This window comes from Photorhabdus heterorhabditis (genome assembly GCF_018448905.1).
Taxonomy (GTDB): Bacteria; Pseudomonadota; Gammaproteobacteria; order Enterobacterales; family Enterobacteriaceae; genus Photorhabdus; species Photorhabdus heterorhabditis.
The window spans coordinates 1-56,786 of sequence record NZ_RCWA01000030.1 but is presented as its reverse complement, the minus strand read 5'-3'; the positions used below and the strand labels follow the sequence as shown (position 1 = coordinate 56,786).

General features: G+C 42.4%; 42 protein-coding genes and 3 pseudogenes. 11 read left to right on the top strand and 34 right to left on the bottom strand.

Annotated features, from left to right (window positions below; genetic code table 11):
- The first annotated feature begins 519 nt into the window (after positions 1-519).
- The gene (tyrP, locus tag EAE89_RS16985; protein WP_214086277.1) at positions 520-1,725 is read left to right on the top strand and encodes a tyrosine transporter TyrP; all 1,206 of its coding nucleotides are present in this window, start codon (positions 520-522) and stop codon (positions 1,723-1,725) included.
- A 56-nt stretch (positions 1,726-1,781) separates the two neighbouring features.
- On the opposite strand, the gene EAE89_RS16980 is transcribed toward tyrP, so the two are convergent.
- Positions 1,782-2,324: a YfaZ family outer membrane protein gene (locus tag EAE89_RS16980; protein WP_214086276.1), complete on the bottom strand. Its 543-nt coding sequence runs from the start codon at positions 2,322-2,324 to the stop codon at positions 1,782-1,784.
- 274 nt (positions 2,325-2,598) lie between these two features.
- Here EAE89_RS16980 and EAE89_RS16975 point away from each other — a divergent pair, with 274 nt between their 5' ends.
- Complete coding sequence (locus EAE89_RS16975) at positions 2,599-4,041, top strand: catalase (protein ID WP_054479354.1); 1,443 nt, start codon at positions 2,599-2,601, stop codon at positions 4,039-4,041.
- Positions 4,042-4,536: 495 nt separating this feature from the next.
- On the opposite strand, the gene menE is transcribed toward EAE89_RS16975, so the two are convergent.
- From menE to menD, 5 genes are read right to left on the bottom strand one after another with little or no spacing between them, the layout of a single operon-like run.
- Positions 4,537-5,937 carry an o-succinylbenzoate--CoA ligase gene (gene menE / locus EAE89_RS16970; RefSeq protein ID WP_214086275.1) on the bottom strand — a complete coding sequence of 467 codons (1,401 nt, stop codon included), beginning with the start codon at positions 5,935-5,937 and terminating at the stop codon, positions 4,537-4,539.
- On the bottom strand, positions 5,925-6,896 hold the full coding sequence (menC, locus tag EAE89_RS16965) for an o-succinylbenzoate synthase (protein WP_214086279.1): 972 nt from the start codon (positions 6,894-6,896) through the stop codon (positions 5,925-5,927). The genes menE and menC overlap by 13 nt, the downstream gene beginning before the upstream one ends.
- Positions 6,896-7,753, bottom strand: a complete 858-nt coding sequence (gene menB, locus EAE89_RS16960) for a 1,4-dihydroxy-2-naphthoyl-CoA synthase (protein ID WP_054479358.1) — start codon at positions 7,751-7,753, stop codon at positions 6,896-6,898. The genes menC and menB overlap by 1 nt, the downstream gene beginning before the upstream one ends.
- A 2-nt stretch (positions 7,754-7,755) precedes the next feature.
- The gene (gene menH, locus EAE89_RS16955) at positions 7,756-8,535 is read right to left on the bottom strand and encodes a 2-succinyl-6-hydroxy-2,4-cyclohexadiene-1-carboxylate synthase (protein WP_054479415.1); all 780 of its coding nucleotides are present in this window, start codon (positions 8,533-8,535) and stop codon (positions 7,756-7,758) included.
- On the bottom strand, positions 8,532-10,205 hold the full coding sequence (gene menD, locus EAE89_RS16950) for a 2-succinyl-5-enolpyruvyl-6-hydroxy-3-cyclohexene-1-carboxylic-acid synthase (protein WP_054479360.1): 1,674 nt from the start codon (positions 10,203-10,205) through the stop codon (positions 8,532-8,534). The genes menH and menD overlap by 4 nt, the downstream gene beginning before the upstream one ends.
- Positions 10,206-11,377: 1,172 nt before the next feature.
- Here menD and EAE89_RS16945 point away from each other — a divergent pair.
- Both EAE89_RS16945 and EAE89_RS16940 read left to right on the top strand, forming a co-directional pair.
- A complete protein-coding gene (locus EAE89_RS16945; RefSeq protein ID WP_054479362.1) occupies positions 11,378-12,604 on the top strand; it encodes an alpha-xenorhabdolysin family binary toxin subunit A in 1,227 nt (408 codons plus the stop codon).
- Positions 12,605-12,649: 45 nt separating this feature from the next.
- Positions 12,650-13,711 (top strand): alpha-xenorhabdolysin family binary toxin subunit B, encoded by a 1,062-nt coding sequence (locus EAE89_RS16940; RefSeq protein ID WP_054479364.1) that lies wholly within the window; start codon positions 12,650-12,652, stop codon positions 13,709-13,711.
- Positions 13,712-13,841: 130 nt separating this feature from the next.
- On the opposite strand, the gene nuoN is transcribed toward EAE89_RS16940, so the two are convergent.
- The 14 genes from nuoN to hexA all read right to left on the bottom strand — a co-directional run bounded on the left by nuoN (position 13,842) and on the right by hexA (position 30,503).
- Positions 13,842-15,299 (bottom strand): NADH-quinone oxidoreductase subunit NuoN, encoded by a 1,458-nt coding sequence (gene nuoN / locus EAE89_RS16935; RefSeq protein WP_214086274.1) that lies wholly within the window; start codon positions 15,297-15,299, stop codon positions 13,842-13,844.
- Positions 15,300-15,305: 6 nt separating this feature from the next.
- Positions 15,306-16,826 carry an NADH-quinone oxidoreductase subunit M gene (gene nuoM / locus EAE89_RS16930; RefSeq protein WP_054479368.1) on the bottom strand — a complete coding sequence of 507 codons (1,521 nt, stop codon included), beginning with the start codon at positions 16,824-16,826 and terminating at the stop codon, positions 15,306-15,308.
- A gap of 20 nt (positions 16,827-16,846) precedes the next feature.
- The gene (nuoL, locus tag EAE89_RS16925; RefSeq protein ID WP_149617162.1) at positions 16,847-18,694 is read right to left on the bottom strand and encodes an NADH-quinone oxidoreductase subunit L; all 1,848 of its coding nucleotides are present in this window, start codon (positions 18,692-18,694) and stop codon (positions 16,847-16,849) included.
- Positions 18,691-18,993 carry an NADH-quinone oxidoreductase subunit NuoK gene (gene nuoK / locus EAE89_RS16920; protein WP_015833671.1) on the bottom strand — a complete coding sequence of 101 codons (303 nt, stop codon included), beginning with the start codon at positions 18,991-18,993 and terminating at the stop codon, positions 18,691-18,693. The genes nuoL and nuoK overlap by 4 nt, the downstream gene beginning before the upstream one ends.
- Positions 18,990-19,535 (bottom strand): NADH-quinone oxidoreductase subunit J, encoded by a 546-nt coding sequence (gene nuoJ, locus EAE89_RS16915; protein WP_054479373.1) that lies wholly within the window; start codon positions 19,533-19,535, stop codon positions 18,990-18,992. Before nuoJ ends, nuoK begins: the two co-directional genes overlap by 4 nt.
- A gap of 12 nt (positions 19,536-19,547) precedes the next feature.
- Positions 19,548-20,090, bottom strand: coding sequence for an NADH-quinone oxidoreductase subunit NuoI (nuoI, locus tag EAE89_RS16910; RefSeq protein WP_015833669.1), 543 nt, complete (start codon positions 20,088-20,090; stop codon positions 19,548-19,550).
- 14 nt (positions 20,091-20,104) lie between these two features.
- The gene (gene nuoH / locus EAE89_RS16905; RefSeq protein ID WP_054479375.1) at positions 20,105-21,082 is read right to left on the bottom strand and encodes an NADH-quinone oxidoreductase subunit NuoH; all 978 of its coding nucleotides are present in this window, start codon (positions 21,080-21,082) and stop codon (positions 20,105-20,107) included.
- Positions 21,082-23,805, bottom strand: a complete 2,724-nt coding sequence (gene nuoG, locus EAE89_RS16900; protein ID WP_152911998.1) for an NADH-quinone oxidoreductase subunit NuoG — start codon at positions 23,803-23,805, stop codon at positions 21,082-21,084. Before nuoG ends, nuoH begins: the two co-directional genes overlap by 1 nt.
- A 75-nt stretch (positions 23,806-23,880) precedes the next feature.
- A complete protein-coding gene (nuoF, locus tag EAE89_RS16895) occupies positions 23,881-25,245 on the bottom strand; it encodes an NADH-quinone oxidoreductase subunit NuoF (RefSeq protein WP_054479379.1) in 1,365 nt (454 codons plus the stop codon).
- Positions 25,242-25,790 carry an NADH-quinone oxidoreductase subunit NuoE gene (gene nuoE / locus EAE89_RS16890; protein WP_054479381.1) on the bottom strand — a complete coding sequence of 183 codons (549 nt, stop codon included), beginning with the start codon at positions 25,788-25,790 and terminating at the stop codon, positions 25,242-25,244. The genes nuoF and nuoE overlap by 4 nt, the downstream gene beginning before the upstream one ends.
- Positions 25,791-25,792: 2 nt before the next feature.
- On the bottom strand, positions 25,793-27,592 hold the full coding sequence (gene nuoC / locus EAE89_RS16885) for an NADH-quinone oxidoreductase subunit C/D (RefSeq protein ID WP_152911999.1): 1,800 nt from the start codon (positions 27,590-27,592) through the stop codon (positions 25,793-25,795).
- Positions 27,593-27,724: 132 nt separating this feature from the next.
- Positions 27,725-28,399, bottom strand: coding sequence for a NuoB/complex I 20 kDa subunit family protein (locus EAE89_RS16880; protein WP_015833663.1), 675 nt, complete (start codon positions 28,397-28,399; stop codon positions 27,725-27,727).
- Between the two features lie 16 nt (positions 28,400-28,415).
- On the bottom strand, positions 28,416-28,865 hold the full coding sequence (locus EAE89_RS16875; protein WP_072161882.1) for an NADH-quinone oxidoreductase subunit A: 450 nt from the start codon (positions 28,863-28,865) through the stop codon (positions 28,416-28,418).
- Between the two features lie 708 nt (positions 28,866-29,573).
- Positions 29,574-30,503, bottom strand: a complete 930-nt coding sequence (gene hexA / locus EAE89_RS16870; RefSeq protein WP_054479387.1) for a transcriptional regulator HexA — start codon at positions 30,501-30,503, stop codon at positions 29,574-29,576.
- 815 nt (positions 30,504-31,318) lie between these two features.
- Between hexA and EAE89_RS16865 the strand changes: the two genes are divergently transcribed.
- Both EAE89_RS16865 and yfbR read left to right on the top strand, forming a co-directional pair.
- Positions 31,319-32,533 (top strand): pyridoxal phosphate-dependent aminotransferase, encoded by a 1,215-nt coding sequence (locus tag EAE89_RS16865; protein ID WP_054479388.1) that lies wholly within the window; start codon positions 31,319-31,321, stop codon positions 32,531-32,533.
- An 848-nt stretch (positions 32,534-33,381) separates the two neighbouring features.
- Positions 33,382-33,975, top strand: coding sequence for a 5'-deoxynucleotidase (gene yfbR / locus EAE89_RS16860; protein WP_054479390.1), 594 nt, complete (start codon positions 33,382-33,384; stop codon positions 33,973-33,975).
- Here the strand turns inward: yfbR and EAE89_RS16855 are convergent.
- Together EAE89_RS16855 and yfbV are read right to left on the bottom strand one after the other, a co-directional pair.
- Positions 33,972-35,803 (bottom strand): annotated as a pseudogene (locus EAE89_RS16855) (SLC13 family permease). The gene yfbR and the pseudogene EAE89_RS16855 overlap by 4 nt on opposite strands.
- 197 nt (positions 35,804-36,000) lie before the next feature.
- On the bottom strand, positions 36,001-36,456 hold the full coding sequence (gene yfbV, locus EAE89_RS16850) for a terminus macrodomain insulation protein YfbV (protein ID WP_054479394.1): 456 nt from the start codon (positions 36,454-36,456) through the stop codon (positions 36,001-36,003).
- Positions 36,457-36,849: 393 nt separating this feature from the next.
- On the opposite strand from yfbV, the gene ackA reads away from it, so the two are divergent.
- The 3 genes from ackA (at position 36,850) to EAE89_RS16835 (ending at position 41,414) form a co-directional block, all read left to right on the top strand.
- Entirely contained in the window at positions 36,850-38,052 is a 1,203-nt protein-coding gene (ackA, locus tag EAE89_RS16845; protein ID WP_214086273.1) for an acetate kinase, read from the top strand.
- Positions 38,053-38,136: 84 nt separating this feature from the next.
- Complete coding sequence (gene pta, locus EAE89_RS16840; RefSeq protein WP_188093381.1) at positions 38,137-40,263, top strand: phosphate acetyltransferase; 2,127 nt, start codon at positions 38,137-38,139, stop codon at positions 40,261-40,263.
- A 266-nt stretch (positions 40,264-40,529) separates the two neighbouring features.
- A complete protein-coding gene (locus tag EAE89_RS16835) occupies positions 40,530-41,414 on the top strand; it encodes an IS982 family transposase (RefSeq protein WP_149617156.1) in 885 nt (294 codons plus the stop codon).
- Positions 41,415-41,477: 63 nt separating this feature from the next.
- On the opposite strand, the gene EAE89_RS16830 is transcribed toward EAE89_RS16835, so the two are convergent.
- Positions 41,478-42,260 (bottom strand): TSUP family transporter, encoded by a 783-nt coding sequence (locus EAE89_RS16830; protein ID WP_054481652.1) that lies wholly within the window; start codon positions 42,258-42,260, stop codon positions 41,478-41,480.
- Between the two features lie 286 nt (positions 42,261-42,546).
- On the bottom strand, positions 42,547-43,641 hold the full coding sequence (locus EAE89_RS16825) for a Fe(II)-2OG oxygenase family protein (protein ID WP_235525566.1): 1,095 nt from the start codon (positions 43,639-43,641) through the stop codon (positions 42,547-42,549).
- A 312-nt stretch (positions 43,642-43,953) separates the two neighbouring features.
- Here EAE89_RS16825 and EAE89_RS16820 point away from each other — a divergent pair.
- Together EAE89_RS16820 and EAE89_RS16815 are read left to right on the top strand one after the other, a co-directional pair.
- Positions 43,954-44,073, top strand: a pseudogene (locus EAE89_RS16820) (phosphate acyltransferase); the annotation flags it as partial.
- 310 nt (positions 44,074-44,383) lie between these two features.
- A pseudogene (locus EAE89_RS16815) lies at positions 44,384-44,779 on the top strand (type II toxin-antitoxin system HicB family antitoxin).
- Between the two features lie 83 nt (positions 44,780-44,862).
- Here the strand turns inward: EAE89_RS16815 and EAE89_RS16810 are convergent.
- The 10 genes from EAE89_RS16810 to EAE89_RS16770 form a co-directional block, all read right to left on the bottom strand.
- Entirely contained in the window at positions 44,863-45,513 is a 651-nt protein-coding gene (locus EAE89_RS16810; protein WP_054479402.1) for a hypothetical protein, read from the bottom strand.
- A gap of 293 nt (positions 45,514-45,806) precedes the next feature.
- Positions 45,807-46,199 (bottom strand): hypothetical protein, encoded by a 393-nt coding sequence (locus EAE89_RS23740; RefSeq protein WP_235525470.1) that lies wholly within the window; start codon positions 46,197-46,199, stop codon positions 45,807-45,809.
- 9 nt (positions 46,200-46,208) lie between these two features.
- Positions 46,209-46,454, bottom strand: coding sequence for a hypothetical protein (locus EAE89_RS23735; RefSeq protein WP_244866540.1), 246 nt, complete (start codon positions 46,452-46,454; stop codon positions 46,209-46,211).
- Between the two features lie 702 nt (positions 46,455-47,156).
- Positions 47,157-48,611 (bottom strand): amino acid permease, encoded by a 1,455-nt coding sequence (locus tag EAE89_RS16800; RefSeq protein WP_054479403.1) that lies wholly within the window; start codon positions 48,609-48,611, stop codon positions 47,157-47,159.
- A 97-nt stretch (positions 48,612-48,708) separates the two neighbouring features.
- Entirely contained in the window at positions 48,709-49,695 is a 987-nt protein-coding gene (gene astE / locus EAE89_RS16795) for a succinylglutamate desuccinylase (protein WP_054479405.1), read from the bottom strand.
- Positions 49,696-49,707: 12 nt separating this feature from the next.
- The gene (astB, locus tag EAE89_RS16790) at positions 49,708-51,051 is read right to left on the bottom strand and encodes an N-succinylarginine dihydrolase (protein WP_149617154.1); all 1,344 of its coding nucleotides are present in this window, start codon (positions 51,049-51,051) and stop codon (positions 49,708-49,710) included.
- Positions 51,052-51,078: 27 nt separating this feature from the next.
- Entirely contained in the window at positions 51,079-52,554 is a 1,476-nt protein-coding gene (gene astD / locus EAE89_RS16785; protein ID WP_214086278.1) for a succinylglutamate-semialdehyde dehydrogenase, read from the bottom strand.
- Positions 52,555-52,559: 5 nt separating this feature from the next.
- Complete coding sequence (gene astA / locus EAE89_RS16780) at positions 52,560-53,588, bottom strand: arginine N-succinyltransferase (protein WP_235525473.1); 1,029 nt, start codon at positions 53,586-53,588, stop codon at positions 52,560-52,562.
- A 24-nt stretch (positions 53,589-53,612) separates the two neighbouring features.
- On the bottom strand, positions 53,613-54,821 hold the full coding sequence (locus EAE89_RS16775) for an aspartate aminotransferase family protein (RefSeq protein WP_054479410.1): 1,209 nt from the start codon (positions 54,819-54,821) through the stop codon (positions 53,613-53,615).
- An 814-nt stretch (positions 54,822-55,635) separates the two neighbouring features.
- Positions 55,636-56,786: thioesterase domain-containing protein (locus EAE89_RS16770; protein ID WP_244866538.1), on the bottom strand; the 1,151-nt coding region annotated here is incomplete at its 5' end.

The window sequence follows — 56,786 nt, the reverse complement described above, 5'->3', positions numbered from 1 at the left end:
GTCAGGCTGCGGTGATAAAACAGCCATCTTTCCACAGAGAATATTGATGATTTAATAGTGACATCATCAAACTATTCTAATGTGAAATTAATTGACCGTCAGAATGAATAGTGTGAAATGTGATCAGAGATCAGTTATTTACTGCTGTTAATGGTGAATTAGATATATTAAATTCCGAAAAATCACGATAAGACTGGAGATATTGTTTCCTTACGCCCGGCCTGACTCTTTCAGTTTTCGTGTGATGGTATTACGCCGATAGCCTGGCAATCGGGCCATAGCAAGCTCCCATGATGAAAATAAATATTATTTAAGTTTTAATAAAATCTGGTTTTTTTTAAAATTAATAGAATAAGTAACTTTTTATATTTAATGAAATACATAATTCAGATTGATACAAAAATATAAAATGTAATTATTTATTTACACTAAGTGTAACCATTGTTTGACAGAAATAAATTGATCCTTTAGCCTACCTTTCTATAACTATTTCAATCAATTCAGAAACATGAGGAAAGCGTGAAGAATCGCACTCTTGGCAGTATTTTCATCGTAGCGGGAACAACTATTGGAGCTGGAATGCTAGCTATGCCACTGGCGGCGGCGGGTGTTGGCTTTGGTACAACTTTCGTGATGTTAGTCGCTCTTTGGGTTTTAATGAGCTATACCGCTTTATTGCTGGTGGAAGTTTACCAGTACAACCCGGCAAATACCGGGTTGGGAACACTAGCAAAACGCTATCTGGGGCGCGGCGGTCAATGGCTTACCGGTTTCAGTATGCTATTCCTGATGTATGCTCTGACAACAGCTTATATCAGTGGTGCCGGAGAATTGCTATCAGGCAGCCTCTCTTCATGGCTGGATAAACCTGTTTCCGTATCATTTGGGATACTGACTTTCACTATTGTGGCCGGCGGCGTTGTTTCTATTGGTACGCAATCTGTTGATATGGTGAACCGCCTGTTGTTTACCGCAAAAATCATCTTCCTGATTATTATGCTGACAGTCATGATGCCCCATATAAAAAGTACTAACTTGCTCTCAATGCCTTTGGAGCGGGGCTTAGTATTATCTGCCATTCCTGTAGTATTCACCTCTTTTGGCTTTCACGGCAGTGTGCCAAGTATTGTGAGTTATATGGGGGGCAATACCCGTAAGTTACGCAAGATATTTGTCATCGGGAGTGCTATCCCACTGGCGGCTTATATCCTGTGGCAATTAACCACACTGGGAGCAATTTCTTCCCATACTTTTGTCGGAATTCTGTCAGAACAATCGGGGTTAAATGGACTATTACAAGCGGTGAGAGAAGTTGTCGCGACTCCTCGAGTAGAGCTTGCTGTCCATCTATTTGCCGACTTAGCTCTGGCAACCTCATTTCTTGGCGTCTCTTTAGGTTTGTTCGATTACATAGCAGATCTGTTCAAACTCCGCAAAAATGCGACAGGCCGCCTGCAAACAGGTGTAGTGACTTTTGTTCCACCGTTACTTTGCGCTTTATACTATCCAAACTTTGTTATGGCTCTGACTTTCGCGGCAGTAGCGCTGTCTATTCTCGCTCTGCTTTTGCCTTCAATGCTGGCATGGCGTAGCCGCCAAATTGAACAAAGAGCTTATCGGGTCAAAGGCGGAAAGCCCACTTTGGTTCTAGTGTTTCTTTGCGGGATTGCCGTTATTGCTATCCAGATTGGTATTGTTAGCGGATTACTGCCAGAAGTGGGTTAATCAGGCATGGAAATTGTCCACATCAGAAATAGTGTGGACAATTTCATAAAAGTGGATCAGAAATTCAAACCGACACCAACATAAAATCCATCAGCCAGTTTGTTATCCCGATCCCCCTCTTTCCCTCTCATATTCATCATTCGATAACCTGCATCCACTGTCAGCGGTTTAAATACTGTAAAACGCAAACCCCCATTTGCCTCAGTATAAGAATCAATACCGGAAGTTAAACCAGACGGAGCACCGTAAACTTCACCATACAGGGATAAAGACGGTGTAACAGCCCAGCTCAAACCGACGCCTCCAGCCAATGCCCCGCCATCTTTTCCATCTTTAGGTAATAAATAAAGCGCTTTACCGCCAACACTGGCGGTTAACGGACCAACAGGCAGGCTAAATGCGGTGCCAAAACTTCCCAAGTGCCCATTATGATCACTACGTACCCAGTTACCATTAAAAGATAATCCAGCACTATTATCACCAATTGCAGCTGAAGTATTGGTAAAATGACGACCAGCTTGAAGATTAATAGAAATCGCATTTGCTGATCCAGTAATTAATAACAAACTGGTCGTTCCCGCAATAAGATAAGCCTTCATGATATTTCCCCTTTATTTACTTAATCTTAAGTATTTTACTTAAACACAATTCAATCAATGGACAACAAAAACAAATGAATCATCTATACTTACTAAATATGTGTGGATTTGTTTATTGAGTTTATTTAATGCAATCATTACTCATATAAAATAATTTTTCTACTCAACAATAAAGAAAAAAATAATATCAGAATAAAATTTTAATCTGTTGACCAAAACATTTTCCTTATCAGCGATCCCGCTGTTTTTTTTCATGTAAAACAGGAGAAGTGTGATGAAAAAGAGAGGACTTACAACGGTTGCAGGAGCTCCCGTCGTTGACAACAATAACGTCATTACCGCAGGACAACGCGGCCCTATGATGTTGCAGGATGTTTGGTTTTTAGAAAAACTGGCCCATTTTGATCGTGAAGTTATTCCAGAGCGTCGTATGCACGCCAAAGGCTCTGGAGCTTATGGAACCTTTGTTGTCACTAACGATATCACCAAATATACCCGTGCTAAGATTTTCTCTGAAATAGGCAAAAAAACAGAAATGTTTGCCCGTTTTTCAACAGTAGCCGGTGAACGCGGAGCAGCCGACGCTGAACGTGATATTCGTGGTTTTGCACTCAAATTCTATACAGAAGAAGGTAACTGGGATTTAGTGGGTAACAATACGCCGGTATTTTATCTTCGTGATCCCCTGAAATTCCCAGATCTTAACCATGTTGTTAAACGTGATCCACATACCAACTTGCGTAATCCTGCCTATAAATGGGATTTTTTCTCTCACCAGCCTGAATCACTGCACCAACTAACCATTGATTTCAGTGACCGTGGTATGCCTAAATCTTTCCGTCATATGCACGGTTTTGGTAGCCATGCATTCAGCTTTATCAACTCAGATAATGAACGTTTCTGGGTGAAATTTCATTTCCGTTGCCAGCAAGGCATTAAGAACTTAATGGATGAAGAAGCGGAAGCGCTAGTCGGTAAAGATCGTGAAAGTTCTCAGCGCGACTTGTTTACAGCCATTGAACAAGGCGATTATCCGCGCTGGAAACTGAAAGTTCAGATAATGCCAGAAAAAGAAGCGGCTACAGTACCATACAACCCATTTGATCTGACAAAAGTCTGGCCTCACGGCGACTATCCAATGATCGAAGTCGGTTATTTCGAGCTGCACCGTAACCCTGAAAACTATTTCTCAGAAGTTGAACAAGCTGCGTTTAACCCAGCTAATGTCATACCCGGTATTAGTTTCTCCCCTGATAAGATGTTACAGGGTCGCCTGTTCTCTTATGGTGATGCTCAACGTTATCGTCTTGGCGTTAACCACCATCAAATTCCGGTCAATACTCCTCGTTGTCCGTTCCATAATTATCACCGTGATGGTGCAATGCGTGTCGACGGTAACAGCGGCAATACTGTGACTTATGAACCAAACAACGCTGGGTTGTTCCAGGAACAACCTGAATTCAAACATCCATCATTAGCTTTAGAAGGAGATGCTGACAACTGGAACCATCGTCAAGATGAAGATTATTTCAGCCAGCCTCGTAGACTGTTTATGTTAATAAACAGTAAAGAGCATCAACGTATGTTTGATCGTATCGCCAGTGAGCTATCGCAAGCACATGAAGATACTCAACGTCGTCAGGTTGAGCTATTTAGAAAAGTTCACCCAGAATACGGTGATGGTGTTGAAAAAGCCCTGAAAAAAATCAAAGGCTAATTTCTAGCAACGCTGTTCTTTAACAATCTCTGCCCATTATTACACGATAAATAATGGGCAGTAGCAGAGTTCAATTCCTATTTACATCATCAGCTTTTGCCACATCATAGATAACTCTGTGACCGGGGCAGGGCGGGATCTCACATTTTCTATATGGTTATTGTGGATAAAAACAACCCTCTACTAGCTCAATAAATGTTCATGCCAGATATCAAAACCTATCAATAAAATCGTATTGAATGTGAGAAATTATCAATATCTGCGAAATGTATAATTTTTACGCAAAGTAGAATCCCGCCCTGGTGACCGGGGTGAGTGAGTGCGGCCAACAAAGAGGCAACTTGAAAGATAACAGGTATAGATGGATATATGATTTTTTCATTACCCCAGATAGTGAGTCCAAAAGATGGCAGGATAATTTGTTATCATTTATGTTTAATATTGCACTCAGAGATGGATATCCATCTCACCACACAAAATACAAATCAAAATAGCTCAATATAAACCTGGCAAATCCAATACCCATTTTTTGATTTGCTGACGGGAAATTTTAATACCGCTATTTTTAAACTGATGAGGTAACAGATAGTAAGCCACTGGACGCTGAAAAGAAGCCAGTTTATCAATCAGCCATTCGGGCAATGAATCAATGACCTCAGATGAATTACTGTCGATAACAACAGCGGGACGATAACCAAATTCAAGATCGGGTACAGGAACAGCAAAACTTTGCTTTACTTGTGGATAGGTATTAATCACCCGTTCAATCTCTTCCGGTTGAATACCTTCTCCACCGCTGAAAAATTGATTATCCATCCGGCCAAGTATTCGTAATTCACCATTTTGCCTCATTCCCCGATCTCGGGTATGAAACCAACCATCACTATCAGTCAATAGTTGTAATTTACCATCCAGCCAATATCCACTGGCAAGGCTATCAGAACGAATATGAATTTCCTCATTTATCAACCGAATTTCCTTACCCGGCAGTGGATTTCCCACACCAGAAAACTCATCTGCTCGTTTAACACATACCGTTGAAGCCAGTTCCGTCAAGCCATAACCACACCAACAACGAATGCCTCTCCGTTCTGCCCTTTGAGTCAATGCAACCGGGATCATAGCACCACCCAAAAGCACTTCTTTCAAATTTGGTAGCGGATTTTGTGACTGCTCCAGTAACCGCCAGAGCTGAGTCGGCACTAATGAAGCATGTGTACAATCTGCCAAAGCATGCTCCAGTGGATTAATATTTCTCAGTACCAAAGAAGCTCCTTTCATTAACCAGCGCCAAATAATCCCCTGACCAGATACATGAAACAACGGCAATGAAAGCAACCAACTATCTTGCTGTTGGAAATTCATCACAGAAAGTACATCCTGCGCACTAGCAAGATGGGCATAGATTGAATGAACAGCCGCTTTAGGCAATCCAGAAGAACCGGAAGTCAAAATCATACTGGCTGGGCGCATTGCATCCCATGCAGCAGCACTATCATCAGAATTCAGTGAGTTACTTTGCCAATTAAGAGGACTGGAATTTATAACGAGCAAATCATCACCACAGAAATCAGCAACAAAATCAATCTTCAAATGTGGCAGTAATTCAGACAGGAGTATTTCAGGCAATTGAGGATTCAGTGGCAACACCCGCGCACCACACTGTAGTGCTGCAAGATAACAAAACAGCATCTCTTCGCTATTTTTCCCCCGCAGCATGACTCCGCTTCCTTCAACGACCCCCTGTTGGCGAAAATTGGCCGCTATTGCATCCAAAGAAGTCACCAACTGATGCCAGTTTAGAGAGCGATTAGGCAATCTGATGGCAATATGTTCAGGATTAAGAGATGCCCAGTAGCGCCACGGCCACTGGGTAAATGGATTTAACTGCACCATGCGATTTCTAACTCGTCCAATCCTTTTACTGGAATCGTGCTACCCGGCCAACAACGCACTAACTGAAACTGAATCAATTCCAGCGTATCCAACCCAGGAATAGTCGCAGGCGTCAACCAATGAGCAATGCGGGCAAGCTGACTCAGGCCGAAACTGGTTTCAATACTGGAGCTGATCACCGCCTCTAATCCAGCATTGTGCGCAGCTGAAATCAACTGACGACAGCGGGCAAGACTGCCAACTAACGTGGGTTTGATAACAATAGCGGCAACCCCTTTCTGAGCCTCTACTTTAAAGCCTTCATCACGGACACTTTCATCCCATGCAATGGCGATCCCTGTATCACGGGCAAAAGCAAGCGATTCTTTCGCGGTTTGACAAGGTTCTTCCAAAAAGGCAATTCGGTGGCGGTAATCAGGATTCACATATTTAGCAAAGCCATCCGCTTTAACACGATTCCAACTACGGTTAGCATCCAGCCGCAAAGCTAAATCCGGTACTGCTTCCAACAGAACATTAACCACCATACCGTCACGTACTGCTTCATACAGCCCGACTTTTACCTTGGCGATTTTTTGCCCACTCATTTCACTGAGACGAACAATCAGTTCATCAGGATCACCATTACACAGTGGTGCTTTCCGGTAATCAGCTTCTTCCGGCAATTTACTCTGTAATTCAGCTATTGCGCAGCTAATTCCAAATGCCACAGAAGGTAATTCACTTTCGTCAGACTCAGCACCAAGACACCACTGTTTAAGCCATGTCGTAGCAGTTTCACCCGCCTGCTCAAGCGTTTCCTTGCTGAATTCGGGCAGAGGTGCAATTTCACCCCATCCCTGTTGACCATTTTCCTGCAAGTGAACCAGAAAGCCGTCACGGGTTTTAAGCCGCTGATATCGCAGGACAACGCCTGTTTCCATCGGCAAGCTGAATCGGTATAAAGTTGCGGTACGCATCATGGGTTACGTTTAAATTTGCTGAAATCAGGGTTGCGTTTCTCATTGAAGGCATTTCGTCCCTCTTGGCTTTCTTCTGTCATGTAGAAAAGCATCGTGGCGTTACCTGCCAGTTCCTGCAATCCAGATTGACCATCACAGTCAGCATTCAGAGCAGATTTCAAGCAACGCAGAGCCATTGGACTATTTTCCAACATTTCACGGCACCAGCGAACAGTCTCTTTTTCCAGATCCGCATAAGGTACAACCGTATTAACCAGCCCCATCTCTAACGCTTGTTTAGCATCATACTGACGACACAGGAACCAGATTTCGCGCGCTTTTTTCTGACCGACAATTCGCGCCATATAAGACGCCCCCCAACCGCCGTCAAAAGAGCCAACTTTAGGCCCGGTCTGACCAAAAATAGCGTTATCAGCGGCAATAGTCAGATCACACACCAAATGCAATACATGACCGCCACCAATAGCATAGCCAGCAACCATAGCAACAACCGGTTTTGAACAATTACGGATTTGGCGCTGAAAATCCAATACATTCAGGTGATGCATACCATTGGCATCCTTATAGCCTCCGTAGTCACCCCGGATTTTCTGATCACCACCAGCACAAAAGGCTTTTTCACCCATACCGGTTAGAATAATCACACCGATAGAACCATCATAACGGGCATCATCTAATGCCTGCATCATCTCTTTAACCGTCAACGGACGGAACGCATTACGTACTTGCGGGCGATTGATGGTGATTTTAGCAATGCCATCGGTGGATTTGTGATAAAGAATATCTTCAAACCCTTCGGAACAGTCCTGCCATTCAATTTGGGCGTAAAGTTCTTCTTCGCTCGGGTAAATCATACTCATAATTCCTTATAATCAAAGAGTGATAAAAAATGGTTTACTGCCGTAGCAAACGCTGTCGCGTTCGCTCTGTGGCCATTATGCCCAACATGCTGAATAGTTTGCAGGGGTAAGGCATAATGTTCTGCCAATTGCTGGAATTTCTTATCATTTTCGCCGCACAAGTACATGAAAGGTAATGTCAGTTGTTGCAGTACAGGAACCAACCAAGGTTGATGTCCAAGCGAAGTATTTTCCAGCATATCAGCCACACAATTGCCATTATTCTGGCGGCGTACTTTAATCAGTTGCTGGCGCTGTTCAGGTAATAGATCAGAAAATACTGTCTGCTGATACCAATCAGACAAAACTTGTTCAATCGGCTGGGAACGAAAACGTCTGGCCCAACCTCTATCGTGGTTGAGACGATCATTGCGCTCCCGCCGGGAAAGCAAACCCGGGTTTCCGCCTTCAACCAGCAACCCACATAGCCCCCGAATATCACCATAACAGGCATAATTCATAGCAATGCGTCCACCCAAGGAGTAACCAATCAACCAATATTGATCAATTTGCTGTTCTCTTAACGTTTCCGACAAAAGACGATTCATATCTGTGAAATCTTTTATCTGCACCTCTGCGGAATCGCCGTGACCGGGTAAATCTATTATCAATGAGGGATACTGAGCACACCGCTTCACTAATGGCAACCATTCATCACCACGGCCCAATAATCCATGCAACCAAACCAGCCACGGGCGATCATTGTGACTGTTGAACTTATGGCAAACCAGATTCACAGCATAACCACCTGTTTTAAAAGCTGTTGCAAACACTCAGCGCCTTCTCTATCTGGTACTTTCAGTTCAATCAATGTCGTTTCATTTTGTTGCCATGCTTGTTCAGTACACTGCTTCAAGTCAGTCCAGCTTTGTGGGCTAACATATTTCAGGCCAAACATAGCGGCAGCATGATCAAAATTGACGTATTGAGGCATGCAGTAAAAACGCTGTCTTTCCTCTTCCGGCGTCGGCAGTAAAGAGAAAATTTGTCCACCGTTATTATTAACGACGATTAATACTGTTGAAGAGGAAGGATGACGCAATAATGCCAGGCTATTCAAATCATAAAGGGCAGATAAATCACCAATAATAGCCAAAGTTGGTTTTGCCGTTGCTCGCTGTACGCCTGCCACAGTAGAAATCAATCCATCAATACCGCTTGCCCCTCGGTTACTGTAGACCGGATAGCCTGCTGGCAATTGTCCCAATGCATCTATCAGACGAACTATCAGACTGTTACCCACAAATAACTGCCCGTATTCAGGTAATAATTCATTCAATCGATAAGCCACAGCTGCTTCACTGAATTTCCCTGCCAGTGCTGCCCTGACGCAATTAACCGCTTTCTCTGACCAGATTATAAGCTCTTCTGCCCACGGTGTACGCGATTGTGCCGGGTGAACCAGTAACCAGTCAGCAATATTACAGGTTAATTTTCTGCCACGATGATTAGCGGGATCAAGCCGCCCCGGTATTGCATCAATAATCCAGAACTCCTCTGGCTGACATTTAGCTTGCCACTGTAACAAACGTTTTCCTGTCAGGCTGGAACCAAACTGCACTACCAATTGCGCCTGAGCTAAAATTTCCTGTGCATGAGGATTATTCAACCATAAATCGGCGCAAGGTAATGGCTGGCCGGTTTGTGAAAGCGCATTGCCAATCAACGGCCAGCCCAATGTCTTTGCCCATTTAGCCACCTTAACGCCCTCTTGAGCACTCATTCGACCCGCCAATACAATGCCCTGCTTCTGTTGCCAATAGTGCCAATCCTGAACTTCTGCCACAACATTCGCGACTGGTTGACTCAACCAAGGTTTGTTGCTTTTCCACCAATCGCCTAACTGTCGCAACCACTCATCATATGGAGGTTCTTCATTACCATATAATGGCTCGGCAAATGGGCAATTAATATGCAAAGCGCCATGTTGCAAATTCGCCATAGCATGATCTATAACAGAAACTAGCCAGCTCGCCGTTATATCAGCTGTTGGTCTTGGCAAAGAAATTGTTTGGCATGGATGAGAAGCAAAAATACCATTCTGACGGATAGCCTGATTCGCACCACAATCCATCAATTCTGGAGGCCGATCGGCAGTAAGGAAAACGATCCGTTCGCCCGTCAAACTGGCTTCAATTAATGCAGGATAGAGGTTTGCCACTGCGGTCCCAGAAGTCACGATAACAGCAACAGGCTCTTTACTTGCTTTGGACAATCCCAGTGCCAGATGTCCTAATCCGCGTTCGTCAAAATGAGTATGACAAATCAGTTTGTTATTTGACGCGGCGGCCATTGTTAAAGGTGTGGAACGTGAACCTGGCGCAATGCAAACATGACGTAATCCGTAGCGAGTAAGTGCTTCCAATAAAAGTTCCGCCCAGCGGCGGTTAAATGCGCTGTTTGACATATTTTACTCAGAAAATATTTATAAAAGCTGACTATCAGTATACTAACGACATGGATAATTATTTCTTTATCCTAGTTCAATGAATTGACAGTTAATCGGAAAACATTTTTGCTAACTTACTTACCTTTCAGTAACGATCCCAGGCATTCAGCCCCCAGATCTGTGGAAACTGACTTGCAGCCAGTAAGTACTGCAATCGGTTGTCAGAAGAAATGAAATCTGTTGGGTATATGCAATTTACAAAAAAACGGTTCTTTTATTTACTACGAAAAATTTACTAAATAAATACCGTTATTATCAACCAAGAAATAAACATTTATATTTTGAAAAAACATTTTCTATAAAAATATATTTTATTTGCACAATAGCCAAATGGAATTATAAAAACATACACCTTATTTGTTAATTTTAACCATTATATGAACAATTAAGGATTTAATTAAGATATTATATACCTGTTATCTTTCAAGTTGCCTCTTTGTTGGCTGCACTCACTCACCCCGGTCACAGAGTTCTCTATGACATAGTTATCTATGCTCCCGGGGATTCGCTCCCTTGCCGTCTCGATGCATCTTGAAATCTATTGGGCATAAATCAAAACCTTTATTCAATGACTTAAGGTAAATAGAACACAATTCCATCTATTTTTTAAACAAGCCATAAATAATAAATTAAAAAACACCTGACTTACTCTTTACAAGAATACCATATTAACTACCTTTTAAATTAAAAATACAGAGATCATGTAATCACCACGCCATATAAACACAACCAATTGTTTTAAATGAATTTTTTTAAAAAACACATTTAAATAATTTATATTTCCACATTCTAATGTCAATAAAAAAAGATATTTAATCCATATAAACAAGAAAGAAAAAATAATATTTTTACATTAAATTAATAAAATAATAATTTACGCTATTTAATTCCATATATCAGATATAAAAAAACCATGAATAATTTTATTTAAAATTAATAGTCATGTAAAAAAACATTTAATAAAACTCATGAATTAAACTATTTTTTCAACAATCAACCCCATAAACTTATGTATTTTTAATTAAGATTATTCAATAAAAAATACAACGTGAATTTAACAACATGAGTATTATGACTTCCGGTTGTGCCTTGATGTATTTAATAATTTTTCAATAAAGCAAGAACTATTAATGGAGAAATATATGTTATTAGCTCAACTTCCAGAGGAAAAGATACTGAACGAAACAGATATTCCCTTAGCTACCTTACAATTACTGACTGGTAAACAAGAAGGTGTTGCACGCCCCGGCGGAATATTTACCAAAGAAGACCTGATTAATATCAAACTATATGTTAAGAAAGGGCTATCACTACCTTTTAATATTGAGCAAGTGAAAAGTTATCTTGGCTACCAACAAGTCAATATCGCTGGATTAGAACCCGAGGATATTCATGCCTTATTTGAAGAAATCCGTACCCACTCACTTAGCTGGAGTGAAGTAGAAAAAGATGTTCTGCAACAGAGCATAGATCTAGAAGTTGTTGGTAAACAAATTACCGAAACCGGAGATAATATAATCAGTATTATCAATGAGATGCCAATTATTGAACGTATCAAGAAAAAATTGGGAAACATCTCAAATAGACAACTTGCCGAGATAACCTACACCCACGAAGACAAAGAAGTCTCATATGCTCTGGGAGAAATCCTCGACACCATGAAGAACGACATCGAGAAACAACGGCAGAAAACCGAAAAGGTCAAAAACGAAGTATCCGATTTTAAATTAAAACTTATCGGCGGCAGACTGACAAACGGCAGTATTGCTATGGGCTTACAACCACAGGTTGAAAGCAAAAGAAAGCTAATGAAAGACAATAAAATGTCGGTCAACATTGAAGATCTGGACGAAAAGATCATCGAGAAAAAAGCAGAAATCGACCAACTTAGGCAAGATTACAACAAATTTGTGGGTCTGGCTTTTTCCGGTATCGCCGGAGGGATTATAGGTCTTGCGATTACTGGCGGCATCTTTGGCTCCAAAGCAGAAGAAGTACGAAAGCGGAAAAACATGCTGATCGAAGAAGTGCGTAGCCTGGAAGAAAACATTAAAGGTAAACGCTCACTGCAAAAATCCATTACTAATTTATCCCTTGATTTTAGCGATATGGATACCCGTTTGTTGGATGCAGAAGTCGCACTAAATCATTTGGATTACATGTGGCAATCCATGCTGACCCAGCTCAATGCCTCTAAAGATAAATTCACCCAAATTAACGATGCACTAAACCTGACCTCTTTTATAACTAAATTCCAGCAAGTAATAAGCCCCTGGAAAGAGGTAGAAGGTTCCGCCAAACAATTAGTCAAGGTTTTCGATGAAGCGTTGAAAGAATACAAACATCGCTATAACTAATCGTTTCCCGTATTACACAGAATTATAGAAAAAAGGAGCACAAAAATGACAGAAATCATCACTTTCCCTCAGAAAACTATTACTTATCCAGAAATCAGCGTAAAAACTTTGAGCCAAGCGGTGAAAAACATCTGGCGTTTAGCACACCAGCAAAAATCAGGCATTGAAATCATCCAGGAAAAAATTCTGCGGATAGGCGTATATAGCCGTGATATCGATGAAGCCGCTCGCGATTCTATACCTCAACTACAAGCCGTCCTGAGACAACTTCCTCCTCAAGACTATTTCCAAACTCTCATCGAAATTGATACCGCTCTGGAAAACCCTGAGCTGGATGAGGAGACACGAAATACCCTGTTGGAGGCTCGTTCAGAGGAGATCAGCAGTCTGAACAAAGATATCAAGAACGTCATTTCCAACTTACATAAAGAAGCTAACATAATGGCTAGCAAAATTGCCGATGTTCGCAATGTCATCATTGTAGAGCGCCTGGAGGAGAGTCTGAAAGAAGAGCAGGAAAGAAAAGAGGAATTACAGGCCGATATCACCCAGAAAGAGCAAAATAAGGCCAAACTGCTCCCAAATCGCAACAAAATCATCGAAAGCCAAGATATTATTCGCCAATATAATCTAGCCGATATGTTTAAGGACTATATTCCCAATGCCAGTGAACTGGACAAACTGAACCTGGATAGCCCTAAAAAAGAGCTTATCAAACAGGCGATCAAACAGGGTGTCGAGATCGCTAAAAAAATCCTAGGCCATATTTCCACCGGGCTGAAATATATTGAGCTAGCTGATGCAAGAATCAAATTAGACGCACAAATCTCTCAATTAGGCAAAGATTGCGACGATTTAAAAACCCAATTAAAAGGCGTAGAGCAACGGATTGCTGGTATAGAAAATGCGCATCAAATTGACAAAGAACGCACTACCCTACTACTCCAGGCAACTAAACTAGAACAGATATGGACTACCTTTGCCAACCAATTACAGGAAACAACAGACAATAAAACCAGCCAACAAGATTTGCCCAAACTTATAAACAACCAACTAGCTTTCCTTGATGATTTGGCACTGCAATATCACACAATGATACTGCACTAAGCGCAATTCCCTGCCCTTGATATAACCCGCATAGGGTGTCGTTCAAGATATTGAACGTAAAACAACCCGGTAAGGACAACCTTACCGGGTTTTAATTATTCCAAATAATTCATCACAATCGATTGATTATTTAGAGAATAATTTTCGCTTGCTGTATTACATCAATCAGCGGTTGAGGCCAGATACCTAACGCTAATACCAGTAATGCAGAAATCAGAACAACCATCCCACCGGCAGTCAATGCCCAGTTCCTTGGAGCATCACGGTTAAGGGCTTTCGGTGCAGGCAGGTACAAACTAACCATCACCCGTAGATAGTAATAAAGCCCAATAGCACTACCTATCACCACAGCACCAGTCAACCACCACAGTTCAGCCTTCACACCCAATACAATCACGTAGAACTTACCAATAAAGCCAAACGTCATTGGGATACCCGCCAGTGACAACATCATCACCGTCATAACTGCCGACAGGATAGGTTTATGCCAGAACAGGCCACGGTATGAGTAGAGGGAATCTGCATCTGGCCCTTTATATGGGCTGGACATTAAACTAACGACACCAAATGCACCGATACTGCTAAACAGATAACCTGCCAGATAGATACCCACTGTTTCTTCTGACAGCTGATGATTCTGTACCGCCACCATAGCCACCAGCAGATAACCTAAATGAGCAATAGAAGAATAACCGAGCAGGCGTTTAATATTAGTCTGCGTCAGCGCCATCAAGTTACCGAACAGCATAGAAGCAATCGCAATGATAGCTAATACCGTACGCAATGCTTCACTGTCTGCCATTGGTGCTTCAACAAACAGACGTATCACTACGGCAAAAATCGCTATCTTACTAGCTGTTGCCAGAAAGGTAGAAACCGGTGCAGGTGCTCCTTGATAGACGTCTGGTGTCCAGAGATGGAATGGTACCAGAGACAATTTGAAGCCAAGGCCAACAATCAACATACCCAGACCGGCCAGTATCAATGGTTGATAGATGTAACTGTCGGACAAACGATGCCCCAGCGCAGAAAAAGAGAGATCGCCCGATTCCGCATACAGCAATGCCATACCAAACAGCATAAAAGAAGAGGCTGCCGCAGACAGCAACATGTACTTAATAGCGGCTTCCAGCGGGCGTCTCTGACGATATGCATAGCCAATCAAACCAAACAACGGCAAAGTTAATAACTCAATGCCGATAAACAATGATGCCAGATGGTTTGCACAGGCCAGTAGAATACCGCCTACTGTTGCAATCAGCACCAGCAAGTAGAACTCTTCTTTATTATCTGGATAATTTTCCAACCAAGAATAGGCGAAAGTAGACGTTGCCAGACTCGCAACCAGCACCATACCAATATAGAGCATAGCATAGCTATCGACATGAACCAACGGAGTGACATCCATTGCCTCCTGCTGTCCGACAAAATAGAGGGACAACAGCGCCAAGTTCAAACCTATCACGGTCAGAGTTGTATTAATAAAGTGATCGCGTCGCCACGCAATGGACAGCATCACAACGACTACCGTCAATCCGACGATCAACAGCGGTAACAGCGCGATCAGTTGTTGAGGAGTTATTGTCATGGCGAATTACGGCCTTGTAGTTGAAATTGAAGCTGAATACCAGGTCTGGACGTTATCCATCGCTGCCGCTGAAGTATCAAGGATAGGTTGTGGGTAGAAACCCATAATCACCAGTAATACCAACAGCACCATTACAATGGATATTTCTCGCATATCCATCCGTCTTAGTGGTTCATCTGATTTTGGCGTACCGTAATAAGCACGCTGCATCATATACAGCGCATAGACAGAAGCGAAAACCAGACCAAACACAGAAATCGTTATAATTAACGGAAATTCACTAAAACTACCAAACAGGATCATAAATTCACCGACGAAGTTACCGGTTCCCGGCATTCCCAGTGTCGCAACCGCAAAGGACAGCGATAACGCAGGCAAGAACTGCACACGTTTCCACAAGCCACCCATAAGATTCATATCACGGGTATGTAAGCGCTCATAAAGCTGACCACACAGAATAAACAGACCCGCAGCTGACAAACCATGAGCAATCATCTGAATAATTGCCCCCTGATAAGCAAGCTGGCTGCCAGAATAGATCGCGATTAACACAAACCCCATATGAGAGATACTGGTATAAGCAATCAAGCGCTTAATATCTGTCTGGCTAAATGCCATCCATGCACCATAGAAGATCCCAAGTATACCTAACCACATAGCGATAGGCGTAAACTCATGGGAAGCTTCCGGGAAGAGTGGCAAACCGAAACGCAACAAACCATAACCCGCTGTTTTCAGTAAGATACCTGCCAGGTCAACAGAACCCGCTGTTGGCGCCTGACTGTGCGCATCAGGTAACCACCCATGTAAAGGCACGACTGGCATTTTTACAGCAAAAGCAATGAAGAAGCCTAGCATCAGCAAGTATTGAACGGTATGTGACATCGGTGTATTCAGCAGTTTTTCATAGCTGAATGTCCATTCGCCCGTCGCGTTATAGTGGACCAGTACCAGTGCCATAATCGCAATTAGCATCACCAGACCACTCGCCTGGGTATAAATGAAAAACTTAGTCGCCGCAGTGATACGGGTCTTACCTCCTGAGCCTCTGTGGCCCCACAATGCAATCAGGAAGTACATCGGTACCAACATCATTTCCCAGAAAAAGAAAAACAGGAACATGTCGATAGCGAGGAACACCCCCATCACACCACCGAGTATCCACAGCAAGTTCAAGTGGAAGAAACCTTGATAAGGCTGATTCTCTGTCCAGGAACAGAGAATGGCCATCAGGCCCAGCAGTGCGGTCAATACCACCATCAGCAGAGATAAACCATCCAAAGCAAGGTGAATACTGATGCCAAAACGTGGAATCCACGGCATAAGAAATTCTGATTGCCATTGAGGTATTCCCTGCGGATTAGCCAAGGTATAGCCCCCCTGCAACCACAATTGCAGAGCGAGCACCAGAGTCAACCCCATCGAGATTAACGCTATCCAACGCGGTACACGGGTACCAAAGCGTTCAGCCTGCCAACTCAGCAGACCACCGATGAAGGGCATAAGAATTAGCCAAGGTAATAGCATGGCGCAATGTGTCCCTTAAATTAAACCAGTAGCAGCAGAGCTAAAACCAGCACTGCACCCAACCCCATAGAGGCAACGTACCAACGGACCTGTCCGTTTTCACTCAGGCTAAGACCTTTGTTACTCCAGCGTGATAACACTGCGGGAATATTCATTAGTGAATTTAGCGGATCGTTTCGCAATAAATGTGTAATGTTCTTGAACGGCTTAACAAATACCCAGTCATACAAAACATCAAAGCCCCAAGCATTAAACCACCATACAGACAGGAAACGGCCCGGAGAACTTTGTGCCACACTATTCACTAATCGACGTTTACCCAGATACAAGGCTACCGCCAGCAAAATACCGGCAACAGCAACCACACCGGAAATCACTTCCAACATCATTTTGCCTGTATCACTCGTTACATGGTCTTCCGGTAACACACCTGCCAATGGTGGTACAATCAGCGCACCCACGAAGGTGGAGAGCACCAGTAATACCAGTAATGGCAGATGATGGGTAATACCTTTAACAGGGTGAGCTTTGGTTTTCGCTTCACCGTGGAACACAATGAAAATCATTCGGAAGGTATACAGTGACGTCATAAATGCACCAGCCAAACCCGCCAACATCAGGTTGATATGACCATGTGACATTGCCCCCCACAGAATTTCATCTTTACTGTAGAAACCCGCCGTGACAATGGGTAGTGCTGATAACGCCGCGCCACCAACCAAAAAGCAGATATAAACCAACGGAATGGATTTACGTAACCCACCCATTTTGAAAATATTCTGTTCGTGGTGACACGCCAGGATAACGGAGCCAGATGCCAGGAACAGCAACGCTTTAAAGAATGCGTGAGTCATCAAGTGGAAGATTGCAGCATCCCATGCCTGAACACCCAACGCTAGGAACATGTATCCAATTTGGCTCATCGTTGAATAAGCCAACACACGTTTAATATCTGTCTGCACCAGCGCAGCAAAACCAGCTAACACCAGAGTGATGGCACCGATAGTACCAACCAGTTGTAAAATCTCCGGCGCCATCAGGAACAGACCATGGCTGCGAGCAATCAGGTAAACCCCTGCGGTTACCATGGTTGCGGCGTGAATCAGCGCAGAAACGGGGGTCGGGCCTGCCATTGCATCGGCCAACCAGGTTTGTAACGGCAACTGAGCTGATTTACCTACTGCACCACCCAATAACATCAGCGTTGCCCAAGTAATCACAGAAGAACCCGCTTCCAGATGTTGCGGAGCCAAAACCGCTAACTCACGGAAGTTCAGTGTTCCCAGATTGTCATACAGAATGAACATGCCGATAGCTAGGAATACATCACCCACACGAGTAACGACAAAGGCTTTCATTGCAGCAGCACCGTTTGCTGGGTTGGTATAGTAGAAGCCAATCAGTAAATAACTGCACAGCCCTACCCCTTCCCAACCGAGATACATCAGCATCAAGTTATCCGCCAAAACCAGTATCACCATGCTGGCGATAAACAGGTTGGTATAAGCAAAGAAGCGAGAATACCCTTCTTCACCGCGCATATACCATGAAGCATACATATGGATCAGGAAACCAACGCCGGTTACCACACTCAGCATGGTAAGAGACAAACCATCAAGAACCAATGTGAAAGGAATACTGAAATTCCCAACTTCCATCCAGTTCCACAGGTTCTGGCTGTAAACCAGATCACCCGCCACATTCTGGCTGTTGAAATCAATAGCAACCCACAGAGTCACCAATGCAGCCAAGCCAATAGAACTAACCCCAACGGTGGCTGATGTGTTTTCAGACCAGCGGCCACGGGAAAATGCCAACAGCAAAAATCCTAACAGTGGCAACAGAATTGTTAAATAGAGTAAGTTCATCCGCGCATCTCACTGACTATATCAATATTCAGATTCTGGCGACGACGATAGAGCTGTAATAACAGCGCCAAGCCGATACTCGCCTCTGCTGCCGCCAAACTAATAGCCAGAATGAACATCACCTGACCATCTGGCTGGCCCCAATAGCTGCCTACCACAACAAAAGCCAGCGCCGCAGCATTAATCATCACTTCAAGCCCAATTAACATAAATAACAGATTGCGGCGGATGATAAGCCCAGTCAGGCCCAGAACAAATAAAATTGCCGCCAAAATCAGGCCATGTTGAAGAGGTATCATGGTTGTTCCTCCGAATTTCGGTTGCTGAGCACTTCACCTTGTTTGTGTTCACGACCAATGTGATACGCCACCACCATACCCGCCAGTAACAGCAAAGAAGCCAGTTCAACGGCCAGTACATACGGACCAAATAAACTGATACCCACTTCTTTAGCGCTGATAACTTCACCCGTGATATTGTCAGCAATATTGCCATGAGAAACATTGATAATGGCGTACACAAGTACGACAAGCAGCGCCGCTGACAATATACCTGGACCAATCCAGGTACGCGGCTTCAGCCAGATACGTTCTTGTTCAACAACAGACTTGCCAAGGTTAAGCATCATCACCACGAAAACGAACAGCACCATAATGGCCCCGGCGTAGACGATGATTTCCAGCGCACCAGCAAAGTAAGCACCCAGCGAAAAAAACACCGCTGAAAGTGCTAGCAGAGAAACAATCAGATACAAAAGCGCATGTACCGGATTAGTGTGGGTAATCACCCTGATAGTTGCCAATATAGCAACCAGTCCAGCGGTATAAAACGTAAACTCCATGAATATCGCTCCTTACGGCAACAGACTTTTAACGTCGATGGGTTTCGCTTCGTTGTCGGCTTCACCTTTTGATTTGCCGTCAATTGCCATACCTGTCTTACGGTAAAAGTTATAATCAGGATATTTACCTGGACCTGAAATCGTCAGGTCATCTTTTTCATACACCAAATCCTGACGTTTAAACTCACCCATTTCGAAATCTGGTGTTAATTGGATCGCAGTAGTCGGACAAGCTTCTTCACACAGACCGCAAAAAATGCAGCGTGAGAAGTTAATGCGGAAAAACTCTGGATACCAACGACCATCTTTATGCTCAGCCTTTTGCAATGAGATACACCCCACCGGGCAAACTGCCGCACAAAGGTTACAAGCAACACAACGCTCTTCACCATCCGGATCACGCGTTAGCACAATACGGCCACGGTAACGGGGTGGCAGATAAACCGGTTCCTCTGGATACATTTGGGTTTCGCGCTTATGAAAGGCATGCAGGCCAATCATCCAAATACTGCGTACCTGGGTGGCGAAACCAACCACTAACTCTTTCAATGTCATGGTTCATTCCCCCCTTATTGAGCGTTGTACAAAATCACTGCCGCAGTCGCCAGCAGGTTAAGTAAGGTCAGCGGCAAACAGATTTTCCAGCCAAATGCCATTACCTGGTCGTAACGTGGGCGCGGTAAAGATGCACGTATCAGGATGAACATCACCATGAAGAATGCTGTTTTCAGCGCAAACCAGACAAACGGCGGCAGGAATGGACCATGCCAACCACCAAAAAACATTGTCACAATCAGGGCAGAAACCGTGACAATACCGATATATTCACCAACGAAGAACAGGCCAAACTTCATACCGGAGTATTCAATGTGGTAGCCATCAGCCAGCTCCTGCTCTGCTTCCGGCTGGTCAAATGGGTGACGGTGACACACCGCTACACCAGCAATAGCAAAAGTCAGGAAACCAAAGAACTGGGGAATGATATTCCACATGTGTTCCTGTGCATTGACGATATCTACCATATTGAAGGAATCTGCCTGAGCAACAACGCCCATAAAAGAGAGGCCGATAAACACTTCATAACTCAGGGTTTGTGCAGAAGCACGCATCGCCCCCAGTAACGAGTATTTGTTGTTACTTGACCATCCAGCAAACAGGACCGCATAGACAGCCAGACCTGCCATCATCATGAAGAACAAAATACCGATGTTCAGATCTGCGGCCATCCAAGTCGGGGTGACCGGTACAATGGCAAACGCTAGCAACAGAGAAACGAAACCAATCACTGGTGCTAAGGTAAAGATCAGTCTGTCAGCAAAACGGGGGACCCAGTCCTCTTTAAAGAACATTTTAATCATGTCAGCGACGATCTGTAATGATCCCCCCCAACCTACGCGGTTTGGTCCATAACGGTTCTGAAACAATCCCAGCAAGCGACGTTCACCAAAGCTCATTAAAGCCCCACAAACAACCACCACTAATAGGATCACCACTGCCTTCAGAATAGCAATCAGCACATCAATAACTTCGGGGGTTAGCCAATTCATCATACAACCTCCCGCAAATTATTCACTGAAACACCCGCCATGACTGGAGGAATGCCCGGCATTCCCATTGGTAAACCAATCTGCCCCTGAGCAAGATTGTCACTCAGACGGACTGCCAAACGCAGTTGCTGACCAAAACAATCAAACTCCAGAATAGAACCGATTTTCACACCCAGTTGATCCGCATCTTTACTATTGAGCATCACATAAGGCTCCGGCATACGTTCCTGAATCACATCAGAACGCTGGGTTAATTCCTCACTGCCAAACAGGTGGTGGTAAGGAGCCACTATCCATTGGTTATCCTGTACAGTAAATTCCGCCGGAATCTGATCAAAATAGTTCAGACCACCGTCAGTTGCTTCAATCAAGCGTATACCGGGATCGCCAAAGCGCAGATGCCCCCCCACTTCCGACTGGAATTTATTCCAAGCCTGCGGTGAGTTCCAGCCCGGTGCCCATGCAAACGGAATCTGTTGACGATATGCATCAGGGCTATTGTTACCTTCCATCGAGAAAGCAAACGGCGAGTCAATATCTTGTGGTTGACGTTGCTCATGTACACTAAGATTTGCCAGCATAGCGGTACGACCACTGTAACGGTGCGGTGAACGCGCTAACTTCTGACCACGAATACGGAATGTAGAATCTGGTGCCGCATCAACAATGCCTTTAAGTTGTGGCATCACTGCAACGCAGGCATCAATAACATGGTCAAGCTGAATCCAATCCAAATGACGTTCGGTATAAGTTGCATGCAGGGAGTGCAACCAACGCCAGCTCTCCAGCATCACCACTGATTTGTCATAGAAAGAGGGTTCGAAAACCTGGAAGTAACGCTGTGCTCGGCCTTCCTGATTCACCAATGTACCGTCACTTTCTGCAAAGCTGGAAGCCGGCAGAACCAAATGGGCTTTATCCATGATAGCAGTGCGCTGATGGTCAACTACAACCAAGCTTTTCAAATTGTTCAGAGCATTGTCTACCTGATCCTCTGCGGCATGCCGATAGAGATCATTTTCCATCACGATAGCCGTATCAGATTTACCACTGCTTATGCGTCGCAAAGCCGCATCCAATGGCTGAGCTTCCATCATTGCCAATCCAATGCTGTTCGCATAAATGGCAACAAACGATAACCCCACATCTGAACCTTTGTCTTTCAGTGCCCAAGCAACATTGGCCGCCGCCTGAATGATAGCGTCATTACCAACGTTACTACCGCTGATAATCAGGGGTTTCTTCGCGCCAATCAATGCCTGCGCAATCATATCCACTTTAGCTTTCAGTTCATCCGACAGATTTTCAACCGCCGGCGCAGTGTTATCCAATGCATGAGCGATTGCGAAACCAAAACGAGCTTGATCATCAACCGGTGCACGGTAATTCCACGCAGCAATATCATCCAGACGAGTATCATCTACGTTAGTCACAAACAGGGGATATTTAGCACGCTGACCAATATTCATCACAGCCGCAATCTGCCAGTCAGCGACTTTCTGGGCTGCCGCCATTTCACGGGCTTTGCCTTTCACCGCCTGACGAACCGCCAGTGCCATACGAGCACCCGTCTGAGTTAAGTCTTCACCCAAAATCAGCACCGCATCATAGCTTTCAATTTCACGCAGTGATGGCGTATAAACACCACCTTGCTGAAGAATTTCCAGCATCATATCAAGGCGGTGCTGTTCAGCAGCAGAGATTCCGCTATAGAAGTTTTCCGCCCCCACTAGCTCACGCAGTGCAAAATTACTTTCCAGGCTGGCACGAGGTGAGCCGATACCAATGGCATTTTTGGCCTGGCGCAAAATATCTGCCCCCCCCTGCATTGCCTGTTCAGCATTAAGTGCGATCCAGTGATCACCACGTAATTGCTGTGGCTGACGAGGCCGATCTTTACGGTTCACATAACCATAACCGAAACGACCGCGGTCACACATAAAATAGTGGTTTACCGTACCGTTATAACGGTTCTCGATACGGCGTAATTCACCATAACGCTCCCCCGGGCTGGTGTTACAACCGATGCTGCACTGCTGGCAGATGCTTGGCGCAAACTGCATATCCCATTTACGGTTATAACGCTCGGAATGGGTTTTATCCGTGAATACCCCGGTTGGGCAAATTTCTACCAAGTTACCGGAGAATTCACTTTCCAGAGTGCCGCTCTCAGGGCGACCAAAATAGACGTTATCGTGAGCACCATAGACACCAAAATCAGTGCCGTCAGCATAGTCTTTGTAATAGCGAACACAACGATAGCAGGCAATACAGCGGTTCATTTCATGAGAAATAAACGGCCCTAGTTCCTGATTGTTATGAGTACGCTTAGTGAAACGGTATTTACGGAATGTATGACCCGTCATCACAGTCATATCCTGCAAATGACAGTTGCCCCCTTCTTCACACACGGGACAATCGTGCGGATGGTTAGTCATCAACCACTCAACCACACTCTCACGGAACTGTTTAGCTTCTTCATCGTCAATAGAGATAAAGGTGCCATCCATTGCCGGAGTCATACAGGACATAATCAGACGACCGCGCGTATCATCCGCATTTTGATATTGCTTTACCGCACACTGGCGGCAAGCGCCAACGCTTCCCAGCGCCGGGTGCCAGCAAAAATAAGGAATATCTAGCCCTAAAGAGAGGCAAGCTTGTAACAGGTTATCAGCCCCGTCTACATCATATTTTTTGCCGTCTACATGTATCGTAGCCATAGTCAGCATGCTTCCAAGTGACCTGCTTTTCAGCAAGTGTTAATCAAAAATTCTGCTAATTTCGTGAAGAATCCATTACCAACGCTGCTTTAGCAGGTTTGACTGGATACCCGCAATCAGGTGGGTGTTTCCATAGTCTTTGGTCACAATTCCAGCTTCGAATTCATCACGGAAGTATTTGATGGCACTCTGTAATGGTTCCACAGCTCCCGGTGCGTGGGCACAGAATGTATTACCCGGCCCAAGGAAGCGACAGAGCTGCTCCAGCGTTTCAATATCCCCTGGCTGTCCTTCTCCACGCTCTATTGCGCGCAGAATTTTCACACTCCATGGCAATCCATCACGGCACGGTGTACACCAGCCACAGGATTCACGGGAAAAGAATTCCTCAAGGTTACGCGTCAGAGAAACCATGTTAATTTCATGGTCAACAGCCATTGCCAATGCAGTTCCCAGACGGCTGCCCGCTTTAGCGATATTTTCGAAATCCATTGGCAGATCCAGATGTTCGGCAGTCAGGAAATCTGTTCCTGCACCACCGGGTTGCCATGCTTTGAATTTCAGGCCGTCACGCATACCACCAGCATAATCTTCAAGAATTTCACGAGCAGTGACACCGAATGGCAGCTCCCACAATCCCGGATTTTTCACCCGACCAGAGAAACCCATCAGTTTGGTACCGGCATCTTTACTTTTGCCTTCACTCAAGCCGATATACCATTCTTTACCGTATTCTAAAATTGGGGGAACATTACACAAGGTTTCAACATTGTTGACACATGTTGGCTTACCCCATGCACCAGAAGTTGCTGGGAATGGAGGTTTTGAACGAGGGTTAGCCCGGCGGCCTTCCAGTGAATTAATCAGTGCAGTTTCTTCACCACAGATATAACGCCCTGCCCCAGTATGAACAAACAGCTCAAAATCAAAACCGCTGCCCATAATGTTTTTACCCAGCAAACCTGCTGCTTTGGCTTCTTCAATGGCTTTACGCAGATGCACAGCCGCTTCCACATATTCACCACGCAGGAAGATATAACCACGATAAGCCTTCAGGGCAAATGCACTGATCAGCATCCCCTCCACCAGCAAGTGAGGAAGTTGCTCCATTAGCAAGCGGTCTTTATAAGTACCCGGCTCCATTTCATCTGCGTTACACAACAGATAACGGATATTCATGCTTTCATCTTTTGGCATCAGGCTCCATTTAAGGCCAGTGGAGAAACCTGCACCGCCACGGCCTTTCAACCCGGCATCTTTTACCAGAGAAACCACTTCATTTGGAGCCATGCTTTTCAGTGCTTTTTCAGCACCGCGATAACCGTTCTTACTACGGTATTCATCCAACCATACTGGCTGTTTGTCATCACGTAAACGCCAGGTAAGAGGATGGGTCTCCGCAGTACGGATCATTTCTTTTATTCCTGAATATGCTGTCATGGATACTGCTCCAATAACTTTTCGATCTCTTCAGGTTTTACAGAACTGTGAGTATCGTCATCGATCATCATGGTCGGACCTTTATCACAGTTACCCAGACAACACGTTGGCAACAGCGTAAAACGCCCGTCTTGTGTAGTTTGCCCTGGACAGATATTCAAATGTCTTTCAATTGCAGCTTGAACATCCTGATAACCAGTAATATGGCAAACCACACTGTCACAATAACGGATAATATGACGGCCCACTGGCTGGCGATAAATCTGACTGTAGAACGTTGCCACACCTTCAACATCACTGGCTGGAATACCAAGAACATCAGCAATCGCATAAATGGCACCATCCGGCACCCAACCACGATGCTTCTGCACAATTTTCAGTGCTTCTATAGAAGCAGCGCGCGGATCTTCATAGTGGTGTTTTTCCTGCTCAATAGCATCGTGCTCTTCGGTACTCAGCACAAAATCTGCTTTTGCCTGAGACACTGTCACGTTAACCACATCAAGGCGCGCCTGTTGCTCATTCGCGTTAATTTCTCTTTGCATAGTTAGCGATCCACATCAGACATAACAAAATCGATACTGCCCAGATACACGATCAGGTCAGAGACCAAACCACCGCGGATTACCGAAGGAATCTGCTGCAAATGCGGATAACTCGGTGTACGGATACGAGTACGATAACTCATGGTACTGCCGTCACTGGTCAGATAGTAACTGTTGATACCCTTGGTTGCTTCAATCATCTGGAAAGACTCATTTGCTGGCATTACCGGCCCCCATGACACTTGTAAGAAGTGATTAATCATGGTTTCAATATGCTGCAAAGTACGTTCTTTTGGTGGTGGAGTCGTTAGTGGGTGATCTGCTTTGAATGGGCCTTCAGGCATATTGTCCAGACACTGCCTCAGAATACGTAGGCTCTGACGCACTTCCTCTACTTTCAACATCACACGGTCATAGCAATCACCGTTATTACCAATTGGCACTTCAAAATCAAAGTTTTCATAACCGGAGTATGGGCGCCATTTACGCACATCAAACGCAACCCCCGTTGCCCGTAAGCCTGCTCCAGTCGTACCCCAATCAAGAGCTTGTTTAGAATTATAGGCAGCAACGCCTATAGAACGGCCTTTCAGGATGCTGTTCTTCAGTGCCGCCTTCACATAGGAATCAAGACGTTTAGGTAGCCAGTCCAGCAAATCGCGCAACAATCTATCCCAACCCCGCGGCAAGTCATGAGCAACACCACCAATGCGGAACCATGCCGGATGCATACGGAAGCCTGTAATAGCTTCCACCAGATCATAAACTTTCTGTCGGTCAGTAAAGGCAAAGAACACTGGCGTCATCCCGCCAACATCCTGGATAAAAGTCGAGATATACAACAGGTGACTGTTAATACGGAATAGCTCCGATAACATGACACGAATGGTTTTCACCCGGTCCGGCACTTCAATACCAGCCAGTTTTTCCACCGCGAGTACATAAGGCATTTCATTGACGCAGCCACCAAGGTATTCAATGCGGTCGGTATAAGGGATATAGCTGTGCCAAGACTGACGCTCACCCATTTTTTCCGCACCGCGATGATGGTAACCAACATCAGGTACACAATCGACAATCTCTTCACCATCCAACTGAAGAATAATACGGAATGCACCATGAGAAGAAGGATGGTTAGGCCCAAGGTTAAGGAACATGAAATCCTCATTCTCAGTACCGCGTTTCATCCCCCATTCTTCTGGTTTGAAAGTCAATGCTTCCATTTCCAGATCTTCTTTCTGCCTGGTCAGCTCGAAAGGATTGAACTCTGTCGCACGAGCCGGATAATCCTTACGCAACGGATGCCCTTCCCAAGTTGGTGGCATCATAATGCGGCGTAAGTTCGGATGACCATTAAAGACAATCCCAAACATTTCCCATGTTTCGCGCTCATACCAATTGGCATTTGGGAATAGAGGCGTTGCAGTCGGGAGATTCAGGTCTTTCTCACTGAGCGCAACCTTCAACATGATGTCGCGATTACGCTCAATAGAAAGCAGGTGATAAAACACAGAAAAGTCTGCATCTGGCAGACCCTGGCGGTGAGTACGCTGACGTTCATCCATGCCATGCAAATCAAATAGCATGACATAAGGTTTAGGCAGCTTCTTCAGGTAAGTCATTACTTCCAGTAATTGTTCACGCTTCACCCAGACAACCGGTATACCGGTACGAGTTGGCTGAACAGTAAAGGCATCCGGGCCAAAATGGTTACGCAGTTCGCTCACTACCGGATCATCAAGATGGTCATGAGTTTGCCACGCAGGCCGGGCGCTTTCTTGCGCTATCTGATCTATCATCATTTTTCACCACAACGCTTTGATCAGTGTTTGTTTTGATCAGGATTAGTATCGCAACACATTGCTCTGGTCACATTCATTAGGCTGTTTTGTCTGTCATGTACCAATAACGCCTACTGCCTAAAAAGCAGATTTTTAAACTTCATCCGGTGTACGCAGATTTTTCACTGCAATACGTTCCCCGTGCTTACGTTCTCTTTCTGACTGCATATTGGCACGGTAAACCCCTTGATCTCCCACTACCCACGACAATGGACGGCGCTCTTTACCGATAGACTCCTGTAACAACAACAGAGCTTGCATATAAGCTTCAGGGCGGGGAGGACAACCAGGGATATAAACATCAACGGGGATGAATTTATCGACTCCTTGCACCACAGAGTAGATATCGTACATACCACCAGAGTTAGCACATGCTCCCATGGAGATAACCCACTTCGGTTCAAGCATCTGGTCATAAAGGCGCTGAATAACCGGAGCCATTTTGGTAAAGCAGGTTCCAGCTACCACCATAAAATCTGCCTGACGAGGCGATGCACGTAAAACTTCAGCCCCAAAACGGGCAACGTCATGAACAGCAGTGAATGATGTCGCCATTTCCACATAACAACAGGAAAGACCGAAGTTGTAGGGCCACAGGGAGTTTTTACGCCCCCAATTCACCAAATCATGCAGAGCATGCTCCAGTTTGCCCATGTAAACACTACGGTGGACATGTTGTTCTAGTGGATCAGCGACAATTTCCTGTTTTTGCAGGGGATAACGGTCATTCTCACCGTTCGGATCTATGCGGGTGAGCGTATAATCCATCTTTAATGCCTCGCTATTACTGCGGATGACTGTTATTAGTGTTAATTACAACACTTGGTTTATTTACCTGGCGACTTGATCGGGATGGCGTCCAATTCAGCGCACCGATACGTACCAGATAGAACAAGCCTGCCAGTAACACCAAAATGAAAATACTTGCTTCGATAAAGCCTAACCAGCCACTCTCTTTAATGGAGACTGACCATGCATATAAGAACAGAGCTTCAACATCGAAGATGACGAAAAACATGGCGACCAGATAGAACTTTGCCGACATGCGGAGACGAGCACTGCCGACAGAATCAATACCTGATTCATAAGGGATGTGTTTTGCCCGGGCTTTAGCTTTCCCGCCCAAGAAAAACGCCCCTAACAGCATCAAAGCACACAGACCGAAAGCACCTAAAAGAAATACCGCGAATGCCCAGTGATGGGCAAAGAGTTCAGTGGATGTTGACATACTCATTGCTTACTCATCAAAAGTGGTGTCAAAAATGTCTGCTCTTTTGTCTGGCAGTGTTGCACCACATCGATTCAAGGGAAGGGGTAACAACCAAATCTGAAACACTACTAATCAATGATTGATGGAGTGGATCTTCTTGGTTTTTACTCCTCTCAACAATATTTTGTCTGTTATGACAAAATTAATCTAACATTTATTTACAAACAGCAAACTTGATCTTAACGGATTGTGCTACCAAGCTGCTAAAACGTGTCAGTCAGTTGACACATAAACAGCAGCGGAAACTAGTTTAACCGATAACTCGCTTTTACTACATCATTATCTCAGGAAAAACCTGCCTTTCCACTGTCTCATAGGGAATATTTCTTTGATCAAGTACACAATTTAGCAGAAAAAATTTTGAATGCTGATGATAATTCATTCAAATCTGAAGAAATTATATTTTCTTATACATCGATAAGAGAAATGCTCTAATTAACTATAGAAATTCTTATTTTATCAATTAAACAAATTATTACCTTGTTAACAAAGTAACAATTTGTTAACCAAATCATAAGGAAATTAGGAAAAAAGCTACCGTATATTCAGCAATTAGCATAACGGTAAAATAAGGTGTGTTTAGTTGATAATTACTTATAAATATATTTGAGATGCTAATACCTCCTGATCATCCATAATGGAGGTATTAGCTAAGGGTGAATGTTTCAGATATTACTCATCGATATTATCGTCACCATCAGAAGGCTCTTCAGCAAGACTAGATATCGTGTATGGTGTTTTCTTATTCTCTATTGCACTAAAAACAGTCAGAACAGATTCATTTTGTTCATTACTATGTCTATATAGAGAGAACTGGGTTTCAGGCAAACGAGGAAGTCCTTCACTCTCACCTAGAATACGCAGATCAGCATTTTGCATTTCTAAAGGACGGGCAGTAATCCCCACTTCCGCATTGACTGCTGTGCGAACCGCAGACAAAGAAGCCGCTTCATAAGCAATCCGCCACGACACTCCCACTTCATCCAGCGTATCTAATGCTAACTGGCGAAATGGGTTAGTTTCATCCATCACAACCAGCGGAATAGGTTCGTTTGGCTGTAGCTGGAAATCTGGAGCGCAATGCCATAATACTGGGGTTGAGCGCAAAACAGTCCTTGGGTGGTGACTGATCTTCGCGGTGGTCAGTGCCAAATCGATCTCATGGTTATCCAACATACTTTCAATAAATTGAGTTCGTTTTATACGAACATCTATTGCCATACGCGGATAAACAGAAGCAATACGATTTAACAGAAAAGGGAGCAGTGTATCCACAGTGTCATCGGATGCCCCGATTCTCAACTCACCTTCTGCATCGCTATAGGTCAATGATGCGCTGGCATCATCATTAGCGCGCAGAATTTGTCTTGCATAACCAAGAAGTTGAAGACCATGTTCTGTAAGAAGCTTATTACGGCCATGGCGGGCAAACAACTCTCTACCTACCAACTGCTCCAAACGTTGCATTTGCTGACTTACAGCCGATTGCGTTCTGCATACTGCTGCTGCTGCTGCTGCAAAAGTATTTAAATCAGCAACAGCAACAAAAGTTCTTAGCAGATCGAGATCGAGATTCATTATCGGACGATTTGCATTTATCATTGTTTATTCATCACTTTTTTTTGATTTTAATTACTAACTAACCTGGTGTTTTTACGTAAGCACTATCAAATTAAATAACATCGATGATTAGACAGTACTCTACTCTATTAAATAGGGCAAAGATTTACTGCTGTTTTTTTACCTATTGAACCCATTGTGGGTTTTATTTTCTCCTCTTCTTAGCAAAAGTTACTCGGATTCCTAAATAGAACTGAGGACAATCCCTATTTACAACACCCTATATGTGATTTCTAGTTTGATTATTTTGTTTTCTGACTCACGTCAAAGAATAACATAAGTTATATCAGAAAAACTAAATATAAAGTAAAAATCTTCAATATTGTTAATGTTTAATAATCCTATTCAGATAAATTTACAACTAGTTTCCAGAAATGCTCAAAAATATTGTTCGAACTTTCTAAAATATATAGTACTGAATTGCCAATTCAAGCCAAATCTTATACATAAGAATAAATTATACAAACATAATGATTTTTATTGGCAAATTGAGCTATGCGCATTTTCTCCCCGTAATCGCCAGACACACTGCTTTAACGTTAAAAACATCTCATTTCCACACTAAAAAACAACAACATCAAAGAACATAAATCCAATAATACTTAAAAATAAAGAATTTAAATCCAACTTAATGAGCATAAAAAGACACTAAAACAACCACATCCTTACTAACACAATCATTTTAACCAAATATATCAACACACCTTCAAAACGTCAGGCGGGAAGAGTACATTAAATGTTACACACTATATGCTAACGAACCCCATTTTCTACCAAGATTTAAGGTAAAATTCTCAATGCTAACAGTTAAAAAATCCAGCAAACTCGATAATGTTTGTTATGACATCCGCGGACCTGTGCTCAAAGAAGCTAAACGCCTGGAAGAAGAAGGTAATAAAGTCCTCAAGTTAAATATTGGTAATCCAGCACCTTTTGGTTTTGAAGCACCAGATGAAATCTTGGTAGATGTTATCCGTAACTTACCAACAGCACAGGGTTATTCAGATTCAAAAGGCTTGTATTCTGCGCGTAAAGCCATCATGCAACATTATCAAGCCCGCAATATGCTGGATGTGAGTGTTGAAGATATTTATATTGGAAATGGTGTTTCTGAATTAATCGTTCAGGCAATGCAAGCATTACTGAATACCGGCGATGAAATGCTGGTTCCTGCTCCTGATTATCCTCTCTGGACCGCAGCCGTTTCACTTTCTAGCGGTAAAGCCGTACATTATATGTGCGATGAAAACTCAGATTGGTTTCCTGACCTGGATGACATCCGTAACAAAATTACTCCCCGTACACGTGGAATTGTGATTATTAACCCCAATAATCCAACGGGTGCTGTATATAGCAAAGCATTGCTATTGGAAATTGTTGAAATAGCGCGTCAGCATAATTTAATCATTTTTGCTGATGAGATTTACGACAAAATCTTATATGACGATGCCGAGCATCATTCAATTGCTGCACTCGCTCCAGATCTGTTAACGGTAACGTTTAACGGATTATCTAAAACATATCGCGTGGCAGGTTTTCGTCAAGGCTGGATGGTATTAAACGGTCCGAAAAAGCACGCTAAAAGTTATATTGAAGGCTTAGAAATGTTGGCATCAATGCGCTTATGTGCAAATGTGCCAATGCAGCACGCGATTCAAACCGCTTTAGGTGGTTATCAGAGTATCAGCGAATTCATTTTACCTGGTGGTCGTTTATATGAGCAGCGTAACCATGCATGGGAATTAATTAATCAAATCCCCGGCGTTTCCTGTGTGAAACCCAAAGGGGCTTTATATATGTTCCCAAAAATTGATGCTAAGCGTTTTAACGTTCACGATGATCAGAAAATGGTACTTGACCTCTTGTTACAGGAGAAGGTTTTGTTAGTGCAGGGAACCGCATTTAACTGGCCAGAACCTGATCACTTCCGCATAGTGACACTGCCAAGACTCGATGAATTGGAAATGGCGATTCAGAAATTCGCCAGATTTATTGGCAAATATCATCAGTAAAAAAATCAGAGCCGTTTGTTAAAACGTAAGTCCTACTGATAATGAGCATTATTCACGCCATATCCACACCATGAGTTTTATCAGTTGTAGAAGAAAACCCATTTCTTCTACAACCAACAAATTAGCTTGCTTAATTCTTCTTCACTGACAAAACATCACCTGCCAGATACAGATCCTTGATAGTAATTTCCAATACTTGCTTTACTGACATAAGATGATAGTTCTTTACAGAATAAAGCCAGTAAATTTTCATTTTTTACCGGTAACAAAGGTTAATTTTTTTTATTTTATAGGGGTCTTATAGTGATTATATAAGGATTTTTAAAGACAAAAAAGAATTAAACATTGCATTTGTTAAACTTGATAAAAAAGAGTACTTGAAGTAATAGTGACCTATTGTAAATTAGGTGAAATATTTGTATACAATTTGTATGCAAAATGGAATGGAAAAATAAATTTCTTTTAAAAAATATTTCCATTACGATTATAACGTTTCCGGTAATAGTAAATGTAAATTAACCAGTCATCTTGGGGATGTTATACTGCTGGTCTCCAGTTAACGAATATTGTTAATGTGTTAGCTAAGAGTATTTCCTGCTTAAAGTCAGGGATAAATTAACAAGCGACTTCAAAATTTACTTATACCCAATAGATTTCAAGATGGATCGCGACGGCCAGGGAGCGAATCCCCGGGAGCATAGATAACTATGTTATAAAGAACTATGTCATAGAGAACTCTGTGACCGGGGTAAGTGAGTGCAGCCAACAAAGAGGCAACTTGAAAGATAACAGGTATATCTCTGCCAACCACTCACAACAAAAACGATGTTCCATTGTAAGAGATGATTATGAGCCACTTTTTCGCCCACCTTTCCCGTTTGAAACTGATTAACCGTTGGCCGCTTATGCGCAATGTGCGTACAGAAAATGTCTCCGAGCATAGTCTACAGGTTGCTTTCGTCGCTCACGCTTTAGCTATCATCAAAAACCGCAAATTTAACGGCAATGTGAATGCTGAACGTATCGCGTTGCTGGCCATGTATCACGACGCCAGCGAAGTTATCACCGGGGATTTACCGACCCCAGTCAAATATCACAATCCACATATTGCTCGTGAGTACAAAAAGATAGAAAAAATCGCGCAAAAGAGATTGCTGGAAATGCTACCAACAGAGTTGCAAGAAGATTTCCGTTCAATACTGGATGACAGCCAGCATACAGAAGAAGAAATTTTTATTGTTAAACAAGCCGATTCCCTGTGTGCTTATCTCAAATGTCTGGAAGAACTTTCGGCAGGTAACAGTGAATTCAATCTGGCAAAAACCCGGCTTGAAAAAACCTTGGCTGATCGCCACAGCCAAGAGATGGATTATTTTATGCAAGTTTTTGTACCGGGGTTTAGCCTGTCACTCGACGAAATTAGCCTCGATATCCCACATTAAAATGGGAACAACCAAGGAATAACCAGCACACTTATCACCATCACCAACAGGGTAAATGGCACCCCCAGACGGACAAAATCAGAGAATTTGTAACCACCTGGGCCAAGAACCAAAGTATTAACGGGTGATGAAACTGGAGTCATAAATGCGGCAGAAGCTGCCACACCAATAATCATGGCAAATGGCATGGGTGATACAGCCATTTCACGCGCAGCCGCAATAGCTATCGGTGCCATTAATACCGCCGTTGCCGTATTAGAAATAAACAAACCAATAATGGCACAAAGCACGAACAGACATAACAACATCACCCTTGGCCCCATATCACCGGCAATATCCATTAGACCACGGACAATTAGATCAATCCCACCCGTTTTCTGTAACGCCAATGCAAATGGCATCATGCCGACAATCAGAATTATGCTAGGCCAGTGAATGGATCGGTAAGCACTTTCCATATCAATACAGCGGAATTTTCCCATCAACAGACAAGCTATCAATGCGGCAATCACATTGGGTACTTCATCAGTCAACATCATGGCAACCATCAGCACCAGACTAAAAAGTGCATGTGGAGCCTGTGATGTTGCCGGTGCCACCTCCTCAATCTCAACGGGCAGATTGAGTACAATAAAATCGCGCATTTTGGTTTTCAGGACGCTGATCAATTTCCAGTCACCAATAACCAGTAAAATATCCCCAAGTTGTAGTGGCTCATCCACCAGTTTGCCCAACAACGGCTCACCATCACGCCGGATGCCAACAACATTCAAACCATAACAGGTACGAAAACTCATCTCGCGTAGAGACTTACCCAGCAAATCTGACTCCGGGATCAGCGATACTTCAGCCATACCCACATTACGGGATTGCGCAGAAAAATACTCTCCACGCAGCACCATCGGCTCCAATAATTGCTCACTGCAAAACTCCCGCAAATCCACGTCACTGTCTGACATATCAATCAGCAATACATCTCGTTCTCTCAGTTCTGTATTCCAGTCGCGTTAACCATAACACGCCGGAAGCGCCGCCAACGCTCAATACCAACGACATTAGCCCCATAGCGGGCGCGCAGATTCAATTCATCCAGAGAGAAGCCAATCAACGGGGAATCTTGCCGGATTGCCAGACGACGAGCACGACCGGATAATTTATAATCGCGGATAAGATCACGGAAAGTACGGCGGTTCCATTTGTCACGCCCCTTATCCGGCTGATTGCTTCCCAGCCAATGACGAGCAATCAACATATAGCTAATGCCAGCAAACAGAATCAGAAAACCAATAGGGGTAATTGAGAAAAATTTGAAACCAGGCAGCCCTTCACGGATTAACTCACTGTTAACCACCATATTAGGCGGCGTCGCTACCAACGTCATCATTCCACTGATAAGCCCGGCAAAACTCAGAGGCATCATCAACCGCCCTGGAGAAATTTGCATTCTTGCCGCAACACTGAGCACAACGGGAATGAAAATCGCGACGACCCCTGTAGAACTCATGAAAGCACCAAGCCCCGCAACAGTCATCATCAATAAAACCAACATCTTGGTTTCGCTGTTTCCGGCAACTTTTACCAACCAGTCCCCCATTTGATAAGCGACACCCGTTCTCACCAACCCCTCACCAATAACAAACAAGGCCGCTATCAGTAAGACATTGGGATCACTGAAACCACTGGTTGCTTCACCCAGTGTCAGCGTTCCACTCATGACAAATGCAATAATCACCAATAACGCAACAATATCCATACGCAATTTATTGGTGGTAAAAAGAACGATAGCTATCAATAACAGGGTCAATACCCACAAGAGTTCACTATTCAAAATGGCCTCTATCAACGAAAAAGAAGATATGTCGAAAACTTCATCTTGATTAGTAGACTATTTTATTGGGGGAAAATCTCTAATTACGATCAACAACATGCCTGTTTTTTGCCATGAGCCGCTATTTTATCTGCAGATTTCTCAATCACCGATTTCAAACACCAATCGACCTGATCCAATCTCATGATATTTTCCAGCTAAATATCATCAAAAAACGACCGATCAAGTTGTTTAAATGCCCGTTTGAGAATTTCAGCAAGAGATTGATAAGTAGGCGTTTGCTGCACAGGTGCCATTGCAATACCTGCTTCGGCAAATTTATCACGGATTTCATGAAACCATTTCAGCAATGCCACAGGTAATGGTGTTGATGCCCGTTTCCCCAACCACCATAACCCCTGTATTGGCAAACTACATGCAAATAGTGCAGTCGCGATAGCGGGGCCAAGTTGACCACCCAAAGCGATTTGCCACGTCAGGGTAAAAATAGCCAATGGTGGCATAAACTGGATACCAAAACGGGTTGCCTTAATAACCCGGTTTTCAGGAAACATTGGCGCCAGTTGCTTCTCAATCGGCCAGGTCTTCATATATTTTTGACCCAGTTGCATCTTCTTTATCCATCCGCCACTGGCAGGAGGCATTGCGTTCATCATGACCTCGATCAATTTAAAACATAATTTTTAAAAAAAGGTTGTAAATGATAAAATATTTTTTGTAGGATTAAGTATATTTTGTCTTTACTGCTAGCTATCGGTATCCTACACCCACTTTTATGCTGAACACAGCGGTAAAGCGGCATTTTTTACCTTTTTCACTGCATTTAGGCTCATTTTGTTAACAAATCACCTTATATCTTAACATTAGGGCAGCAAAAAAAGGTTTTTTTGAAAATTTACACCTTATCATCATGCTCTTTACACTTAGCATGATGTTAATCATTTAATGTCATCACTATTATGCGCTACGCTGATGAGTAATTGACGTTTTATTAATCACATGTCTTATCTGTAAGACTCATTGACAAACACGATATAGGTATTTCCATGTCAAGTAAGCTGGTACTGGTCCTCAATTGCGGTAGCTCTTCTCTGAAATTTGCTATCATCGATCCTGCTAACGGTGAAGAATATCTTTCTGGTCTAGCTGAATGTTTTAACCTACCTGAAGCCCGTATTAAGTGGAAAATGGATGGTGCGAAACATGAAGCCGCTTTAGGTGCTGGTGCAGCCCACAGTGAAGCATTGAACTTTATTGTTAATACTATTCTGGCTGAAAAACCAGAACTTTCTGCCCAAATCGCCGCAATCGGTCATCGTATTGTTCATGGTGGTGAAAAATTCACCTCTTCGGTCACCATCAATGAAGAAGTTATTCAGGGGATTAAAGATGCGGTTCCATTCGCACCATTGCACAACCCTGCTCACCTGATTGGCATTGAAGAAGCGAAAAAAGGGTTCCCACACCTGACTGACAAAAACGTTGCCGTTTTCGATACCGCTTTCCATCAAACAATGCCAGAAGAAGCTTACCTGTATGCATTACCATACAATCTATATAAAGAACACGGTATTCGTCGCTATGGCGCCCACGGAACCAGCCACTTCTTCGTTTCCCGTGAAGCAGCAAAAACGCTGAACAAACCGGTTGAAGAACTGAATGTCATTGTTTGCCATTTGGGTAACGGTGGTTCCATCTCTGCTATCGTTAATGGTCAATGTGTTGACACTTCTATGGGACTAACGCCGCTGGAAGGTCTGGTAATGGGTACCCGCAGCGGTGATATCGACCCGGCTATCATTTTCCACCTGCATGACTCTCTGGGCATGAGCGTTGAACAAATCAACAAACTACTGACCAAAGAATCTGGCCTGCTAGGTCTGACTGAAGTCACCAGCGATTGCCGTTATATAGAAGATAACTACGAAACCAAAGCCGATGCCAAACGTGCTATGGATGTCTACTGCCATCGTCTGGCTAAATATGTTGGTGCATATTCCGCATTGATGGAAGGTCATCTGGATGCAATTATCTTTACCGGTGGTATCGGTGAAAACTCAGCGCTGGTCCGTGAATTGACACTGAAAAAGCTGGCTCTGTTAGGTTTTGAATATGATCACGAACGTAACCTGGCCGCCCGTTTCGGTAAATCCGGTGCTATCACCACCGACAACAGTCGTCTTGCTTTAGTGATCCCAACCAATGAAGAATTAGTGATCGCTCAAGATGCAGCGCGTCTGACTGCGTAATATTTTGCCAACCGCCAGCCCATGCTGGCGGTACTCTTTTGACCAACGAGCAACCGTAAAGAGGTTTCCGTGTCCCGTACAATTATGTTGATCCCTACCAGCACCAGCGTCGGCTTGACCAGTGTTAGTTTAGGTGTGATCCGCTCAATGGAGCAAAAAGGCGTCAGCCTGAGTGTTTTCAAACCCATAGCCCAAGCTCGTTGCGGTGGCTCACAAGACCAGACCACCACAATCATCCGCTCTCATTCCAGCATTAAAACCGCTGAACCGCTGGATATGGCCTATGTGGAATCCTTACTGACGACGAATCAGAAAGATGTACTGATGGAAAAGATCGTGGCCCTTTACCACGAAAACACCAAAGACGCAGAAGTTATCCTGATTGAAGGTCTGGTTCCAACTCGTAAACATCCGTTCGCTCAGTCTCTGAACTATGAAATCGCCAAAACCCTGAACGCTGAAATTGTGTTCGTACTGGCGCTGGGTAATGATTCCCAGGAACTGTTAAAAGAACGTGTTGAACTGGCTCGTGCTGAATTTGGTGGCAGCAAAAACCAGAACATCACCGGTGTTATTATTAACAAACTGAATGCGCCAGTTGACGATCAAGGCCGTACCCGACCTGACCTGTCAGAAATTTTCGATGAATCCTCTAAAGCAATAGTTGCTAACATCGATCCAAATACATTATTCAAAAATAGTCCGCTACCAATTCTCGGCTGCATTCCATGGAGTTTTGACCTGATTGCAACACGCGCAATTGATATGGCAAAACACCTGAACGCCCGTATTATCAATGAAGGTGCGATCAAAACCCGTCGGGTGAAATCCGTGACTTTCTGTGCACGTAGCATTCCACATATGTTGGAACATTTCCGTCCGGGTTCCCTGCTGGTCACTTCTGCTGATCGCCCAGATGTTCTGGTTTCAGCCTGTCTGGCTGCCATGAATGGTATTGAAATCGGTGCAATTCTGTTGACCGGAGGTTATGCCATCGATGAACCCATTAAACAATTGTGTGAACGCGCTTTCGGAACGGGCCTGCCAGTCTTTATGGTTGACACCAACACTTGGCAAACTTCCCTGAGCCTGCAAAGTTTCAGCCTTGAAGTGCCCGCAGATGACCATGAACGTATCGAAAAGCTGCAAAACTATGTTGCCCAACATATCAATAAAGAGTGGATCGATTCCCTGACAGCGAATTCTGAACGCCCACACCGTCTGTCTCCACCAGCATTCCGTTATCAATTAACAGAACTGGCACGCAAAGCAGGCAAGCGGATTGTGCTACCGGAAGGTGATGAACCTCGTACCGTGAAAGCAGCTTCTATCTGTGCTGACCGTGGTATTGCACAATGTATTCTGCTGGGCGATCCCGAAGAGATCCGTCGTGTTGCTGCTGCTCAAGGAGTAGAATTGGGTACCGGTATCGAAATTGTTGATCCGGTTGCCGTACGTGAGCGTTATGTTCCGCGTCTGGTTGAACTGCGCAAAAACAAAGGTATGACTGAAGTCGTTGCACGTGAACAACTGGAAGATAACGTTGTTCTGGGTACACTGATGCTGGAACAGAGCGAAGTTGACGGTTTGGTTTCCGGTGCAGTACACACCACAGCAAACACCATCCGCCCACCATTGCAGTTAATCAAAACTGCACCGGGTAGCTCATTGGTATCATCCGTATTCTTTATGCTGCTACCAGAACAAGTTCTGGTTTACGGTGACTGTGCGATCAACCCAGATCCGACGGCTGAACAACTGTCTGAAATCGCCATTCAATCGGCAGATTCAGCTAAAGCATTTGGTATCGAGCCACGTGTTGCCATGATCTCCTACTCTACCGGTAACTCTGGTGCAGGTAGTGATGTTGAAAAAGTTCGTGAAGCAACTCGTTTAGCGCAGGAAAAACGTCCAGATCTGATCATTGACGGCCCATTGCAATATGACGCCGCAATCATGGCAGATGTGGCGAAATCCAAAGCACCCAACTCACCGGTTGCCGGTCAAGCTACCGTGTTCATCTTCCCTGATCTGAATACCGGTAACACCACCTACAAAGCAGTACAACGTTCTGCGGATCTGGTTTCAATCGGGCCAATGCTGCAAGGTATGCGCAAACCAGTGAACGATTTGTCCCGTGGCGCTTTGGTAGACGATATTGTTTACACTGTCGCACTGACTGCGATTCAATCAGCACAGGGAGAAGCGTAACCGCTTCTTGCACTTGCCCCAATTAAATTAATCAAGGTCTGACCTCTTTAATAAGATTCAGACCTTTGAATTTATTCTTCTGCGTTATATACCCGTTATCTTTTCAAGTTACCTCTTTGTTGGCTGCACTCACTCACCCCGGTCACCAGGGCGGGATTCCACTTTGTATTTAATTTAACCTGAGGTTTGCTTAAGAAGGGAACTAAGTGCCTGAGGCACGATCAAAGTTTTTGTCAAAGAAAACAAAATCGTGGAGATCCTCAGGCATGTTTAATTTAGAAGAACTTTACTGCTGCGTCGATGACTTTTGCCAAAAATTTATTCCTCTCTGGCATCAACAGTTAATTGAACATGGTTTGCTCAAACGTCGCCGCGAAGCTTCCCTTTCTCTCAGTGAAGTCATGACGATACTCATTCTATTCCACATGAGCCATTATCGTGATTTTAAAACGTTTTATATTCAGCAGGTTAAACACTATCTTCAGGCCGATTTTCCCCAGTTGGTCAGCTACACCCGGATGTTAACCTTGAAGCAAAGGGCGCTCATTCCTCTTTGTGCTTTTCTTTCGTCACGCAAGGCTGAAACCCAGGGGATCACTTTTATTGATTCAACCAAAATTGCCGTTTGCCACAATCTCCGTATTCCCCGTCATCGCGTATTTCAGGGCATCGCACAGCGAGGGAAAACCAGTACCGGCTGGTTTTATGGCTTTAAACTTCATCGGGTTATCAATGATTGTGGTGAACTTCTGGCAGTGAAGTTGACTTCAGGAAATAAGGATGATCGCCATCCCGTCAAAGCGCTGGTACAAGGGTTAACCGGATGTTTATATGGTGATAAAGGGTATTTGTCGCAGGCTTTGTGCGATGAACTAGAAGCAGAAGGAATAACGTTAATCACTCATGTCCGTAATAACATGAAGGCAAAAGAATTATCTCTCTGGGATAAGCTGATGTTAAGAAGGCGATTTTTGATAGAAACGGTCGTGGTTCAGCTTAAAAATATTTCTCAGATAGAGCATTCAAGACACCGCAGTCAGCTCGGTTTTTTATTGGAAATCGTCGCTGGCCTAATTGCTTATACATTCCAACCTAAAAAACCGAGCTTGAATTTACGGGATTGTGATATCGCTATTTTTAAACGAAGCTGAGGTTAATTAATGAAATTGGGCATAATTCAGTCCGCTTAGTGATTTATTTTAATTCAGTACAATTTATAGAAGATTAAGGATCATAATCCGTAGCGGGTTGTTTTCAGCACTAATAAGTTTAATCGCTAACACACAGCATACCAATATCAGCATCGGCCTTATTAAACGAGGACCTATTTTAACAGCATAACGTGCGCCTAACTGTGCTCCAGCAAAGGACGCTATAGCCATTGCTAAGGCTAACGGCCATATAATGACGCCTTTAGTGATAAAAATGAACAATGCACCAATATTGCATGAAGCATTTGCTAACTTAGTAAAACTCATTGCCCGCATCATCTCAAGGCCACAGAAGAACATAAAACTCATCATGAGAAAAGAACCCGTTCCTGGTCCAAATATGCCATCATAAAAACCAAGTACCGGAGCGATTAAAAATGAAAATAACAATACAGATATTCTTTTCCTATTACTTCTCCCACTAAGTTTCGGAGCGAAGATAAAATAAATTGCGACGACGATTAATAATATTGGCACACAAGCTTCTAATACTCTCTTACTAACCACACTAACAAATAATGCACCACTAACTCCTCCTAATAGGCTAAAAAGTACTAAAAATACTGAATTTCTCCACTCAATCAATCCATTACGCGCAAAAATTACAGTAGCTGATATACTAGCCGAAGTTGCTTGAAGTTTATTAGTTGCCATAGCACTGATAGGTTCTATTCCTGCTAGAAATAGCGCGGGCAATGTTATTAATCCTCCTCCACCTGCTATTGCATCAAAAAAACCTGCCAAAAAAGCAATAGTTGCTAGTATGCCTATTAGGTCCCATTCCATAATGATTCCATATATTATTAAACGTTTTAAAATAGCTTAAATTATTAATAATGCAAGCTATTCAATAGAATTTCATAATTGTACTTCATACTCAGTCAACCCTTTTTGCAAAAGAATGTGACATACTTAAAAATCCAATCAAAAAAACCCTTGGATTCACATAATAAGTGCAGCACTTTAGTCCAACACTTTAAAAGTGCCATTTAATATAGCATTCCAAATAATTAAAAATTAAATATAACTATACTTTATTAAATTTCATTGTAATAACACAACGAGTAATTATTTAGCCTTTAAGCAATAAAGGATCATCTGAGATAACAACTCCTTCCGCATATTTTGCAAGACCAAACAACCGAACTAACAATCGACGATTATCCTTTACTATATCCCGACAATGTAATGCTCGATAATTATTAATAGCAATTGCAGATTCCTGTGTTAATACATATCGATACGGTATAGCATCGTTAACTGCCTGACAAAATATTTCATATGCTTTCTTGACAACATCTGAGGCTTTTTCATCAACAGAAAAACGGTAGGAGTTATATCGGATAGAGAAAGAGAATTTTTCATTAAAATCTATTATAGATACCCCCTTACCATCTTCTTCCTTTTCGTCGGCATAAGAGTCACTATATGTAAAATTAAAGTTGCATGACGACAGAGCCAAAACATTAGTTGCACCAACCCTTTCTAATACTTCAGGCATTGGAATAACAAATGTAGGTTCCATTAGAGGATTCCACATTGATGATAAAATCAAAGAAGACGGTGAAGGAGAATGACTATTTTTAACTTTCACTGCGCTCCAATATGGTCCTTCGGTGTGAGGGCCAAGGGATAAGCCTGAATGAGAACTTAATTCTACTCTATTATTTTCAGAATCAATATCCTGCAAACCTCCCTCTTTAAAATGAGCAACCAGACGCACTATTTTATCATAATTTTCAATATCATATGCAAAAGCTCTATGTTCAACAAGTTCCAGTAAGATTTGATTACGAGCCGCCAAATAAAGGATAGCATATTGATTATCTAGTGAAGAAAACGAGGGTAATTTATCAGGGAGTATATCATTGGTAACTTTTTTCATCCCTTCAAAAACTAGAGCGGACATTAAACCATCAGAATATATTCTGATCACTTCTTGTTGGATTTCTGAAAATGTTTGTTTTAATTCAATACCAGCTTGTACCACAATCATTCTAATTCCGCTAACCTGTGGACCACCACGTTTAGCAATATCTTCGGAAAAATAGTGAAGCAGGTTAGCTTGATGTTCATTAAATATAAATAAGTTAATTTCCTTATTTTTTTGTACAGTATCCGATGAAATCATCTTTTTATTTTTTTCTACAACTAGATTACATTCCATTTTTATACCCTTAGTTATTTTAATTTAATTTAATTTAATTATGTGTTTTAAACTATATTATCAGTTATTAAAGTAATTACCAGAATAAAAACACACTTTAAGATTCTATATTATTATATTTTGTGACTTTAATGAAATTATAAATCAAAGTTATATTTTTATGTTTTATAACTTCTTACGCTTATTAATTGTTATTTATTAAAAACACAGTATAACCGATATACAATAATCACTAAATAATACAAAATTTTATTTACTAATTTTCTAAAGAAGTCATTTCATAATTATACTCTTCTTCCAACCAGCCCTTGCGGGCCAATGCTGCAAGGTATGCGCAAACCAGTGAACGATTTGTCCCGTGGCGCTTTGGTAGACGATATTGTTTACACTGTCGCACTGACTGCGATTCAATCAGCACAGGGAGAAGCGTAACCGCTTCTTATCCATAGCAGATTAGTAACTGATAAAGGCTGAATCCTGTACTCACTGGATTCAGCCTTTTTATTTTCTTTTTATCTCCAGAAAGAGATAAGATTGGAAAATTATGCCAATTTATTAAATATAATGTTCTCTAATGAAGTAACTCGAAACATTCAAATTAAGGAGAAAAAATATGTTATACCCTATGGATTTCAAGTTGCAGTGCGGCGGCAAGTGAACGCATCCCTAGGAGCATAGATAACTATGTGGAACGCAGCCAACAAAGCAGCAACTTGAAAGATGACGGGTATATCCCGCTTTTATTGAAATTGATACAGACAGCAGTGCAAACGGCTGGTTTCCTGATGTACCCGGCTGTTATTTTGCTGGCGATACACTGGAAGAAACCTAGCAAGATGCTAAAAGTGCTATTGAGGTACATTTTGAATTATTAACGCAAAATGAATCAGAGCTGCCGAAAGCCAGAACAATGCAAGAACATCTCGCTGAAAACATGGGTAAGTATATTGATGGTCAATGGATCTTAGTCGATGTCAATATGGATAAATTCGATGGCAAAGCAGAACGGAGCAATATTACCTTGCCACACCGTTTATTACATCGTATTGATACGATTGTTCATGATCATCCTGAGTATGGTAGCAGAAGTGGTTTTCTAGCTCAGGCCGCACGCAATGAACTACAAAAAACAGTTTAATTGTGCCGCATATATGCGGCACTTCACATTTTTACCTGCGCAAATTTAAGATTGATAATTGCATGGTTTCAGCACAGAGAAGCCTATTTTTTCTTTTTCTGTAATAATACATACGCGACCTGAGCTTGTATTTTGTTACTTGATAACCACCCATTAAATATATTTCCTATTCCGCTTTGCTTATATGCAGAATCACAACTTGCCGATGTTCCTGTTACACCAAGCCCATATGTTCCTCCTCCTTCAGCTTTAGTCTTACATCCATGTTTAGTTGTAAAGTCATTATATAACCAGCCTGCCTTTTCCGTCTTAAATTCAATAACAACACCCGGTTTTTTATTGGTTAGATAACCTTGTGAGTAAGTGAATTGAGGCGCAATTCCACAGAAACTTTTTTCTTGAACGCAAGAAATTTTCTCGTTCCTATTCTTATCAAATGTTTGATATTCCTTTGTCTCCATTCCTCGATACCAGTACATCGATTTTTCTTCTACATTATCACTATTTGCAGTTTTACCATTCTTTAGTGTCAATTTATTCGGTGTGTTGTCTTTAACTCGAAGAACACAATTTGTATATAAAGACATTACTTTGGTTTTTGCCAATCCGTTTGCCGTTATTGCATCTTTCACCTGATTTCTAATGTTCTCCGGATCTTTCATACATGCCATACTGACACTACTAATAGCTAATAAAAGCGGGGAAATAAGGAAAGCTTTTTTATTTAAATTCATATCTATCTCCTTGGTCTATTTATGTTTTCGGTACCTAATTAAATTGATTTCATTATTATATATTTAGAAAAACACTTATTGCAGATAATATAAAATTAATTAACCTACTGTATTAATCCACACTGTTATATTATCTGACCTAAATAAGGTAGATTATTTAATTAGAAAAAACAAAAACAAATTCCAGCATGATTAAATTAAAAAATATTTTATTAGAATATATGTAAAACAATATAATAACGGCATAAAAGAAAAAAACCAACAATTATATAATCACAGGACAGATTTAAGAATTATTTCGATATTGGTAATTGTACATAAGAAATTGTCGTCTCTATTTTAACTGGCTTTTCTGATAACCACTTGTTGAATTCATCCCCCATTTTATAACCTTTAGGCTCACAATTTGACTCATCTTTTATAAATGTAGTTATTTCACCAAGCCCATATGATTCTCCTCTTGATTCAATATTAATTTCGCAGTTATGTTTAGTTGTAAATTCATGATACAACCAGCCTGTTTCTATCATTCTAAATTCTATAACAAATTTTTTATCCTCTCTCATCGGATAGCTTTTCGCATAAGTATATTCAGGAGAAACTCTAAAAAAGCGATTCGGAATGTTAGCACAAGGAACTCTTGTATACTTATTGCTATCAAATAGTTTATATTCATCTATTCCCATTCCTCTATATCAATATATCGCTAGTTCTGCGCGCTCATCACTATTTCTGGATTCATTATTAGTTAATATAATTCTATTTCCAGTATTCACCACATCAAATTCGCACTTTTTATACATAGACATCAATTTAGTTTCTTGTAATCCATAGTTTTTTATTATACTTTCCACCCTTGGGTCAATATTACATGCCACACTAAATTGACTACTAACGAATAATAAAGGGGAAATCAGAAAAACTTTTTTATTAAAGATCATATTTTTCTCCTTGTTTTATTGATAATCTTGACAACCAAACAAATAAAAAATACTTCATAGCTGTTATTAATAAATCTATGATCTTTACCAACATATAATGACTTAATGTATAATGTAATTGTAAATATTACAAAACAAACTAACAACATAAACTATATGATTCAATTCATTTATTTTTTCATTAACCATCTTAAATAAAGGCAGATGACTAAATCAAAAAAACAATCCCCATAATAATTAAATTAAAAACAAGAAAAAAACATAAAAAAAGATGATTTCAATAATAAATAAGGTTTCATAATTCTGCTACACATGGCTTTCTTCAACTAATTGTTATACATAGAGTTATATGTTACGTGGCGTGTGTAAGGTGTAGCACTATTTTGGAAAGCTATTTATATAAAATAGATAATTATTCAGTTATTACAATGTCATATGTAATAAAATTCGCTTATTTATTATTCCACAATAACATAAGAAATATCATATAATTGCAATTATGACTATCTATATAATTCAAATAAATATTATCATGAATATTTATTTCCCGGTAACATGGATAAATTCACTTAAAATTTATTACCAATAAAAAAGCACCGAAGTTATGAACATTCGGTGCTGAATTAAACTAATGATGTACTTAGCATGGAAAACCTATTTGAATGCCAAAACAGCTAAATATGAAGGTGTAAATCATCCTCATTATGGACGAAAACCCTCTTTCTCTATCTGATAACCTTGTTCTTCCTGTGCTTCATTTTTCTTTTTCACGCGCCATAGAATACTTAACGCGATAAACCACAAAGGTGTACCACAGAGTGCCACCAAGGTATCGGGATCAAAAACCATTATCACTATTGTAAGGATGAAAAAAATCAGAGTGATCCACGTCAACGGCACTCCCAAAGGCATCTTAAATATTGATCGTTTATGCAATTCAGGATGGTGTTTACGATAAGCTAAATAGGCCACTAATATCATACACCAGCTATAAATAACCATAATAGAAGCAACCGTTGACACAATAGTAAATAATCGCATGACATCCGGTACGACAAATAAAAGTGATGTGCCAACTATCATACAGAAACAAGAAAATATCAAACTATGTACTGGAATCGCAGTATTACGGGAAAGAATTTTAAATTTCTGGTGAGCATTTCTTTCCGTTGATAACCCATAAAGCATACGTGTACAAGCATATAACCCACTATTAGCAGAAGACATTGCCGACGTTAATGCAACAAAGTTAACAATTGCAGCCGCCGCTGGCAAACCCGCCAAGGCAAATAGCGTTACAAAAGGGCTAGTTTCAGATGAAATACGTCCCCAAGAAGTCACAGCAATAATGCTTAACATTGAAAAAATATAGAAAATAAAAATTCTCATCGGAATCTTATTAATGGCTTTCGGCAATATTTTTTCTGGATCTTTTGTTTCTGCGGTCATCGTGCCAACAAGTTCAACCCCGGTAAAAGAAAAAATCGCTATCTGAAAACCGGCAAAAAAACCAAAAATACCATTCGGCAGGAATACTGATGGATCAGTCAGATTATTAATAGATGCCGTCATACCGTCTGGTGATTTCCAACCTATCATCACCATACCGATACCCACAATAATTAACGCTAAAATCGCAATGACTTTAATAATCGCAAACCAGAATTCAGCTTCACCGAATAACCGGACAGAAAGAAGATTACAAGTACAAAGTAAACCCAAGGTTAAAAATGCAGGCCCCCAAAGAGAAACACCGGGAAACCAATATTGAATGTATCCGCCACAAACCACCACATCAGCAATACAGGATACAATCCAACTCATCCAGTAAGTCCAGCCGAGAAAAAAACTTGCCTTCGTCCCCAAATAATCAGATACGAAATCAGCAAAAGAGCGATAATTTAATTTAGTGAGCAGTAATTCTCCCATAGCTCGCATCACCATATACACAAAAAAACCGACAACGGCATAGGTAATAACGATTGATGTTCCAGATACGGCAATAGTTTTGCCCGATCCCATAAATAATCCGGTACCAATAGCACCGCCAATAGAAATCATTTGAATATGACGTGCACTCAGACCTCGATGAAGCTTTTGCGAATCAGTAAAATTTTCTGCCGAAAGATTTTGTTGAGTTTTATTATTTTTTATCATGATAATACCCGTCTGTCATTAAAGCGAAGAAGCACACTGCTGAATTCTTTCTGAAGAAGAAAGTACCATTGCTTCAGAAAGAAAATGTCGTAATATTTTATTTAGTTATTTTTTTATTTAGAGCAAGTAACAATCCCGCCCGTAATCCATTAGCAACCTCAGCATTAGGAAATAATATAAAGTTTACTGAGGATGTTATTTTCCAATGGCGATCCCGTTGGCTGGCAATTTCAAATCCCTCAGGTAATTCAGTGAAATTCATGGTATCGGCAGGTATATGAAGTTGAAAACTGTCATCACTCTTAATAATCGAATCAACTACTCGGTAATGTTTCAGCTCAGATTTAGTGCGTGCAGTTATTTGTGAATAAGCGATTAAGCTATAAAGAGCCGCAATGATTTTCTGAAATCTTTTTAAATCATTTTTACCAAAAGGCATTACTTTGCCAATTTCCATCGTGCAACTGTCTGCGCCAAATTTTTCTCCCAGGAAGTGGCTGAAAGTCCCTCCTTTTTCTTTGTGATAAACCAGTGCTTCAATATCACTATCACTCAACCATTGCATAAACTCAGCAGAAAAAGGACGGCCCTGAGCGGGTAATAACGCAAATTGCTCATGATGAGAGGCCCGTATCGCTGTATGCAAGTCAATATGCCAGCGAATATTTGTAGAAGATACCGAAGGTTCAGCAAAAAAACGACTCACAACATTTTCAAGTTCAGCTGCACGCAACCGCTCATTTCCCAGTGGGAAATTTAGATAACGACCACCAAACATTCGGTTCAAATCATTGTGCAAATAACGTCGGTCCGCACGCATAGCGGGCAAGTTACCGAAGATGATCAATAAGTTATTTTCTAATGTTAGCGTGCCATCAGCCAACTGTGCCAATAATTGAATTAATATTTCAATAGGTGCCGTTTCATTGCCATGAATACCCGCAGAAATCACCAGAGATCGATTTTTCCCTTCACAGGGAATCAGTTGCAGTACACCTTCTGCCAACCAACTCGCACTGATTGTTTCCGGAAACGTTAAATGATCGGCAAGTTTCTTTTCAAGCAATAACGTTAACAGATCCATATCCACTCCAATTTAGCGTTGAAATTCATAGATTGATCCTAATTTCAGGATCTGCGTAAGCTCATCCAGAGCGGTATAAACTTCACGAAGTAATTGAGGATCAGCCAGATCACTGGAACATAATTGATCGCGATAATGCTGTTCTATCCACTTAGTCAGGCGATCATAAAGTGGGTTATTCATCAATGTTGCAGGATTGACAGCGCTGAATTCGGTATCATTTAACACAACTCTTAGACGTAAGCATGCTGGACCACCGCCATTACGCATACTTTCCCGAAGATCAAAAACGCAGACTTCATTAATGGGTGAAGAGGTTTGCACAATCAGTGACTGTAAATAATCCCAGACGACAGCATTTTGACGGCACTCTTCAGGAACAACGATCATCATTTTTCCATCAGTTTTACTCAGTAACTGGCTATTAAAGAGATAAGAATCAACCGCATCTTTAATACTGACCTGCTCAGAAAGCACTTCAATCGCGACAAAATCATGTCCCAACGCCGCCATTTTTTCCTTAATTTCAGCAAGAGCCTGAGCCTGATTGAGGTAAGCATATTGATGATGAAAGAGGACATTTCGGTTGCTCACTGCAATGACATCATTGTGGAAAACACCACTGTCAATGGCGACAGGTTTTTGCTGCACAAAGACGGTTTGGGCCGGATTAAGTTGATGCAACCGTGCAACAGCTTCACTGGCTTCCCGTGTTTGTCGCGCGGGGTAAAGCTGGGGTATCGGACCACCACGCAGCACGCTACGCCCATAAACAAATACCTGTACGCTCGGCATATTATAGTCACCACCGAGACGATTATGGTTGGCCGCCCCTTCATCACCAAAGTCTTCATGTTGTGGTAGAGCACGATGATGAATAAAGTAGTTTTGATTCGCAAAAGTGGCTTTTAACACGGCTGCCGTCGTTTCTACTTCCAGTGAACGATGCAATTTGTTATTTAAATTTGCCACTGTGAAATGCACTCGCTGGTCGGCACTATCTGCAGAAGGTGACACTGTCGCCGCGTTTGCTGTCCACATTGATGACGCAGAACTCAGCTTTGATAACAACACAGGAGAATATTGAGCCGCTTTCTGGAGTACTTGCTCATCACTGCCTGCAAAACCTAAGTTACGCAACGCGGGAATATTAGGACGTTGTTGTGGTGGAAGCACCCCTTGAAAGAATCCCATGTCAGCCAGAGATTTCATTTTCATCAACCCTTGCAACGCGGCTTTACGTGGGTTAGACACATTATCCCTATTATAGATAGATGCCTTATTACCCACGGAAAGCCCCGCGTAATGATGGGTCAGACCGACCAACCCATCAAAATTTACTTCAAAACCAGACATAGATACCTCTGGAAAAATGGTATTAAGTTAATCAGGGAAATGAATTCCCGGAGCAAGCGTTTCAGGTAAAGAGAGTTTATCGGTAACAAGGGATGCCATCGGCCAGGCACAGTAATCAGCAGCATAATAAGCACTGGGCCGGAAGTTTCCTGATGCGCCAATACCACCGAAAGGCGCTTTGCTGGAAGCCCCTGTCAGCGGTTTATTCCAATTCACAATTCCGGCTCTCGCATCTTCTGACAAACGCTGGAACAAGAAAGCATCTGGTGAAATTAAACCAACAGCCAGCCCGAACCGGGTGTTATTTGCGATTGTTAACGCTTCATCAAACGTGTCATAACGCATGAGGGACAGTAGCGGACCAAAATATTCTTCATCAGGTAGCTCAACTACCTGACTAACATCAATAATCCCTGGTGCCAGCAACGTTGATTGAGGAGCGAGCTGCTCCAACGAAACCAAAGAAATCCCACCAAGTTTTTGTAGCCGATCTTGCGCTTCCAACAAATTCTGAACAGCCTGTAGAGAAATGACTCCGCCAATAAAAGGTTGAGGTTGTGCATCCCAATGGGATGGAACAATCTGTTTAGTCACTTCCACCAGACGTTTAATTACTGCGTCTCCATGTGCACCATTTTTTACCAACAATCTGCGGGCGCAGGTGCAACGTTGACCTGCGGAGATAAATGCTGACTGCACAATGGTATAAACAGCAGCATCAATATCATCACAAGCATCAACGATTAGTGCATTATTTCCTCCCATTTCAAGTGCCAACATTTTTTCGGGCTGACCACCAAACACGCGGTGAAAGTGAAAGCCAGTATTAGCACTCCCTGTAAACAGCACACCATCGAGCTGTTTATCCTCCAGCAATACGGTCCCTGTATTACGCGCACCTTGAACCAAATTAAGCACCCCTGCGGGCAAACCTGCTTTTTCCCACAGTTTGACAGTTTCTTCAGCGGTCATCGGTGTTAGCTCACTGGGTTTAAACACCAGCGTATTACCCGCGATCAGTGCGGGAATAATATGACCATTGGGTAAATGACCTGGGAAATTATACGGACCAAAAACCGCCATCACACCGTGGGGACGATGACGCAATAACGCCCGACCATCCGGCATAATGATTTCCGATTCTCCTGTACGCTGTTCCCATGCTTCAATGGAAATAGTCGCTTTACCTATCATGGATTGTATTTCAGTACGTGTTTCCCATAATGGTTTACTGGTTTCTTGACTGATAACACGGGCGAGGGCTTCTTTATCTTCATTCAACAAAGCGACAAACTTCTGGACGACATTTATTCGCTCACTGACCGGCAAATGCGACCAAGCGTAAAATACTTCACGGGCAGATTGACAAGCAGCGCTGACTTGAGAGGCATCAGCGCTGTTAGCTTGCCACAGGATCTGTTGATCTATTGGAGAGAATTTGGTTATCGATTCACCCTGCCCCTCTACCCATCTTCCCCCAATGTAATGTGCTTTATGATTCATCATAATTAGTTTTCCTCTGGAAAGAGACTGACGAGTCGCACCTGCTCCCCATCACTGATCTGAAGTGCATCCATTTCAACGGGTGTTAAAGAAAGCTCCTCGCAGTCATACGCAATATTCAGTAAAAGCGCTCGAAATTCACTAAAGTGCTGATTGGCAACGATGCAAGCAACTCCATCGTTGCGGATGACTGACTTAACTTTGCTGACAGTAACAAGCCGACTCTCTTTTACTGCGCGTATCCGGTCGATCTCAGCCTGTAGTAAGGCACCTGCGTCAAAAATATCGATATGGCCTTGATAGGAAAAACCTTCTTTCTCAAGAATTGCACGGGCTGGGACAGTTTTCTCATGAACCTGCCCGATCACCTTCTGCGCCTCGGGGGGTAATAAGGATATATAAACCGGATGCAGGGGCATGAGTTCCGCAATAAAAGTTTTCGAACCAATACCGGTTAAGTAATCTGCCTGAGAAAAAGGAATGCCAAAAAAATGTTGTCCCAGCGAGTTCCAGAAAGGTGAATTTCCTTGCTCATCGGCAACGCCACGCATTTCAGCGAATATTACTTTAGAAAACAGATCCCTAAATGCGGCGATAAAGAGAAAACGCGCTTTAGAGAGAAATGTGCCATTTTTTCCTTTCTGATATTCCGGGTCTAGGAACAAGGTACATAATTCACTGTTACCCGTCTGATCTTGTTCTAAAGTTAACGCTTCAATAGCCTTATAAACGCCCAACTCACGTGATGAACGAATCGTTTTCTGTACCCGAAAGTTATAAAACGGTTCCTCCAGTCCTACCGCCGCTTCTATAGCACTTACGCCTACTACGCGATTCGCACTGGTATCTTCCAACACAAAAAAGAATCCCTGTTTGGCTCTGGTCAGTTTTCCAGCGAAAGTATCAACGCTACGTGAAATACGTGAACGTAATTGATCCAAGTTATTTGGCAAAGATGTCAGACCTATACCAGCTCGTTCGGATAAAGCCTGAATCCCCTTTAAATCACTATTCTGGACAGTTCGGAAAAGCATCATAACGTCACCTTCAATCTGCTATTAACCGACAAACCGCATAATGGCACTTTCAAGACGAACCAGACCTTCATCAATATCAGCAAATTCAATGTTTAATGCAGGCGCAAAGCGCAATACATCCGGCCCGGCAATCAATGCAATCAACCCTTCCTCTGCTGCAATATTGGTCAACTGCTTCGCCTTACCTTGCCAATTCTTATGCAATTCAGCCCCCAGAAGCAGCCCTTTGCCCCGCAAGCAATTGAATATTTGATAACGCTGATTAAGTTTCGATAATCTATCCATAAAATAATCATGGCGCTGTTGAACTCCGGCAAGAAATTCTGTCTGATTAACAATCGAAAGCACTTTATTAGCGACTGCTGCGGCCAGAGGATTACCGCCAAAAGTTGTACCATGCGTGCCGGGTTGAAAGGCTTCTGCAATATGTTGTTTCGTCAACATAGCACCAATAGGAAAACCCCCACCCAGACCTTTTGCACTGGTCAGAATATCAGGCTCCACGCCATACCCCTGATAAGCATAAAGATATCCGGTACGACCTACTCCAGTTTGAATTTCATCGAAAATGAGTAGTGCCTGAAAGCGATCACATAAGGTACGCAATTCCTGCAAAAATTTAGGATCTGCGGGAATAACTCCACCCTCCCCAATAATAGGTTCAACAATAATCGCGCAAGTATTTTCAGAGATGTGCTCCCTGATCGCAGACAAGTCATTATAAGGAAGATGAGTAATTTCTTGAGGAAGAGGTGCATAATCTTGTGAATATTTTGGTTGCCCTCCAACTGTAACGGTAAATAATGTTCTGCCATGAAAAGAATCGTTAAATGAGATAATCTCATTTTTATTTTTTCCATACTTATCAGCAGCATATTTTCTGGCTAACTTTAATGCTGCCTCGTTAGCTTCTGCACCTGAATTACAGAAAAACACTTTATCAGCAAAAGTATTTTCCACAAGTCTCTTTGCTAATTTAAGAACTGGCTCATTCGTGTAACCATTTCCTATATGCCATATTTTTTCAATCTGAGAAATTAGCGCATCCTTTAATTCAGGATGGGCATGTCCTAATGAATTAACCGCAATTCCACCAGCAAAATCAATATATTCCTTTCCATCCTGATCCCATACTTTCGAGCCTTTGGCCTGAACAGGGATAAACTTAGCAGGCGAAAAACAAGGTACCATATAGTGATCAAACCAACTTCTCTGAATATTTTCTAACATGGATCATTTCCCCTTAAAATAGAGAGCGTCTGAACGAAATAAAAAATATAACTTTCGCTACTTTTCAGCTCGTACTGGTATGACTAATTAATAAATACTGAGGGAAAGGAATTCTAAAAAGTTTTAAAAGATAAATAAGATTACATGATTTCGTTAATATTATAATTATTATAAATATTTTCGAAAAACAATCCCTCAGTCATTGGACAGATACTGTTGCTCGCGCTTAACAAAGTCAACACAAGTTATAAACAAAAAAAATACTTTTTGATCCCGTTCAAAATTCCAAAAAGTATTTTTATGCACGACTTATGCACTAAATGTGAATAATAAAAGAATAAATAGTGAATAAATTAAACCTACTGTATATAGGTGAAAAGAATAAATAAATAATTATTCATCAATAACGTTTGAAATTGACCTACTCGAATGTGAAATAAAATTTGACGGGTTCTAATTTTGTAATAACCAAGCTAATTCTATCAATAAAATAACAAAATAAGTGAACAATCTGACTATCACTTAATACAAAATTAACTGCCACCTCAGAAGATTAGTGATATCTAAACCCTCTTATATTGCAAATAATAACGGCATTACCGCCTAGCCAGATTATTTATAAAAAATTGATCGTATCATGCCTTATCTCAATGATTTATCTGAATTAGATAAACAGATCAGGTCCTATATGGAGAAAATTATTCTCTTGTAACTATCACTTTCCTTATACTGTTTTAATCAAGAAAAATCCGGTATAAGCAATATATACCGGATTATCACACCAACGCTAAATTATTCAGTATTTCTTAATATATCAGTATGGCAAAACCTCCCCGTTACCGTTGATTGCCAGTGTCATATTAAGGGCTTTAACTAAAATGACTTTATTCTCGTTATCCTCCAATAAGCTGAAATGGTTACCCGGAATAGCTATTAAGTGAAGTAAAGCATCAGGGACGACTCGTGCCCAACCTAACGACGGTTCTATATTTAAAGACTCCGGTTCTTCATCCATAACAGAAGAAAGTGAGCAAAATTCCATTGCATAGAACTGATGCAACGTTATTGTTAATACCTGTGGCTCATAATCCCTGACTATTTGCGCATAATGCGCTATCTGCTCCCAACGTCCTGCGATTAAATCAGGACACAAACTGGATGGATATAACGCCAGTTCCTGCGCAGCGGCAATAAACTGCACCAAACTCAGTTCATCAATTCGCTGGTACAACACCGCAATCTCTTCAGCGTGTCCTTCCCCTAATTGCCTGACCAATTCAGTAAAGAATTGATATTTAGGCTGCGCTATCTGCTCACCTAAATAATGAGGAGCCGGCGTATCAATCAGCCCGAGGAAATTAACCATTTCACCGGCATTCAAAAGCTGCTGGGCAATCGCATAAGCCAATATCCCACCGGAAGAGTAGCCCGATAACTGGTACGGTCCTTCCGGTTGAACCGCCTTCATCAAGGTGATCATTCTTGCCGCCTGCTCCTCCATAGTCGCCATCGGTTTTTCATTGATGGACGGCCAAGGCAACGCATAAATCGGGTAGCCTGATTGGATACTCTGAGCCAACCCAAAGACATAGGAATAGTCACCCGTCCCACTAGGAACAAAGAACACAGGCAATCCTGCTCCACCAGATCGCACCGATATGACGCTGGTTTGTGGCTGAGATAGCAAATCTAATGTGATTTTTGCCGCCAGTTCGGTCAGCACCGGGAATTGGAATAAAGCATTCAATGTACAGACCAAACCCCGACCCGCAGCAAGATTTATCATTCGCATGGCAAGCAGTGAATGACCACCCAGAGCGAAGAAACTATCGTACCGGCTGATCTGCTCAATCCCTAGCAACTCATGCCAAATCGCCGCCAACGCGATTTCCGTTTCTCCCTGCGGGGCCTCGTAAACCTGACGGGCAAACGCCTCTCCGTCCGGCGCCGGCAACGCCAGACGAT

Excerpts from the sequence above, each read along its gene's own strand:
- EAE89_RS16980 (WP_214086276.1), bottom strand. The coding sequence starts at position 2,324 with ATGAAGGCTTATCTTATTGCGGGAACGACCAGTTTGTTATTAATTACT.
- EAE89_RS16975 (WP_054479354.1), top strand. The coding sequence starts at position 2,599 with ATGAAAAAGAGAGGACTTACAACGGTTGCAGGAGCTCCCGTCGTTGAC.
- menE (WP_214086275.1), bottom strand. The coding sequence starts at position 5,937 with ATGGTGCAGTTAAATCCATTTACCCAGTGGCCGTGGCGCTACTGGGCA.
- menC (WP_214086279.1), bottom strand. The coding sequence starts at position 6,896 with ATGCGTACCGCAACTTTATACCGATTCAGCTTGCCGATGGAAACAGGC.
- menB (WP_054479358.1), bottom strand. The coding sequence starts at position 7,753 with ATGATTTACCCGAGCGAAGAAGAACTTTACGCCCAAATTGAATGGCAG.
- menD (WP_054479360.1), bottom strand. The coding sequence starts at position 10,205 with ATGTCAAACAGCGCATTTAACCGCCGCTGGGCGGAACTTTTATTGGAA.
- EAE89_RS16945 (WP_054479362.1), top strand. The coding sequence starts at position 11,378 with ATGGAGAAATATATGTTATTAGCTCAACTTCCAGAGGAAAAGATACTG.
- EAE89_RS16940 (WP_054479364.1), top strand. The coding sequence starts at position 12,650 with ATGACAGAAATCATCACTTTCCCTCAGAAAACTATTACTTATCCAGAA.
- nuoN (WP_214086274.1), bottom strand. The coding sequence starts at position 15,299 with ATGACAATAACTCCTCAACAACTGATCGCGCTGTTACCGCTGTTGATC.
- nuoM (WP_054479368.1), bottom strand. The coding sequence starts at position 16,826 with ATGCTATTACCTTGGCTAATTCTTATGCCCTTCATCGGTGGTCTGCTG.
- nuoL (WP_149617162.1), bottom strand. The coding sequence starts at position 18,694 with ATGAACTTACTCTATTTAACAATTCTGTTGCCACTGTTAGGATTTTTG.
- nuoK (WP_015833671.1), bottom strand. The coding sequence starts at position 18,993 with ATGATACCTCTTCAACATGGCCTGATTTTGGCGGCAATTTTATTTGTT.
- nuoJ (WP_054479373.1), bottom strand. The coding sequence starts at position 19,535 with ATGGAGTTTACGTTTTATACCGCTGGACTGGTTGCTATATTGGCAACT.
- nuoI (WP_015833669.1), bottom strand. The coding sequence starts at position 20,090 with ATGACATTGAAAGAGTTAGTGGTTGGTTTCGCCACCCAGGTACGCAGT.
- nuoH (WP_054479375.1), bottom strand. The coding sequence starts at position 21,082 with ATGAATTGGCTAACCCCCGAAGTTATTGATGTGCTGATTGCTATTCTG.
- nuoG (WP_152911998.1), bottom strand. The coding sequence starts at position 23,805 with ATGGCTACGATACATGTAGACGGCAAAAAATATGATGTAGACGGGGCT.
- nuoF (WP_054479379.1), bottom strand. The coding sequence starts at position 25,245 with ATGACAGCATATTCAGGAATAAAAGAAATGATCCGTACTGCGGAGACC.
- nuoE (WP_054479381.1), bottom strand. The coding sequence starts at position 25,790 with ATGCAAAGAGAAATTAACGCGAATGAGCAACAGGCGCGCCTTGATGTG.
- nuoC (WP_152911999.1), bottom strand. The coding sequence starts at position 27,592 with ATGATGATAGATCAGATAGCGCAAGAAAGCGCCCGGCCTGCGTGGCAA.
- EAE89_RS16880 (WP_015833663.1), bottom strand. The coding sequence starts at position 28,399 with ATGGATTATACGCTCACCCGCATAGATCCGAACGGTGAGAATGACCGT.
- EAE89_RS16875 (WP_072161882.1), bottom strand. The coding sequence starts at position 28,865 with ATGAGTATGTCAACATCCACTGAACTCTTTGCCCATCACTGGGCATTC.
- hexA (WP_054479387.1), bottom strand. The coding sequence starts at position 30,503 with ATGATAAATGCAAATCGTCCGATAATGAATCTCGATCTCGATCTGCTA.
- EAE89_RS16865 (WP_054479388.1), top strand. The coding sequence starts at position 31,319 with ATGCTAACAGTTAAAAAATCCAGCAAACTCGATAATGTTTGTTATGAC.
- yfbR (WP_054479390.1), top strand. The coding sequence starts at position 33,382 with ATGAGCCACTTTTTCGCCCACCTTTCCCGTTTGAAACTGATTAACCGT.
- yfbV (WP_054479394.1), bottom strand. The coding sequence starts at position 36,456 with ATGAACGCAATGCCTCCTGCCAGTGGCGGATGGATAAAGAAGATGCAA.
- ackA (WP_214086273.1), top strand. The coding sequence starts at position 36,850 with ATGTCAAGTAAGCTGGTACTGGTCCTCAATTGCGGTAGCTCTTCTCTG.
- pta (WP_188093381.1), top strand. The coding sequence starts at position 38,137 with ATGTTGATCCCTACCAGCACCAGCGTCGGCTTGACCAGTGTTAGTTTA.
- EAE89_RS16835 (WP_149617156.1), top strand. The coding sequence starts at position 40,530 with ATGTTTAATTTAGAAGAACTTTACTGCTGCGTCGATGACTTTTGCCAA.
- EAE89_RS16830 (WP_054481652.1), bottom strand. The coding sequence starts at position 42,260 with ATGGAATGGGACCTAATAGGCATACTAGCAACTATTGCTTTTTTGGCA.
- EAE89_RS16825 (WP_235525566.1), bottom strand. The coding sequence starts at position 43,641 with ATGGAATGTAATCTAGTTGTAGAAAAAAATAAAAAGATGATTTCATCG.
- EAE89_RS16810 (WP_054479402.1), bottom strand. The coding sequence starts at position 45,513 with ATGAATTTAAATAAAAAAGCTTTCCTTATTTCCCCGCTTTTATTAGCT.
- EAE89_RS23740 (WP_235525470.1), bottom strand. The coding sequence starts at position 46,199 with ATGGGAATAGATGAATATAAACTATTTGATAGCAATAAGTATACAAGA.
- EAE89_RS23735 (WP_244866540.1), bottom strand. The coding sequence starts at position 46,454 with ATGATCTTTAATAAAAAAGTTTTTCTGATTTCCCCTTTATTATTCGTT.
- EAE89_RS16800 (WP_054479403.1), bottom strand. The coding sequence starts at position 48,611 with ATGATAAAAAATAATAAAACTCAACAAAATCTTTCGGCAGAAAATTTT.
- astE (WP_054479405.1), bottom strand. The coding sequence starts at position 49,695 with ATGGATCTGTTAACGTTATTGCTTGAAAAGAAACTTGCCGATCATTTA.
- astB (WP_149617154.1), bottom strand. The coding sequence starts at position 51,051 with ATGTCTGGTTTTGAAGTAAATTTTGATGGGTTGGTCGGTCTGACCCAT.
- astD (WP_214086278.1), bottom strand. The coding sequence starts at position 52,554 with ATGAATCATAAAGCACATTACATTGGGGGAAGATGGGTAGAGGGGCAG.
- astA (WP_235525473.1), bottom strand. The coding sequence starts at position 53,588 with ATGCTTTTCCGAACTGTCCAGAATAGTGATTTAAAGGGGATTCAGGCT.
- EAE89_RS16775 (WP_054479410.1), bottom strand. The coding sequence starts at position 54,821 with ATGTTAGAAAATATTCAGAGAAGTTGGTTTGATCACTATATGGTACCT.